Here is a 57,671-nt window from a genome sequence, read left to right as displayed (position 1 = left end):
ATAACGCGCGCTCGATTGCGCTGACCGTGCTCATCGGCGTGACTAGCGTCAGTGTGCCTTGAGGAAGGGAACTGACCGCAACGATATAACGGTTGTCTTCGCCTGCTTGCAGTGCTTCCAACTTCTTTTGGTTCAGCGGCTCGCTTTCGACCATACCGACAGGCGCAAGCGCGATGTTGCCGGCAACCAAAGGCTGGGCGGGAAGCGTTCCGGACAAGACGTTCCCGTTAGCGTCGGCAACGATGGCTTGCACCCCGGAGGCAAGAGGTACGGCGGTCCCTTGCCATGTGGTGCTATTCACGGCAGGCTCGGCCCGTAGGGGCTGATTTTGCATGCTGACCGCCACGCTGGCGCCGAGCGTTCTCATTTCCTGCTTCTTTGCGTCGATCAGATGCTCCAGCAAAACGAAGTGAATGATCGTGGCGGTCGCTCCCAGAATCACCACCAGGAGCAGGCCGAACGCCAGGTTGATTTGGTGCACCAATTTCACAACAGATCCCCGCCTTCCGCACGCATCCGATATCCATGTCCCCAAACCGCCTCGATCGGCAACTGCTCGATTTTTTTGCGCAGCCGTTTGATTAAATGGTCGACCGCCCGATCGCTTCCGAAATAATCGTCGCCCCAGACGAGAATGAGCAGTTCTTCCCGGGTAAAGGCGCGGTTCGGATGCTCCGCGAACGCTTGTAACAGGGAAAATTCCTTAAACGTCAGGTCGACCTCGTGCTTGTCCCAGAATACGCGGCGTTCTTCCGGCAGGAGCCGCAGCGGGCCGATCTTCAGGATGAGCTGGGCGGAGGCGGCTTCCGGTATCTCATCGGACGGGCGCAGTTTATACCAACGCTGCAAGTGCCTTTTCACCCGGGCGACCAATTCTCTTGGACTGAACGGTTTGACCAAATAATCGTCGCTCCCGAATTCAAGTCCCATGATTTTATCGACCTCGCTGTCTTTGGCGGAAATGATCACGATGGGCACATCGGCTTCTTCGCGGATGCGCCGGCACAGTTCGTAGCCGTCCATTCCCGGCAGCATGATGTCGAGCACCCAGAGATCGGGAGGGTCGTTCTGCCAGAGCACCCAGGCTTCTTCGGCGGACGACAGCCCGATGGTCCGAAAGTTTTCTTTCACCAAATAGGCTTCGACGAGATTGCGGATATGTTGGTCATCGTCCACGACGGCGATGAAATAATCGTTCATGAGTTCGACTCTCCTTTCCTCATTATTATAACAACGGGGTTGTTGCTTGCGACTTCTGCCATCGTTTTTCCATAATTCCACCAATGTCCTGCCATTGCCTGGAGATACACTTGGACGTGCAAGACAAAATCCCCTTTCAAGGAGCGTGTTTCAGATGATGAACCTCAGTAACGGAAAGATCGTGCAGAAAATTGCCTTATCGGCGCTGCTGGTATCGGCTATTGCAAGTCCCGCGGCAGCAAATGCCGAAGAAACGGCATCCCCTGATGCCCCTCAAACCGTTGCCGCCCAGGCTGCTGTGACGGTGAAGTTCGAGGATCCGGCGGCAATCGCCAAGCAATATGCGCCGGATACGGTTTCGGCATGGACTAGCTTGTTGAAAAAGTATGAGGAGCTTGCCGTTAACTTCAAAGCGGTCACCTTGGACATCAAGGCGGCGCCAACCGGAGACGGCATCGTGCCGCCTGCCGGTGGGAAGGCGCTGATCGTTCAAGCGATGAAGGCTCAGGACGGCGTCTCGGTGAAATTAAAGAGCGGCCCCCACATCACGGGAGCCGGCGATCTTAAAGTGGCCAATAAGGATGGAATGATGACGTTAACCCCGGCAGTCCCTATTGCGGATACCTTGCTTCAAAGCCAGATGGATTTGGCGAAAGCGGTCGAGTCAAAGGATGAAAAAATCATCAAATCCGCTTTGGCCGACTTATTCAAACAGTATGAGGCCGAAATCGACAAGCTGGAACAGGAGCAGTCCAAGTAACCGAAGGCAGCAGGACCGGGAAAAAGGTTGGAACATAACAAAAAGAGAAACTCGCGAAATGCGGCAAACCCCCTGACCGATGACGGTTGGGGGTTTTGCTGTCCGGGGCGGCTTTTATCGGGAAATCCAATAATCGCGGGTGCACGATTGGCCAGGTCTGATTATAATAGGGACAACGACTCGCTCTAGGAGGTGATGGGTATGGCATGGTTAAGCATTGCCATTATACTGATTTTGGCGTTTGCTTTGATCGCGACGATACGGATCGGACAATCGCCAAGCAATCGGGAAGAAAATTCGCGCTACACCCAACAAACGGGCCGGAATTGGCTTCGGCTAGGCGTGATGTACGCCATCGGCGTTGCTGCTGTTGTGTTGGTCTTAGTGATGTTTATTTAGGAGGAACGGCATAATTCAACCCGGTTTCCCTGATCCCGTCGAGCTCTTCTGCGGTCATGAGTCCGGATCGGTACAAGTTCAGAAACTCTTGCGAAACGCTTTGGTTGAAAATCAAAAGGTCATCCGTGTTGATGGTCACGGGGACCCCGTTGTCGTAAAGCTTGCGAAGGGGATGACGGGCGTAGCTGTCCGCCACGCCCAGCATGACGTTGCTCGTCGGGCAGACATTCAAGCGGATGCGGTGATCGGCAAGCCAATTCATCACGGAGACGGAACGAGCCGCCGCGATGCCGTGGTGAACCTCATCCAGTTCCAGTTCTTCCACGGCTTCCCGAACATCGTCCGGCGTACCGAATTCCCCGACATGCGCTTTGAGCTTTAAGCCTGCGGCCTTGGCAAGCCGGTAAACCGGTTTGAAATGGCGGATCGGCTGAGCCAATTCATCGTTGCAGATGTCGATGGAGGTGAACCAGCGATAGGCCAATACCTCCTCGATTTGAGTTAGTAGATCCTCGACACGGCTTTCCCTGCCTAAGGATAACTCGGGAAAAAACAGCGTATCGGGAGCAAAACGGCTCTGCAGATCATCCATAATTCCCGTAAATGTCCCCATTCCGCCCAAGGCGGCGATTTCATCCAGGCCGAAGCCAAGGGCCAACACCTTGATTCGGTCGGTTTGCGCCTGAGCAAAGGACGCCTCGATCCGTTTTAAGTAGCCTTGGATCCCGCGGCAATGGATTTTGATGTTGGACTCGAACCAGGCCTGCATGTCCCGCAATGAGTCGAACGGGCGGTTCGGGGGATCGATTTGGGCACCGGACCAGGCTTCGATATAGGCGATGCTGCCGCCGCGTCCGGCGTGACTATGCAAGTCGCTTTTCGGAATTCGCTGCAGCTCATCAAGCGCGTTATGGCGTAAGGCCTCGATAAAGGAACGGTTCATTCACACACCTCCATCCTGATTAACGATATCCTAGCATTGTGTTGGGGACGAAGGAAGTGAGAAAGAACACGAAGAATCATTTTCGATCGAATACATAGAACGGAGGAACCAACATGGACACGCGTATAGTGGCCTTAAGTTCGGAGAAGCTGGAGGACTTCAAGGCGTATTGCCGGAAGCATCGGCAGGAGGTGGATGACTCCTTTTTGTACGATGAGGATCTGGCGGAATTTCAAATTCATGGGGAGCATCCCACTTATATCGCCTTGAATGGGGAGGGGGAGTTGATCGGCGCCGCTTCGATCATCGCCGACGCCTACCAGCGAAAGGGGATGCAGGCGCGTTTCCGCATTTTGCATTGCGAGAGCGGGGACCCGGCAGTATACCGGCGGTTGCTTGACGAAATCGTTAAGCATGGCGAGGGCTTGGGAGGAATGTTCATCTTTGTGCCGTCCGTGAATCCCGGACTGATGGAGATCATAGGTCAGCTTGGTTTTCAGGTGGAACGGTACTCCTTCCTGCTGGTGAACGAGCCGCTGCAGCCCGCGTCCTACGAGCTGCCGGAAGGCTACGGTATCCGCGCGTTTCGACCCGGGGAGGACGAGGAAGCCTGGTGCGCCGTGCGGAATGCCGGCTTTGCCCAGTTGAAAGGCAGCCAGACGCCGATCACCCCGGACATGGTGGCGAAGTATGCCGGGGAGGCCGATTATCTGAACGGCGGCATGTTGTTCCTGGTTCATGGGGATCGTCCGGTAGGTATCGTCAGGTGCACGGATGACGAGTACCTGGATGCGCCGATCATGAATATCGGCCCGCTGGCGCTGCTCCCGGAATATCAGGGGAAGGGACTCGGCCGTCTTTTGCTCCGCCGGGCATTGGGGTTTGGCCGGGAAAACGGGTATCGTCGTGCCATCCTGTGCGTGAACGCGGAAAATGAACGGGCCAAGGCGTTATATCTTCAGGAAGGGTTCAAAGAGGCGGAATACGCGGTGAATTATCGGTTGGATCTGCGGTGACGGGGAGGCGGCGGGTATCGCCCATTGTCGCCGGTTAAATTAGCTCTTAAACACGCCCACGCGGCGATTTTAGGAGCTTTTTTGCATTCCGGGAGCCGTCTATAGTATCATGTTTTTTATTTATGCGAATTGGATCGGGGTTGGATTTCTCACATCATGTTTCGGAGTATGATTGCTAACTTAGCGTTGTTGACCGCCTTTCTCTTTATTTTTAATCAGATCTATTACAGTTATTTGATCAAAAAGAACGCGATATCCGTGAAAGTATGGATCGGGCTGCTGCACGGGGTTTGCGGTTCGTTGCTGCTTCTGTTCAGTTTTCGGATCAATGAAACGGTCTATATCGATTTCAGGCATATCGCCATCATCAGCGCCGCCTTTTTCGGCGGAGCCGTCTCTTCGTGCATTGCCGCCGGCATCCTGATCCTGGTCCGGGCCGTCAGTTTCGGGGATTTGACCGTATATACCTTGATCGCGATGACCACTTTGACCTTAAACGGGATCGGTTCCGGTCTGGTGATGCGGTACTGCGCCGATTATTGGCGGAAATGGCAAGTCTCCTTGGTGCTCATCACCTCGACCATTGCGTTGACGGCTATCCTTAAAAAAACAGATCCGGCCTATACGCTGCTATATATTTCCCTGCTTGCGCTAGGCGGATTTTTCGCGGCGGGCTTAATCCGGGTGTTCTCGCGGCACCATCAATTATCCGAGGAGCTGACCGCCAGCGAGAAGAGATACCGCGCGCTTCATTCCTTGCAAGAGGCCGTTTTCGATTCTTTGGTCGGTACGATCATTACGGTCGTCGACCGGGAAGGACGGATTACGCGGATCAACAAGGCCGCCGAGCGAATGCTGGGCTATACGGTGGAAGAACTGCTCGGCCGGTCGCCTTTCCTGTTTCACGCCCCCGAGGAAATCAACGACTTCGTCCACCCGTCGTATCGGCTGTCCGATTTTGTATCAGGCATTTTGACGGAAGGCAAAGAATTTACCTACGTTCGCAAGGATGGGGCCAGACTGACCGTGCTGCTGCATGTTTCGGAGCTGTGGCTTGGACAAGAGGGGGTCGGTTACGTGTTTCTGGCGACCGATATTTCCGAACGAAAAGAGATGGAGGACAGGTTATATCGGCTATCCATGATCGACGGGTTGACGGGCGCGACCAATCGCCGCTATTTTGACGAAGCCTTAGCGCAAGAATGGGAGAAGGCGATAGCTTCGGGCCGCTGCGGGCATGCTTTGATCTTGTTTGATATCGATCGATTTAAGGCATATAACGATATTTACGGTCATCCGGCCGGTGACGCCTGTTTGATCAGGGTGGCGGAAATCGTTAGAAATACGTTGAACAACCCGGACTATACGATTTCCCGTTATGGAGGTGAAGAATTTGCCGTGATCTTGCCGAGCACGAACGAAAGCATGGCGCTGGAAGCCGCCGAGTCCCTGAGGTTAGCGGTCTTTGAGGCCCAAATCCCCCACGAGGGATCAACAAACGGCGGGGTCTTAACCATCAGCGTAGGAGTTGCCGGATGCGTGCATCCGCAGTCCTCATCCCCGGACGCATTGGTATCCATGGCGGACCGGGCGCTATATCATTCCAAAGCCTGCGGACGAAATCAGGTTTCCGGTTATCGCGAGTTTGCAGAAACGGTATGACCTTGACCTAATGCGCGCGGGGGAGCATCGCTCCCCTGCGCTTTTGGTTTTTTAGCGATAAGCTGGCAGCCAATCCCCGTGCGCTTCGATCAGGTCATCGCACATCGCGATGATATCGTCGATGGACAATTCGGCTGAGGTGTGAGGATCCAGCATCGCCGCATGGTAAATATGTTCCTTCTTGCCGGTGATCGCCGCTTCGATCGTCAAGAGCTGAGTATTGATGTTCGTCCGGTTCAAGGCGGCGCATTGCGGCGGCAGATTACCTACATAGGTAGGGGTTACACCGCTGGCATCCACGAGGCAGGGCACTTCCACGCAAGCTTCTGCCGGGAGGTTGGGAATCAGCCCCGTATTCATCACGTTGCCGCCGATTTTGAACGGGATATCGGTCTCGATGGCTTCCATGATATAAGAAGCGTATTCATGGGAACGTTCATGTTTCAGCTCCCGGTTGCCGATGAGCTCCTCGCGCATGCGCTCCCAATTGGAGATTTGCTCGACGCAGCGACGTGGATATTCATCCAGCGGAATTTGGAAACGTTCGATCAGCTCAGGATAGTTTCGCTTGATGAAGTAAGGATGATATTCGGCGTTATGCTCCGACGATTCCGTGATGTAATACCCGAATTTCAGCATCATTTCGAACCGAACCATGTCATGATGCGGTTGCTTTTGCTTCTCCGCCGCAAGTCGTTTGATTTCCGGGTACAGGTCGACGCCGTCCCGGGTGACCTCGAGCAGCCAAGCCATATGGTTGATGCCGGCGATTTTGGCTTGAACTCCGGTTTTGTCCATTCCTAAGCTGTCGAACAAACCGGGGATGCAGGCTTGCACGCTGTGGCAAAGGCCGACGGTACGAACCTGGCCGTACGTATTCATGACGTTGGTCAGCACGGCCATCGGGTTCGTGTAGTTTAAGAACAGGGCGTCCGGGCACATTTCGCGGATATCGGCCGCAAAGTCCAGCATGACGGGGATCGTCCGCAAATTGCGGAAAATCCCGCCGATCCCAACCGTATCGGCGATCGTCTGGCGCAGCCCGTATTTCTTCGGAATCTCGAAATCCGTAATGGTGCACGGATCATACCCGCCGACTTGGATGGCGTTGATGACGTACTTCGCGCCTTTCAGTGCCTCCTTGCGGTCGGTGTAGGCTTTCACGATGCAGGTGCTGCCGCTGCTGCGCTTCAGATTGTTCAGCATGTTCTCCGAGTCCTTTAACCGCTGAAGGTCGATATCAAACAAGGCGAGCTCGAAGCCCTGCAAAGCGGGGGTCCGCATGCAATCGCCCAAGACATTTTTGGCGAACACCGTACTGCCGGCCCCGATAAATGTAATTTTCGACATACCCAATCTCCTCCTTTTTCCTCCTCAATATAGCTCTCGTCCTGAAATAAAGGTATGGAGGAATGAAAGGGAAGTATGGAGGAATGTTGTATTTTGGTCTGCCATCCCGTACGCTAAGGGGAGCAGGGCATAACGTTATTTATAGGGGGCCGTGATGATTCCCGAACACGACTTGTTTGAAGTTCATATGAATCCCGATCACCGGGAACGGGAGGTGGCCGTCTTGTTTAGCGGTCAAGGACGCCCCCATCCGAACCACCGCATCGGGCCGTCCGTGCATGACCATTTTTTGCTGCATACCGTATTTGAGGGGAAGGGAACTTATACTTGGGGAGGACGGGTCTATTCCTGCGGACCGGGGGACACCTTCGTTATTTTTCCGAGCGGCTTGTTCACATACGAAGCGGATGTTAGGCATCCCTGGCATTACGCATGGGTCGCGTTAAAAGGGCCAGGCGTCCTTCGCCAGCTGGCGGACGTCGGAATTACGCCGGACCGGCCGGTGGTAAGCTCCGGGGAACCCGAGGAATTACGGGAGATCTACACTCGTCTTCGCTCCTCGTTTCGCCAGAGCGATCACCCGCATTTGGAGAGCCTTGAGGCGGCGGGTTGGCTGACGCTGCTGTTCCACCATTTCGGATTGGCGAACCGCGACTTGCTGCCCCGTCCCGCCGCGAAAGAGCCGGCGATGATCGACCGGCAGGTCGAGCAGGCGATCCGCTGGTTTCAGCTGCAGTACCCGCAGCAAATCGGCATTGAAGAGTTGTCCCGCAATTTGGGCTACCACCGGGCGCATTTGTTTAACGCCTTTAAAGCCCGGACAGGACTGTCGCCGAAACAGTATTTGACCCAGGTGAGGATCGAAAAAGCGAAGGAGCTGCTTGCCGGCTCGTTAACCGTCGACCAAATCGCCGCTTCCGTCGGCTTTAACGACGCGCTTTACTTCTCGCGTCAGTTCAAGAAGGCAACCGGGATGTCTCCCAGTGACTACCGCAGCGCGATATGGAAGGAATGAGTCCGGTTATGCAGGGGGAGCAGCGTCTATAGGGCAGCGCAGCAGGCTTTATGCTTCTTGCCGCTTCCGCAAGGGCAAGGCTCGTTACGCCCAGGGGCTTTGCCGGCATAATCCTGTTGCAAATGATACGAATATATTTCCCGGCGCATCCGCTTGCTCATTTCCAGCACGCGCTCATGGGCATAAGCATAAATCTGCATATAGCTTTGGCAGAAGAAATCCGGATCGGCCTGATCCGTTTCCGGATTCCATTTGCGGTTCCGCGGGCACCCGCCGTAGCAAAGCCGCTGCCATTCGCAGGAACGGCATGGGTCCGGCAAGGCCGGCTTCATCTTGCGAAATCGCACAAAATTGGGATGAGACAGCATATCGGTGATGGATGCGCTGGCGACATTGCCTACGGTCCACTGTTTATTGATGAAGAAATCGCACGGAAAAGCATCCCCGTTTTGCTCCAACACAAGGCTAGTCGGACATGCAGCCCGATGCACGCAATGCTCGGCCTCCCGGTTCAGATCGACGCCGAGCATATTGTCGAAGAAGCGGATGGACACCTCGGGATAGCCGTCATTGTACCATTCATCGAACATACTGCACAGGAAATCGCCATATTCTTGCGGCGTAATTTCATATACGCCGGGTTGGTCCACCTGCTGGGATCGGAAATCCATGCAGGGGATGAACTGGACGAAGTTGAAACCGTTCTCACGATAAAACGCCATTAATGCCTTCGCTTCGCCTACGTTTCCTTTGTGGATCACCGTCAAAATGTTGAAATCGACCTGATGCTTCCGCAAATGCCCGATTCCCGCCATAACCCGATCGAAGCTGCCCTTGCCGGCGGCATTCACTCGCCGTGAATCATGGATTTCCTTAGGACCGTCCAGGCTGACGCCTATCAGGAATTGGTAGGTTTTAAAAAAGGCCGCCCAGCGGTCGTCGACGAGCGTGCCGTTGGTTTGCAAGGAATTGCTGATGACCGTATGCGGCGGGGCGTAAAGGGCCTGAAGATAAACGACTTCCTCGAAAAAATCAAGACCGGCCAACAAAGGCTCCCCGCCTTGCCAGGCAAATGTTGCGTTGCCTTGGCTGAATTGCATGTATTCTTTGATGAATTTATCCAATAAGGCTGAATCAATCCGGTTGATCTTGGGTCCGGGCTTACCTCCGCAGGTGCTGTAGTAGCAGTAATCGCAAGCCAAGTTACAATCTTCCGATACGGTTTTCCACATCACGCCGAGGTTGGCTTGCCCATTTGTCACGCAGGCTGCCGACATGGCTCCTCCTCCTGTCTATGTTTACCACAAAGATAGCAGCTCATTGGGTTAATGTCAAAACAATAAAAAGCAGGTCATAATGATGTCGTTATTTATCCGATTCCAGCTTATTAACGCCGACTTTATTTCAAATTGAATTTAACTGGTGCATTCTTCGACATCAAAAAGAGGCGTTGCGCGTACAACGCCTCTTCATTTTTAATCACCTGACCATCTTTGCATCATCATTACGGCAGCCCCCGTTGCTACGGCTTCATCCGTCAGCAAGCCTTGCGTAAACACCGGACTGTACTCGGGATAATGGTAGATATTTTTCTTTGCGATCTCGAGCACGGAGTCGAATACGAGCGGATGGGCGCTGATGAGCGGGCCGCCCAGAATAACGTATTCGGGGTGGAGGGCATTAATCAGGTTGGCGAGTCCGATCCCCAAGTAGGCGGCCGTTTCTGTAAATTGTTCCTTCACCAGCGGATCGCCCTTCGTTAGGGCATCGACCAGCGTGGCGAAATTTACGAGTTCCGGTGCGATGCCGGACAGAATGCTGCTGCGTCCAATTTTCAGTTGAGTGCGCACCCGTTCTTCGAGCGCCGGTACGGATACAAAAGCCTCCAGCGCCCCATAATTGCCTTTATTTCGCAGCCTTGGTCCATTCGCCTGGATAATCATTTGGCCGACGGCGCCTTCCGTGTCCGCGGCTCCACGGAGAATACGGCCTCCGGACATGGCGGCCGAGCGGATATTCACGCCTGCATGTACATATAGGGCGTGCTCGATGGTTTCGGAGCGAAGCGCCCAGTGTTCGCCGATGAGTGCGGTATTGGCTCCGTTGTCAAGCAAGGCCGGAAAGCCTAGCCGCTCCTCAAGCATGGCGCAGATCGGAACGTTCTTCCAGGCAGAGGATGGGAATAACTCCGGTTCAAGAATGATCCCTTTCCGTTGATCCAGCGGCCCCACCGCTCCGATGCCGATGCCCAATACGTCATCGGGCGAAATGTCGTGCTCGTCAAGAAACCGTTTGGCAGTTAACGTAACGTTGTCGACCAGTTGGTTGGGCGTCATCTCGGCATCCATCTTCCAGCGGGTCAACGACAACGTATTCAGATGCATGTCATACAATCCAAGGACAGAATAAATTCGCGAGATTTCCAATCCGAACAGAAACCGGTAGGTAGGATTGGTCTGGAACAAAATCGGTTTTCTGCCGCCGGTAGAGTGTCCAAGTCCGGAGACAACAATTATGCCTTGGGTGGTCATCTCCTCCAATAACCGCGTCATGCTGCTGCTGGTGAGTGGAAAATAATTCAACAAGTCAGCCTTCGAGACGGTCCCGAGATGAGAGATTCGATCGTATACCTGCTTCTTTATCGAAGGATTGGAATGAGTCATCATAGGTACTGCTCTCCATTTCCAAGCTAATTAGTCGGGATACATTTTAGTATAGCGTTAACAACAGGGGTTTACCAGTTAATTTCATCAGAAAAGCTTAGATAATATCAATATGGAATAAACATAGAGGGAAATTAGGATTTTAACTTTAATTTAGAATTATATAGATATTTTTATTTACATATTTACATAACTTTAAACCAAAATGAAATAAAGATGATATAATACAAGTAAATGAAGGTGACGTACATCAGGAGAGAATCGAGGATGAGACAGGAATGAAACCTAATTTCAGCAAACGCATGAAACAGATTGGGCAAATCTTTGTGGTTTTTTTAAAAATCGGTCCCTCCACGTTTGGAGGCGGGTATGCGATGATCGCAACGATCGAACGGGAAATCGTTCATCGAAAAGGATGGATGAGCCGGGAAGAAATCGGGGACATGGTGTCGATTTCGGGCTCCGCGCCCGGCGGGGTAGCCGTCAATTCGGCCGCGTTCATCGGCTACCGCCTCGGCGGGGTGATCGGTGCCGTCGCCGCCGTCACGGCCATTACGATGCCGACGTTTCTCATCGTTTTCCTCCTCAGTGCGCTCAGCGCCATGTATAAGGATAACGCCAAGGTGGCGGCTGCGCTGAAAGGGATTCATGCGGCCGTGGTAGCTTTGATTATCGTGGCTGCCGCCAAAATGTGGAAGTCATCGGTGCTGGATACGGCAACCCTGGTAATTATGGCACTGGCGGTAGCGGCGCTGCTGCTTACCGGCATTCATTCGGTTTATTTGATCCTCGGTGGACCGATTGCCGGCATTGCGATCGTTTTCGTGAAGAAAAAATGCGGGATGGTCGTACGGACCGAGAAGGCACAGACCGAAAAAGCGCGGGAACTGCAATTCCCCGAATATTATATCTGAAGGGAGAGGAACCCCCATGCTCTGGCAGTTGTTTTGGGTCTTTGTCAAAATCGGGCTCATCTCCTTTGGCGGCGGATATGCCGTGTTGACGCTGATTCAACGTGAGGTGGAAGCAAGGAATTGGGTGGATCCCGGGGAGTTTCAGGAGATCGTGGCATTAGCCGGAATGGCCCCGGGCTCCATCGCCACGAATGCGGCCACGCTGATCGGATACGCTGAGGGTGGCGTCGTTGGCGCTATTGTGGCCACGGTTGGCATCATCTTACCCTCGCTCCTCATCGTTATTGTGTTGACGGCATTTTTCCTAAGACTGCAAGGCAACGATTGGATGCGCTCGTCCTTTTACGGTTTGCGCCCGATCGTGACCGGGTTGATCATTTACGCGGCCCTTCACTTCGGGTTCAGCGGACGCACCGATCCGCTGCTCAGTTGGTCGATGGTCGGAACGCTGCTGATCAGCGCCGGATGCCTCCTCTTGGTAAGCAAATACAAAGTACATCCCTTTGCAGTCATCATGCTGTCCGCGGTCGCGGGTATTGTTCTTTTCTAAAAACCGGAGTGAAGGCGGAGTACAGTTTTCCTACCGAGGTTTCTATCCCAGCAACAACAAAGGTTGCCCTGAATTAAAGAGCAACCTTTGTCGCGTTATGGAGTTAATTCATATTCCAAGCTATGCATGATGAATCCGGGGCATCGGCATCGGTTCCTTGCCTAGCTCGGCCCAAGCGTACTTGAGAAGAAGTTCCGTCTTTAACCCTTCGTAGCCAGGTTCATCCCACAAGTTATAAAGCTCGCCAGGGTCCTCGACCAAATCAAAAATTTCTCCATAGGTCTGGTTGTAATATACCGTGATTTTATAACGTTCATCGACGTAGGTTTTTTGATGGATCGTCGTCGGTTCATGCCGGAACTCGCAGATGACGTGATCCCGCGCCTTCTCCCGGCGACCTAGCCACACCTCCTTCTGGTCGACCCCGGCCATCGTCCGCGGGATGGGCAAACCGCAGAAGGAGAGGAAGGTCGGGGCTAGATCGACCAGGGATTGCAATGCATCCGAACGCCGTCCGGCGGGAACATGGCCCGGGTACCTGATGATGAACGGCAGCTTAATCAAATCCTCGTAATGAAACCCTCCCTTGGCCTGCAAACCGTGTTGGCCGAAGAAGTGGCCGTGGTCCGTCGTGAATACGACGAGGGTATCGTCCGCCAGGCCCAGATCGTCCAGCTTGTCGAGAATCCGACCGATATATTTGTCCATCAAGCTGATCATGCCGTAATAAACCGCGACCAGCTTCTTTTTATCGTACTCCGTAAGCCGCCGCTTCGCTCCGTATTCGTAATAATGATGGGAACGGTAGCCATGGATGCCGAAACCGGTTTCCATTAAATAGGAAAAATCCGGATGTTCCTCTTGGGTCAAGCCGAAGTGAGGCGGGTTCCGGTCATGTTCTCCCGGCGTCATCGACGGGATCGTCAACTGCTCGGGATCATACATCGTATCCCAAGGTTCAGGCACCAAGTATTCCGGGTGAGGGTCGAAGAAGCTGGCCCATAGAAAGAACGGGTCCCCCGTTTTGCGATGCTCCTCCAGACGGGCATTGGTCCGTTCCGCGATCCACGTGTTGTAATGATATTTTTCCGGAATCGGCCATTTGTAGGTTTGCGCGGGATCCATATTTCCGGTCGGAGCCAGGAAATAGTCCCGCCAATTGGTGCATCCTTGTTCCTCCAACCACAAGGCATAATGCTGCCCCACATGAGCCTCGTTCGTATGGTTGCGTGCGAGTTCGACGTGATCGAAGCCGTAAAACGGCCCATGATCGTCCCGCCAATAGGTTAAATCCTGCAGTAACGGATAAGCTTCTTTCGAATCGTATTCGGACGTCGATTTCAAAGGCTGAAAATGCGCTTTACCGATTAATGAAGTTTGATACCCGGCTTGCTTAAAATCTTCGCCGACGGTGTGACGGTCCTCCAACAGTTTCGTTCCAAGCGTCCATGCGCCGTGCTGGCTTGGATACATGCCGGTGATGATCGAAGACCGGCTTGGCGTACAGGTCGGATTCGGGCAATAGGCACGGCCGAACATCGTCCCTTCCCGGGTCAAGCGATCCAAATTCGGCGTGGAAATTTCAGGTTGGAACGCACCGATGGTATTCCAATGCTGTTGGTCGCTAGTAATTAGTAAAATGTTAGGTCTACTGGACAAATTTTATCCCCTCCTATTATGATAATATTGATTACAGCGTGATTTATAAATGGCGTTGTGTTACATTACATTTATCATTTTGTTGTCTGTGAAGGGATCGAGTAGGAGGGGGATAGTACGTGATGATGCAGGAGTATGAGCATGAATACGCCGAGTTTATTTATTACACGCCCGGTTACCTGGACCGGGAAGCCCAGCTGTGGCCCGTCCGGGCGGGGCGTAACATTGCCAAGCCCCATTACAAAGTAGGGCCGAAAAGGATTGAGTGCTATAGCCTTCATTTCGTGCTGGAAGGAAACGTGTGCTTCGAATTCGAAGGCAAACGGATCGAATTGCAGCCGGGCGATTTATTTTGCCTGTTTCCTGGACGGACCTACTTTTATCATGCGTTGCCCTCGGAGAAGCCGCTGCGAATGAACTGGCTCGCCATGGACGGCAGCCGCGTCAAGCCGTTATTGGAGCTTGCAGGTCTGGTACCAGAGAGACCGTTCGGGAAAGGGATCGTCACTCGGCAAGTGCGGGAACTGCAGGAGGAGATGGTCGAAAAATTAGGAAACGTCGAGCGGTGGAGCCCGTCTGCTTCTTTGGAGCTCCAAGGGGGAATTTGCCGGCTGCTGGCCGAGTTGATCCCCGAGACGGCCCCTGCCGAACTGAGCGAGCCTTCGGGCTGGATCCGCGAGTGCATGGAGTTTATGGACCTTCATGCGACGGAGGGAATTACCGTGCAGCAGGTCGCCGCTTTTGCAGGGGTGCACCGCTCGTATTTTTCCAATGTGTTTGCCAGTCAGATCGGGGTGTCGCCGCAGAAATTTTTGCAGAAGATTCGAATGGAGAAGGCCAAGCGGCTTGTCGTCGAAACGGATGCTTCCGTAACGGAGATCGCCTTGTCTTTGGGTTATCCGAACCTGTATACGTTTACTCGAGCCTTTAAAATGTATTTCAAAATGCCTCCTTTGGCGATGCGAAACAGCAGGACTTAACGAGCAGGGGGAAGCCGGGATCATTTCGTAAGCGCTTACTCGGCGAGCGGCCGGATCCGGATATAAAGGGGATAAGATCATGAAATTAGCAAGGCTGCGCAAGTGGATTTCGCCGAAGCTGGGCATTCAAGGAAAAATATTTATTGCTTTTGGGGTGTTGACGCTTCTAGCCATCGTCTCCGTGACCAGCATCATTTATGTCAACATGCGCGACACGATCAAAAGAAATGCCATCACCTCCGTTTCGGACAGCATTCGTCATGCCGACGAATCCTTGAACGTCATGCTCAAGGAAATCGACCGCATGAATACGGTGGTGGCGACGAATAAAAATACGGTCATCGATACGATTTTGAGTCCTAACGAAGAAATCAGCTACGAATGGTTTCAGGAACAGAAGCGGATTACCGAATTTCTGTCCGGAATGATCGATTACAAGCCTTATATCTCCCGCATTGCCGTAGTTGGCCTGAACGGTAAAGTATTCTTCTCGGGAGGCCCCTGGATCGACCGTACGTTTCTCGATACCGAAATGATGGGTTTCATGCTAAGCAAAGGGGAACGCCATGCGTATTTCAAAAGGTCGGATACGTCGGAGGCGATTTCCGTCGGGCGCGTTCTCCGCTATAACCGGGAGACGATCGGTGTCGTCATGGTCGACTTGAATTATGATTTCATCCGAACGACGTACGGCGTGAAACCGACCTCAGACAGCATTTTATACGTGCTGGATGGGCAGAAACAGCTTGTTTTTCAGTCCGATTCCGCACCCTCGGCTGTTTCCGCCGAAATGACCAAGGCTATTTACGACGAGGTAGAACCCTCTGATCGGGAGGAAACCGTTGAACGAGCCATCGACGGCAAACGTTATATCGTCGTCAGCCGAAAGTCCGAAAATACCGGGTGGACGACGCGAGCCCTGATTCCGCTTGATTCTCTGCTGAGCGAATCCGAGAAGATCCGCAATCTGATGGTGGAGGTTGCCGTCGCGGTGTTTGCCGTCGTGCTGATCGGATCGTTGCAAACGTCCAAGCGGACTACCCTTCATATCCGCCGCTTGAAAACGATGATGATGCGGGTCAAGGATGGAAATCTGGATTTCCCGCGGACGGAAATCGATACCAAGGACGAAATTGGCGATTTGTATCGGGTATTCATCAGCATGGTCGACGAATTGAAACGCTTGATGGAAGGGATCCGAATGAGCGAGCAGGCCAAGCGGGGGGCGGAGCTCACCGCGCTGCAGGCGCAAATCCGGCCGCATTTTCTCTATAATTCGCTGAACACGATCAAGTATTTGGCCAAGCTGAACGGAGTCCCCAATATCGAGGAAGTATCCGGGGCGTTGGTCGAGTTGATGCGGGGCGTGCTTGGGAACTCCGGAGAGTTCCTAACCTTGCGGGAGGAGCTTGGTTATGTATCCAGTTACGTCGCCATAGCCAAATACAAGTTTTTGGAACCGATCCCGGTGGAATTTCAGGTTGAGGATGAAGTACTGCTGGAATGCCGGGTGTTGAAGCTCACGCTTCAACCGATCGTGGAGAACGCGCTCATGCACGGCTTCGACCCGTCGGTGCAGGGGGGATTCGTGCTGATCCGCGTTTTCGAGGAGGACGGGGATCTGAAGATCGAAGTGATGGATAACGGAAAGGGCATAAGCAAGGAGAAGCTGGAAGCTTTGATGAGGGAGGACGCCGAAGCGCCTTCGCGATTCAGCGGCATGGGGGTTCGCAATGTGCATGAGCGGATATCCCGGATTTTCGGTGAACCCTACGGCATCAGACTCTACAGCGAAGAGGGATTGTATACGAAAGTGGAGATTCGGTTTCCTCGATCGGCAGACCTGGACAAAAAATACTAAAAGGGGAATAGGCCATGTATCAAGTATTGTTGGTTGACGATGAACCTTTGGTGCACCACCATCTTCGTACGCTGTCGGATTGGCGAAACCAGGGTTTCGAACTTTGCGGCGAAGCCTATGAGGGAGAGAAAGCGCTCCGGATGATCGAACGGCTTCGGCCCCATATCGTTATCCTGGACGTGAATATGCAGGGCATGAACGGCGTGGAATTAAACCGAACGATCCGGGAGCGTTATCCCTCCGTGAAGACCATCATGCTTAGCAGCTATGACGATTACGACTATGTTCGCGAGTGCTTGAAGAACGGGGCGGTCGATTATTTGCTGAAGCATCGTTTGGACGCGGATCAACTTAGCGGCGTGTTGAGGAAAGCGGCCCGCGAAATGGAGAAGGACCAGGACGGCCAATTGCGAAAGCTCGGCAGCCCTTCGGAGTTTCGGGAACTCCTTGCCCAAACCATGCGGGGGAAGCCCGGCGCAGTCAAGGAACTGGAGGATTATGCCCGGAATAGCGGACGGTTACAGGATACGGTGTGTTATACCGCCGCGGCGATGCAAATCTCCTCCTTCCTGCTGCTGACGGAATCCCGCAGCGACGTGCAGACCAACCGGATGGTCCAGCAGGCCATTGACCTGATGCAGCAGACCTTAGGGGATCAACCGGAACGGACCGTGACTTACGTGGAAAACGGCCGCATCGCTGCCTTGTTCGCTTTCAAGGACAGGAGCGAGCAGGTCGCCGCGAGCGAAGCGGAAAGGCTGATGAGTCACCTGCGCCATTCGCTGGAGCTGTTTTTGAATTTGAAATGTACGTATGCGATCGGCCACGTGTGTTCCAGCTTGTCCAAGCTTGAGGCTAGTTACCGGACCGCCGAGCAGGTTCTTGACGCTTCCCGTCCCCTGCCTGCGGAGGGGGCGTTCGCTGAAAGGGTTTCTTTAACGATCGAGGAACAGAAGCAGCTCCTCCTCTCCATGGAAAATTTAGATCGGGAAGGCGTGCGGGAAGCGATTGCCTCCGCGTTTAAGGGGATTCGTCAGCAGCCGGTCCATGCCCAAGCGGTTCAGATGATCGTCCGCGAGCTGCTCTCCATAGGGGAGAAGGCGGCTCGCAAATGGGTTCCTTTCGCCGGAGACGACCCGGCGGGAAGCGGCTTCACGGCGCGGGAGGATTTGGGTCGGATCGGCAGCGTGGACGGTTTGGAGCAATGGCTGTACTCCTATTACGAGGAGCTGCTTGACCGGTTGAAGCGGGAGCGTGCGGCCGGTCACCATTCGCGGCATGTTTCGCAAGCGATTCTGCTGATCCTGGAGAAATACCCAAGCTATATCACGTTGGAGCTTGCGGCGGGAGCCATCGGGCTTCATCCCTCGTATCTCAGCCGGATTTTCAAAGAGGAGACGGGGATGACGTTTTCGGAATACGTGAACCGGGTTCGGATCGACGCCAGTCGCAAGCTGTTGGAAAGCGGCGGGTACTCGGTTAAGCAGGTGAGCGTGCAGGTGGGGTTCAGCACGTATAACTATTTTTTCAAAGTGTTCAAGGAGTGGACCGGCATGACCCCCCAAGCCTACGTGCAGAAAATCAGGCCTACCCCTACCGTCAAATAAGTGGAGTATGTGGTCATAATTGTGGAATTTGGCGCCCGTGCGGATCGAATATAATGAATTCACACCAAGGTAAACGCTTACAGCAATCGATGTTTTGCCATTTACGAAGGAGGTCATGCAAAAGATGCGAAAACATTGGGGAAAAACGATCAGCGCGGTGCTGATTGCCGCATTGGTGCTGGGGGGATGCGGCTCCGGCTCCGGCGCGAACAAAACCGCTTCTGAAGGAGGCGGAGCATCCGAGGTCAGCAAAGACGGATTTCCGATCGTGCAGGAACCGGTCAAACTGAAGGCGTTTACCCGGATCGCGCCCGTTAACGGGCCGTTTAAGGACATGCCGGTATTTCAGGATTACGAGAAAATGAGCAATGTCCAAATGGAGTTCATCGAATCTCCGACCGACGGTTTTGCCGAGAAGAAGAATCTGCTGTTTGCATCCAACGAGTTGCCGGACATCATGTACCGCTCCGCAATCACGCCGCTTGAAGCGGTTCGCTACGGCGCTGGCGGTCAATTGATTCCGCTGGAAAATTTGATCGAAGAATATGCTCCGAATCTGAAGAAACTGATGGAGGAATACCCGGAGATCCGCGCATCGATCACTACGCCGGAGGGGCATATCTACACGATTCCGGGCATTGTTACGCTGGATTCGGCCCGGACGGACAAGAGATGGATCAATACGGCCTGGCTGGAGAAGTTGAACCTGAAAGCGCCGGAAACGCTGGATGAACTGTACAATGTGCTGGTGGCTTTCCGGGATCAGGACCCGAACGGAAACGGAAAGCAGGACGAAATTCCGCTCACGGCCCGCACCGGCCTCCCGATCGTGGTTGCGATGAGCGGTTCGTATGGACTCGACCAGCAGTTCGGCTACAACGTGAACATCGTCGACGGCAAGGTTGAAATCTGGATGGGGAGCGAACGCAATAAGGAACTGCTAATGTTCCTGAACAAGCTGTACAAAGAGAATCTGCTGGATCATGAAGTATTCTCCCATACGGAAGCGCAGTATTTGGCTAAACAAGGTTCGGGAAATACGGGCGTGTTCTTTGACCAGACCAACAACAACTTCCTGCCGATTGCCGATCAGTATACGGGGATTGCTCCGTTTGAAGGACCGCATGGCGACCGTCTTCAAAGCCAGGGAGCCCCGGTTCCGCGTGACCAAGGTGCGTTCGCCATTACTTCGGTCAATAAATATCCGGAAGTATCCATGCGCTGGATCGACTATTTCTATAGCGATGAAGGCTCGACACTGCTGAGATTCGGACGGGAAGGCGAGCACTATGAATTGGTCGACGGCATCCCGACTTATAAGCCGGAATTCTCTACAGCCGAGACGCAGCCGAAGCTGACTCCGTATGCCGGTGGAGGCGCGCCTCACCTGATCAGCGAATATGTCGCTTCCTACATCAATCCTCCGCAAGTACAAGAAGCCCAGAAAGCGTTGGATCCGTACATGCCGCAAATCCGTTATGCTGCACCGATGTTTGACGAGGCAACGGCCCAAAAGGTGAACGTGCTCCGCAACGATATCGACAAGTATTATGATGAGCAAAGCACCAAATTTATCGCAGGCGCTTTGAGCTTCGACAAGTGGGAAGAGTTCCAGTCCACGTTGAAAAAGATGAACATTGAAGAGCTTCAGCAAATTTATCAAGACGCTTATGACAAAATGGCTAAATAAGGCAGATCCTCAAGTGGGATAGGAGTGGATGTTCATGAAGAACGCAGAAATCCATGAGACTGCCGCGGCGCCCCGATTCCGAGCGGAACGGGGCAGCCGCCTCATCAAGCAGATCGCAAAGAGATACGATTTGTATCTCATGCTGCTGTTGCCGATCGCATGGTATTTGCTGTTCCATTACGGCCCCTTATACGGGCTGCAAATCGCTTTCAAAAATTTTAATCCGGGCAAGGGGATTCTGGGCAGCAGTTGGGTTGGTTTCGAGCACTTCCAGCGGTTTTTCGATTCGTATTACTTTTGGAGACTGCTCTGGAACACGCTCTCCATCAATTTGTTCTCCTTGATCCTTGCGTTTCCGATTCCGATAATGCTTGCCCTTCTCATTAATGAGATTCGAAGCAAAACCTACAGCAAGCTGTTGCAAAACATCACCTATATTCCGCACTTCATTTCGGTTGTCGTCATCGTAGGGATATTAACCGTGCTTCTGTCTACGAACGGCCCGATCAATATGCTGATCCAAGCCTTGGGCGGATCGGAAATCCGCTTCATGGAATCGGCCGGATGGTTCAAGACCATCTTTATCGGTTCGAACATCTGGCAGAATATGGGCTGGCAATCCATTATCTACATCGCGGCGCTGAGCGGAATCAATCCGCAGTTGTACGAAGCGGCCAAGATGGACGGCGCATCGCGGATGCGGCGGATCTGGCACGTCTCTCTCCCGGGCATCGTTCCCGTCATCGTCATCTTGCTCATTTTGGATATTGGGCAGTTCATGAACATCGGTTTCGAGAAAATATTGCTCATGCAAAACAACCTGAATCTCGAAGCGAGCGACGTTATTTCCACGTTTGTGTATACGACGGGGATATTGAAGGGGGAATACAGCTACACGGCGGCCATCGGGCTCTTCAATTCCTTGATCAACCTGACCTTGCTGCTGCTGGTAAACCGGTTCGCGCGCAAAACGTCGGAGACGAGCCTTTGGTAATGGAGGGGACGAAGTATGGCTAAAGAGGCAATTGCGAAAGGTCCATCGGACGAACGTTGGTTCGATGTTATCGTATATTTGATCGCTGCGGTGATCATTATGATCGTGCTTTATCCTTTGTTATTCGTGGTTAGCGCATCGTTCAGCGACCCTGCCAGGGTGCTGAGCGGTGAGGTGTGGTTGCTTCCGAAGGGCCCCACCCTTGAAGCTTATAACAATATTCTGCACAATGATCAGATTTGGACCGGCTACCGGAACTCCATTCTCTACACTGTCGTCGGCACACTGATCAATATTACAATGACTCTTTTGGCGGCATACCCGCTATCAAGGCCGGATTTGCCGGGACGTAAAGGGTTGATGCTGATCATTACCCTGACGATGTTCTTCAGCGGCGGGCTGATTCCGAGCTACTTGCTCGTCAAGAGTCTCGGAATGGTCGATACGATGTGGGCGCTGATCATTCCGGGGGCGATCTCCACTTACAATCTGATCGTCATGAGAACGTATTTCCAATCCAGCATTCCTTGGGAACTGCAGGAAGCGGCGCATATCGACGGCTGCTCCAATTGGCGGCTGCTGATCAGCATTATCCTGCCGTTGTCCAAGCCGATATTGGCGGTGATGGTCTTGTTCTATGCGGTTGGCCACTGGAATGCTTTCTTTAATGCGCTGATTTATATTCGCAGCGAGCATCTTTACCCGCTCCAACTGATCCTGCGGGAAATTTTGATGATCAGCCAGTCTGCGGGCGTCGATGGCGGCAACGTCGGGATGGAGGAGAAAATTCTTCTCTCCGAAAGCATTAAATATGCGGTGATTATTGTTTCCAGTCTGCCGGTGTTGGTCATGTACCCGTTTGTGCAGCGGCATTTTGTCAAAGGGGTCATGATCGGCTCAATTAAAGGATAAACGCGAACGGAGGTAAACCATTGATGAATAAAGCCACGATTACCATCGACGGCAGCCAGTCGAACGGGCATGGGATTAACCCCTACTTGTTTGGACATTTCGTTGAAGACATCCGGGATCATATGGAAGCGATGCTGGCCTTTCCGCTGAAAGACATGGATTTGGAGAGCGAAGCGGAAGGGAAGGCCGAGGTGTCGGGAAGATGGTATCCCTACACGAACGGACGTAATACGAAATATGCCCTGGAAGCTCCGGCGCCAAAGCACTCGGGACGCGCTCAGCGCATTCGGATACTGAGCGATGATGAGGCTTACGCGGGAATCGCTCAGCAGCTCGCGATTAAAGGGCCGATCCGCTATTCGATCAAACTGGTGGCCAGGGCTTCGGTTGAAATCAGCTATGTCATTGTCGAGGTTGTGGACCGGCTTCGTCAGGAACGTTTAGGCCTGGAACGGATTGAGCTGGACAGCCACAATTGGCGGGAATATGAGGCCATGTTGACCATCAGCAGGGATTGCGCCGATGCGGAATTCCGCATTTATGTGCCTGCGGAGCATCCAAGATGGCAAGACAGCGTATCCACCGGCATGCTCTGGATCGATCATATCTCCTTGCTGCCGGAGGACCATATCGGCTTCGTGAAGCGGGAAGTGGTCGAGATGGCGAGGGATTTGAACGCCGGGATGATGAGGCTGGCCGGCAACTATATCAGCGCGTACCACTTTGAACACGGCATCGGACCGGTGCTTGAACGCCCGGTCATGTACAACGAGGCGTGGGGAGGCTGGACGAGCAAATATTTCGGTACGGATGAATTCATCCGGTTCTGTCGGGAGCTGCAGGTCGAACCGCTGATCTGCGTGAATGACGGCTCCGGAACGCCAGAGGAAGCTGCGCAGTGGGTTGAATACTGCAATGGAGGCGCTGATACCCCCATGGGGGCGATCCGCGCCGCCAATGGATCCCCTGAACCCTACAACGTGAAGTACTGGGAGATCGGCAACGAGGTGTGGGGCGCTTGGCAGGTAGGGACGTGTACCGCCGACGATTTCGCTCGGCGTACCGTAACCTTCATCGAAGCCATGAAGGCGACCGACCCTGCGATTGTGATTTTAGCCTGCGGACATACCGATCCGGACTGGAACAAGGCGGTGCTTGAAATCGCGGGAGAGCGGATCGATTACCTGACCCTGCACTTGTATCATGGGTACAACCGCTTTGCGATGGACCGCAGCACGCCGGCGGAAGAGCGCTATAAGGCGATCGCCAGCTTCCCGGAATGGACGAGACACCATATCGAGCAGACGAGAGAACAAATCTTGGAAAGTCCGAAACACAGCCATGTGAAGCTGGCAATAACCGAATATAACACGATGTACTATCCCAATAACGTGAGAAAAGGAGTGCCGGAAGAGCATACGCTGGGCGCAGCGGTTGCCAACGCGGCCAATCTGAACGAAATGCTGCGCGCGAGCGATCTGGTGCACATCGGCAGCTTCTCCGACTTGGTCAACGGCTGGCTTGGGGGATGCATCCGGGTTGGCGATCATTATGCCGACCAATATTGCGGCAAGCTGCCGGGCTGGAGCGGGCATCCGCTCACCGTTTACGGAACCCCGACTTATGAAGTGATGAAGCTTTATGCCGGACGGAAAATCACGCGATTGCTGCCTGTGCGCATCGAATGCGGGACCTTCTCCGTTCAAACGAATAAGCCGGCTCCGATCAAGCTGGATGCGCTCCCGGATCTGGATGTCGTAGCCTGCACGAATGAAGAGGGCAGCGTGATCACGGTCTTTATCGTCAACCGGAGCTTGCATGAAGTGATGACGACCCTTGATTTGCGTGAGCTTGAAGTTTCCGAAGGAACGCTCCTTCATGTCATTACGGGAGACTCCGATCAGGACTTGAATACCGTGTTCGAGCCGAATCGGATCGCCAGCAAAATGAGCGTCGTACCGATCGAGACATGGAAGACCGGATATCCTCTTCGTCCGTCATCCATATATGCGTTGGAAATGAGAACGAACCCGTAAACAGGAGGCATCACATGACTACCAAAGGTTATATCAAAGATTATCCGAGGCCCCAGTTCGTCCGAAACGAATGGATGAACCTGAACGGCGAATGGGACTTCCGCTTCGACGATCAGAATGTCGGCGAAGCCGAAAAGTGGCAGAAGCAGCTCGCGGGAACGCATAAAATTAAGGTTCCGTTTACGTACGAAACCAAGGCTAGCGGCATCGGCCTGGAGGAATTCCATGCACGGGTGTGGTACAGCAAGAGCGTGCCGATCCCAAAGGAAGCGGCTGGAAAGCGAGTCATCTTGCACTTTCAGGCGGTGGATTATATCGCCAAGGTATGGGTGAACGGGGAGTCGGCGGGCGGACATCAGGGGGCCTATGCCGCATTTTCCCTAGATATCACGCCCTACCTGGTCTTCGGTGCGGATAATGTGATCACGCTCAAGGCGGAGGATAGTAACGACTGTACCCAACCCCGGGGTAAGCAGCGTTGGACGAAAGATAACTTCGAGTGCTTTTATGTTCAGAGTACGGGCATTTGGCAGACGGTCTGGCTGGAATACGTGGAGGAGCAACGGCTGGATACGGTAAAAATCACGCCTGATCTCGATCATGCCCGAGTGTCGTTTGATTACCGGGTGCATGGTCTTGAGACCAGGGCGGGGAGCTTGAGGCTCGAAGCCATCGTGACCCTGAAGGATCATCATGTAAAAACGGTAAGCCTTGCGGTCGATCGGCCCCGCTTAAGCGTGGAAGTCGACTTGGTGCATGAAGCGAACGGCCCATGGAAAAGATCGTTCTGGTCGCCCGCTCAACCGAATTTATATGACGTGGAATTCGTGCTGTATTTGGATGAGGTCGTCGTAGACCGCGTGTTCTCTTATTTTGGCATGAGAAAGGTATCGATCGAGAAAGGCAAAGTGCTGCTCAACAATGTGCCGATCTACCAAAGGCTGATGTTGGACCAAGGGTACTGGCCGGAGAGTCACCTGACTCCGCCGAGCGAGGAGGCGCTTATTGCCGATATCGACTACATGCTGGAAATGGGCTATAACGGGGTGCGCAAGCATATGAAAATCGAGGATGCCCGCTTCCTGTATTGGTGCGACGTGAAAGGGCTCTTGGTATGGTCGGAAATGGCGGCAACCTTCGAATTTCATGATGATGCGGTAGAGAACTTCACCAAGGAATGGCTGGAAATCGTCCATCAGCAGTATAACCATCCCAGCATTATCACCTGGGTTCCGTTTAACGAGTCCTGGGGGGTTCCCTACATTCGGCACGATCAGAGACAGCAGAAATTTACGGAAACCATCTACCATCTGACCAAATCCATTGACCCGTACCGGCCGGTCATTACGAATGACGGCTGGGAGCATACGATTTCCGATATTATTACGCTGCACGACTACGTCGAGACGGGAGAAGGTTTCCTCAAACGGTATGCGGGCAACAAGGACGCCATCGTCAACAAGGAAATTTCCTGCAACCAATGGAAATACGCGCTGGCCGACGGTTACGAGTACAAAGGTCAGCCGATCATGATTACCGAGTTCGGCGGGATTGCTTTCGAATCGGATAAAGGGTGGGGGTATGGACATCAGGTACGGACGGACGAGGAGTTCCTGAGCCGTTTCGAAGGCTTGATTCAGGCGATCAAAAGCGTCGACTATATTTGCGGCTTTTGCTATACGCAATTAACCGATGTGCAGCAAGAAATCAACGGGCTGTTGACGGAAGAACGGAAACCGAAGTTCCCGATGGATAAAATCAAGGAAATTAATTTAGCTTGATTCCACCGAGCGGAGGAAGGGACTAACCGGCGGTGACGGGTTGGTCCCTTTTTTAGTGTTGACTCTTCGATATATAAATGATATTATATATTTCGTTGCTGCAAAACAATGCATCAACCACAAACGCGGTCGTGGCGGAATTGGCAGACGCGCACGGTTCAGGTCCGTGTGGGCTAACCCCCCGTGGAGGTTCGAGTCCTCTCGACCGCATTACTCAAACAATTGACGAGCTCTTGGATTCCCTCGTGGAATTCAAGAGCTTTTTGCATACTTGGTATTTTGTAAGGTATTGCTCACCACTTGAGCCGAAGAAATCGAATCCGGCGTAAAATATGCTTTTTCAGGACGAGCGGCAAAGTGCGGTAACTCAATTTGTTCTTGGCCCGGTCTTTTGCAACGATGATTTGTTTGCCCTCATAAGATACAGGGATAACGGTGTGCTTGATGGTAATGGTCTGATGCTGAAAGCTGATGGCGTCCCATTTGAGCCCGACAATTTCACGGCGTCGCAATCCGTAAAAAGCTATTTTGTGAAGGCGATTAAAGGTCCTATGCCTCACGTAAGCATTATGCCAACTGGCGGCGTTGATCTTGAAAATATGGGGAAGCTTTATTCCTTCGTTAATCTTGGATTCTGCAGGTTATGTGGCAAATGCGACACAGACGCCTCAAGCATTGGCAGCCATCAAGTTTTGCTTTACCTGGCTGCCGGCGATTTTCTTTGCAATCGGAGCCATCATTATGTTGAAATATGTAAAGTATGAAAAAAATGAAGGCAAGATTAGACAGGAATTGGAAGAGAGATTGAAAACAAACTAAAAGTAAAGTGTCCTCAAAGTTGATTTATAGACGGAAAACCAATCGTAAACATAGATGAGGCGCATTGAGGAATGGGAAAAAGAAGCGTCTCTTCTTCCGAAACAAGCCTCGTTCGATGGAGTATAACCAGGGCCGGCATCATTCAGGATGCCGGCCCTTACATATATGAGTTAGCTTTGCAGCTTGCGGAATCCCCCGGGGGAATGCCCTCGTATTTTTTAATGTTATTATCAGGGCGCTGCTTCCCACTGTACCAAAGATCATTGTACTTCCATCTCTTTTACCGTCTCGCCTTCAATTAACACGGGTTGGTAATAGGTGTTGTTCGGTAAATCCTTCCTCCCCTGCAGTTTTTTTATGATCCAGTCCGCTGCATCGCGCCCCATTTGCTCTTGCGGGTGGGTCAGTGTCGTGAGTTTGATGTTCGCATTTTTGGCGATATAAGAATTGTCCTGGCCAATAATCGATAATTCGTCCGGGATTAATATGCCAAGCTGTCTGCATCCATTGACGACTTCCAACCCCACTTCATCGTTGTAGCAAACGATGGCCGTCAAATCATCCCGGTTTTCATTGAGGAACTTCTTCAAAGCGGCGGATAAATCCGGCTTGGTCTCCGTATCGTAAGAGAGCACTTGCTCCGGGTGAAATCTTAATTTCGCTTCTCCAAGAGCCTTGATATACCCCTTCATGCGATACTTTCCTTGCAAATCATCCATCTTGGAAATAATTCCAATCTGGGTGTGTCCTTTGGAAATCAGTTCTTTGGTTGCAAGGTAGCTCGACTGCACGTCGTCAAGACAAAAGAAAGGGACCTCCAATTCTTCATAATAGGCATTGATCATGATGAAGGGAACGTCCTGTTCCTTGAACGACAGGTAATAAGCGATATTGGGGTTGTATAAATTGCTTTTCGTCGGTTCGATAATCAATCCGTCTACGCCATAGGACAACATCATTTCCAGAGCTTTTTTTTCCTGCGCGACATCATTATTGGTACTGGCCAACAGCAGCGAATAGTTATCTTCGTTCAATCGCCCTTCAATTCCGCGGATAATCGAAGGGAAAATGTAGTCCGAAATATAAGTGGTGATGACCCCAATCGTTTTCTTATTGGAATTCCCGGCGGATTTGGAGCGGTATTGGCCGCTGACGTATGTGCCGGACCCCTTTTCGCTTCTCAAGAACCCCTCGTTCGACAATTCCAAAATGGCTTTCCGAACCGTCTGGCGGCTCACTTGGTATTTGTCCTGCAAAGCCGATTCCGTAGGGATTTGTTCCCCTACTCCGTAAATTCCCGAGAGAATATTGCTCTTTATATCCTCAATGATGACCTGATATTTTGGCTTCATTTAACCCACTTCTTTCATGTTCTCGCGCACTAATTGATTTATGCCGAATAGTTGTATGTACAGATTTTAACATGATTTTTCATGAATGAAAATCCTTATAAAAGCGACAGGGAGAAGGAAAAAAGTTGTTGTAGTGATAGTTGTATGCATATATAACTATTAAGATTGACAAATGTACGTACAAAAAATATACTAAGTCTGTCAGTAAGGAAAGCGTATTCTTTCGAATATTGATATGAAAACCGTATCGGAGAGGGGATTTACGTGATCATGAATCATGTAGACGTGAAACAAGCGATTGCCAATGGGGAAACATCTCTGGGAATCGAATTCGGATCCACTCGCATTAAAGCGGTGCTGATTGATCGGCGTTTTGAAACGATTGCATCCGGAAGCTATGAATGGGAAAACCTCCTGAAAGACGGATATTGGACGTACAACTTGACGGATATCATCACAGGGATGCAAGAAGCTTATCGTGAAATGAAGCAGGAAGTCGAACGGCAATTTGGAATCACCCTTCGAACTACTGGTTCTATCGGGTTTTCCGGAATGATGCATGGGTATATGGCTTTTGACCACACGGGCGAGCTGCTTGTTCCGTTTCGGACCTGGCGTAATTCGACAACCGGCGCCGCGGCTAAAGCATTAACGGATAAATTCCGGTTCAACATTCCTGAACGGTGGAGCATTGCTCATCTTTATCAAGCCATTTTAAACGAAGAACCACATGTCCCTCGGATCGATTATCTAACGACTTTATCCGGATACATTCACTGGCTGTTGACCGGTAACAAGACGATTGGCATCGGAGATGCTTCGGGCATGTTCCCGATTGATGAATCCATACGCAATTATAATGGATTGATGCTCAAGCAATTTGATGAACTCGTTGCCGCCAAAGGTTACCCGTGGAAGCTTAAAGATATTCTTCCCGAAGTCCGTATCTCAGGCCAGCAGGCAGGCCAATTGACTGAAGCCGGAGCCAAGCTTCTGGATGTATCGCAAAGCTTGCAACCTGGCATTCCGCTTTGTCCTCCGGAAGGAGATGCGGGAACAGGGATGGTTGCAACGAATAGCGTGAGGAAACGTACCGGGAATATCTCCGTTGGAACTTCCGTTTTCGCCATGATTGTATTGGAGCGAGAATTTTCCAAGGTGTACCCGGAAATCGATTTGGTGACGACGCCAAACGGCAGTCCGGTCGGCATGGTCCACGCCAACAACTGTTCAAGCGATATCAACGCCTGGCTGGGGTTGTTCCGCGAGTTTTACGAGGCTATGGGGCAACAAGCCGATACGAATCAAATTTTCAGTGTGCTGCTGCATAAAGCCTTGGAAGCGGATCCCGACGGCGGAGGATTGCTTAGCTATGGTTATTTCTCCGGGGAAAATATCACCGGATTGGATAAAGGCAGGCCGCTGTTTGTCCGCTCTCCGGAGAGCAATTTCAATTTGGCCAATTTCATGCGGACGCATCTTTTTACCTCTTTTGGTGCCTTGAAAATCGGCATGGATATTCTGACAAAGGAAGAAGACGTAGCCATCGATAAAGTTCTAGCCCATGGCGGTCTTTTTAAAACCCCTGTGGTCGGACAGAAGATTGTCTCGGCAGCACTGAATGTTCCGGTTTCAGTGATGGCCACCGCCGGCGAAGGAGGGGCATGGGGCATGGCGATTTTGGCCTCGTACATGATAAACAAAGATCAGCAGGAAAGCCTGGAAGATTTTCTTGACCACAAGGTTTTTAAAGACGTCCAGGCGCAGGAAATGGTTCCGGATGGAGTGGACGTTAAAGGTTTCGAAGTGTTTACCGACCGTTACAAAAAAGGCCTGGCGATTGAGCGCGCCGCTGTAGATCATCTGGAGGAGAACTGGAGGGGTTGACATGCTGGAGCAACTGAAGGAAGAAGTATACCAGGCGAATCTGGATTTGCCTAAACACGGACTCGTGAAATTCACGTGGGGAAATGTGAGCGCCGTTGACCGGGAAAGCGGGTTGTTCGTTATCAAACCTAGCGGCGTCAGTTATGAAGCGATGAAACCCGATGATATGGTGGTTGTCGATTTGGATGGAAATGTAGTCGAAGGAGAGATGAGGCCTTCATCGGACACGGCGACTCACGCCGTATTGTATAAACATTTCGCGGAAATCGGCGGCATCGTGCACACGCATTCCACCTGGGCGACCGTTTGGGCGCAAGCGGGCCTTGATGTGCCCGTGATGGGGACTACGCATGCAGACACCTTCTATGGACCCGTACCCTGTGCCCGTTTCCTAACTCAAGAGGAGATTGACCGCGGTTACGAAGCGGAAACCGGCCGTGTCATCATCGAAACCTTTGAGCAGCGCGGGCTGGACGTGATGGCCATTCCCGGTATCTTGCTTCATGGCCATGCGCCGTTTACCTGGGGGAAAGATGCAAAATCGGCGGTAGTGAACAGCGTTGTTTTGGAAGAGGTTTGTAAAATGAATTTATTTGCCCGGGAACTCAATCATTTTGCCGAAGAACTGCCGCAGCGTATTCTGGATAAGCATTATCTGCGGAAACATGGAAAAAACGCTTATTACGGGCAGAAATAACCCCTATTATTCAATAATGAAAAGAGGATGATCATGATGTCAACAGCAGGAACAAAACAGTTTTGGTTTGTCGTAGGTTCGCAGCATCTATATGGGGAAGAAGCGCTCGCGGAAGTCAAAGCCCACGCGCAAACGATGACGGATGCGTTAAATCAAAGCGGTGTTTTACCCTATCCGCTGGTACTGCAGGACTTGGCTGTAAGTGCGGATAAGATCACAAGCATCATGAAAGAAGTCAACTATCGCGACGATGTTGCCGGCGTCATCACCTGGATGCACACCTTCTCACCGGCAAAAATGTGGATTCGCGGAACGAAATTGCTGCAAAAGCCGTTGCTTCATCTCGCAACACAATTCAATGAAAGCATTCCTTGGGCGACCATCGACATGGACTTCATGAACCTGAATCAGGCAGCTCATGGCGACCGTGAATATGGATTTATCAATGCCCGTTTGAAAAAGCAAAATAAAATTGTTGTAGGGTATTGGGAACGCCCGGAAGTGCAGCAGCAAATTGCAGACTGGATGGACGTAGCGGTTGCTTATAACGAAAGCTTCAATATCAAGGTCGCCCGTTTTGGCGATAACATGCGCAACGTTGCGGTTACAGAAGGGGATAAGGTGGAAGCGCAAATTCAATTCGGATGGACCGTGGACTACTTTGGGATCGGAGACCTCGTTCAATGCGTGAATGCCGTTACGGAGGAAGAGATCGACGCTTTGTTTGCGGAATACGCAGAGCTTTATGAATTTGATTATGGCACTTACAGCAAGGAAGCTTGGGAGGCCAGCGTAAAAGTACAAGCAAGCTATGAAATCGCTCTTAAGCGTTTCCTTGATAAGGGCGGTTACAACGCCTTCACATCGAATTTCGAAGATTTGCATGGGATGAAACAGCTTCCTGGTCTTGCCGTCCAACGTTTGATGGCCCAAGGATACGGTTTTGCCGGTGAAGGAGACTGGAAGACGGCAGCGCTCGATCGCTTGCTTAAAGTGATGAGCCATAACCAATCCACCGGCTTCATGGAGGATTATACCTATGAGATGGCAAGAGGTCAGGAAGCCATCCTTCAATCCCATATGCTTGAGGTAGATCCGACTTTGGCAAGCAACAAGCCGAAAATCATCGTTTCTCCGCTAGGCATCGGCGATCGTGAAGATCCGGCGCGCTTAGTATTTGACGGCAAAGCGGGAGACGGCGTGGTTGTTTCCATGGCAGACTTTGGTACGCATTATAAGCTCTTGATCAATGAGGTTACTGCCTTTGAGCCGACGGTCCCGGCTCCAAAACTTCCGGTGGCCCGCGTGCTTTGGAACGTAAAGCCAAACTTCCAGGATGGAGTAAAAGCCTGGATTGAAAACGGCGGCGGCCACCATACCGTTGTGTCATTGAATTTAACGACGGAGCAAATTGTGACCTATGCCAAGCTGGTTGACTTGGAATATGTAATTATCAAATAAAGTCTGATCGTTCCCGGCTGTATATTCAACAGGAGTTCGGCATTGCTCAGCGTGAGCTACTAAACTGGTACCCATACACGGGACACTTAAAAAAAGTGTTTAGTTGTATGGGGACCTTTTTGTATACTGAAGTTAACATTAGGGGGCGGACAAGATGGGGAGGAAGTATTTTAATCCAAACGATGAGGAATCTTTTTTTGAGGAGTCCAAAGATCTTAATCGTAAATATTACTAATGAATTATAGAGGTGATAGAATGTAATTCATATATAGGTTTGCAAATATAAGTCTATCGCCTTAAAAAGATATCTATCCGGTGAGACTTCCTGTACAATCAAAGTTAGCAAAATTTGCGATTATTCAAGGACATGGAGAACGATAGAGATGGGATCGGAAATCAACGTATATATTACGCTCGTCGCTACTTCGGGCGTGCTGAATTTTTTTCTGGGTATTTACGCTTTTGCTCATCGAACAAGCATCCCTTATGCGCGCACCTTCCTGATCTATAACGCCGCCTTGGCCATTTACATTTTCGGATTCGCTTTCGAGCTGTCCAGCGACTCGCTGGAAGAGATCAAGCGGTGGATCGTCGTGGAGTATATCGGGATGCCTGCCTCCGCAGTATTAAGCTTGCTGCTCGTTTTCCGCTACCTGGGCAGAAACGTTTCGCGCAAGATGGTTGCGGCGATGTTCATCATTCCCGCGATTACGTTGTTTCTGGTCGCCACGAATGACGTTCACCATCTTTTTTACAAAGACATCTATATCCGGGAGTCCTCCCCGGTGCCGCTGGTCGACATTGATATTGGGGAATGGTATATCGTTCACGGTGCCTACACTTTCGGCTGCCTGCTTGGCGGTTTGGTGGTGCTGCTGCGTCGCTGGAGGCATACGAAAAAGATGTACCGTATCCAGCACGCCACATTAATCGTTTCGCAAGTGATCCCGATGCTGGCCGCCTTCCTGTATTTGATGGGAGCCACGCCGTGGGGAATGGACCCCGTTCCGATGGTGCTGTGCCTGACTTCCGCGATGTATATCTGGGCAATCGTCTCTTCGCGGATGCTGACGATCGTGCCGATCGCCAAGGAAAGCCTGTTCGAAAGCATGCGGGAAGGGGTTATCGTCCTTGACGGCGCGCACCGTATCGTTGATTATAACCGGGCGTTGTCAGGGCTGCTGCCGAGGGTAAGTCATCGAACGATCGGCAAAACGTTGTTCGAAGCATGGCCGGAGCTGACGGGGGAGGCGTTCCCCTTCGTCCATTCCGTCGACGGCATGGAGGAGGAACTGCACTGGAAAACCGCCGCCGGCCCGATCACCTGTCTGATCCGATCCTCGCCCGTCATCAGCAAAGGCGGCGACGCACTGGGGACGCTGCTGCTGTTGATCGACATTACGGAACAAAAGCGGTTGCAGGACCAGCTTCAAAATTTGGCCTTCCTGGACGGATTGACAGGGGTTCCGAACCGGAGACGGTTTCTCGGTCAAGGCAAGGAGATGTTGGAAAAAGCGACGGCGGCCGGGAAGCCGTTCGCCGTCATTTTGTTCGATATCGATTATTTCAAGCGGATCAACGATAAATACGGGCATGAGACGGGGGACCTGGCGCTCGTGCACGTTACCGAGGTATGCCGCCGCATCCTGCCGTCGGGGGCGTTGTTCGCCCGTTACGGCGGGGAAGAATTCGCGGTAGGCATGCCGGATGCCGCGATCGGGGAAGCGGTCGAATGGGCCGAACGGCTGCGTTCGGCGTTGAGCGCCGAGCCGCTTCTAACCGGGACCGATTCTATCGGCATCACGGCCAGCTTTGGCGTAGCCCCTTCGCTTGTTGCCGGTGATACGCTGGAATCGCTGCTTCGGGACGCGGACGCCGCCCTATACGATTCGAAGCGGAATGGCCGAAATGCGGTCAGTCTGGTAGCCGCCGCGAAGGAATAGACCTTGCCTAATGCGCTGCTGCAAGAACAACAGCCTCGCAAACTCGCTCTTCGGAGCGGTTGCGAGGCTGTTTTTTTCATTGGCTAGTCCCTAGATAACCCGTCAGATTGTCCAATACTTTGCGAGATAACCTTCCTCTGGCCTCCCGGGTGAAACCTGACACTTTAGCGGTATAGATGATTTGGGGATAGCGGTGAAGCTCGGTTTTGAACTCTCCTGCACCATCCGCGTCAAAGATCGCATAGTTTCCGCTCTCCTGGATCCATTCCCGAAACGCAGCAGCATCAAAAGGCGCTCCGAGGGAAGTATTCACCAGAATTTTGCCGTGACCCAAAGCGGCGAATTCCTCGGGCCCAAGGAGCTTGGTGTTTCTGGGCAAATGCATGGAGATGATCTCCGAAGTTTGCAGCAGATCGCGAAGCGGAACATATTCATAACCTTCCTGTTCGCAATCCGGTTTGCGGTTCCGGCTGAAATATTGGACGCGCATGCCGAAAGCGGAAGCCCGATGCGCCAAGATCTGGCCGGTTGCCCCCATCCCGATGATGCCCAGCTTGCGCTGCTGCAATTCGACCGGTTCGCTTAGCCATTGGTGCGGGCCCAAACCTTTGAGCAAGCGGATAAGCTCGCTCATGACGAATTCGGCAACCCCTTCATCACCATAATCGCGGACTCCCCGGACCTCGATACCATGCGCTCTCGCCGCAGCGATATCGACGTTGGCCGATCGCTCGTCATACAGGCTGCAGCACATGCCGATATAGCGGATCGAGGGGTGGCTTGCAATCACTTCGCGATCGATTTTCGTTCGCCAAGATACAAGTACGCAATCCGCATCTTGGATTCTTTCCATTACCTCGTCTTTGTTTTGCGGATCCTGGTCAAACCGGATAATCGGTTGTTTCGAGAACGTTTGCAATTCTTCCAAGGCCCAACCTTCGAGCCCGACGTTATCCACGCAGGTAATTTGATTGAACTTCATCTCTGGAGAACCTCCTTAACCCGGCATCTTACGCACATCACATGCTTGTTTTCTACTATATCACGAAGTGTCGGTATGGATGAGGGATTCTTCCGTCTAGAGCCAGGGTGAACTGTGATAAAATCGAAGTAAATCTAGGAGGGATAAGCATGGTGTTGGATCAGCAAATCGGAAAGGGAAACACGGCGCAAATCTATTTGCACGAAGGGAAAATCTATAAACTGTTTCATCGGGGATTACCGCATGACGAGGCTGGCCGCGAAGCCGACAAGCAGCGATGGGCTCGCGACTGCGGGCTGCCGGTACCGAAGGTACACGGTCTAGAGCGGATCGATGGGCAGCAGGCGATCGTGATGGAGTACGTTCCCGGCCCGACTTTGGGGGAACGGATCCGGCGCGAGCCAGGGAAAGCGGCCGATTACCTCAGCCAGGCCGCGGAGATGCAGATTCGGATCCACGGAGCGGAAGCGGCCTCTTGGCCGGCAATGACGGAGCGGCTCGCGCATAAGATCGCGGCCTCCGGTTTAACCCTTCGGCAGCAAGAAGATCTGCTGCGCCGGTTGCAGGATCAGCCGGAAGGGACCCGGCTTTGTCACGGCGATTTCCATGTACATAACCTCATTCAGGCCGATACGGGGCTGTTCGTTATTGACTGGGTAGATTCGACGAGAGGGGATGCCCGGGCGGATGCCTGCCGATCCTATTTGCTTTATTATGAGCTGTCCGAAGAAATCGCCGATCTTTACCTGCAATTCTATTGCGAGAAAAGCCGGTTCTCCAAGGACGAGATCCTATCCTGGCTGCCCATCCTTGCGGGAGCGAGATTATCGGAAAACGTATCGGCGCAAGCGGCGGAAACGTGGTTAAAGCTGATTTCCCGCTGAACGCGCCGTTCGGAACGCCTTAGGAACCGCATTCCGGTACGGTATCTAACAGGATGACCGCTAAACGGCAGCCTTTCGAGAGCAGGCCGGCGGCATCAAACGGGGCGGGCCCGATCAGCGGAAACCAGTCCTCGGGATCTTCCGTTTCAGATAGAGGACCCAAACCGACGAGAAGATCCCCCGGCCGGATGTCATCCTTCCATTCCGGCATGCCAATTTGTTCCGCGAGCATTCGCAGGTCCGGAATGTCACGCTTAGCGGTGTCGGCTTGTACCGCCGGAATGAATTCGGCCCCCTCCATCAGGGGCCACAGCTGCGACTCCCCGCAGATCGAGACGTATTTCACTGTCACCGCCGTTTCCGCCAGGCGCCGTAACACGCTGGCTGCCTCGTCGCCGAAACCGGAAACGACAAGCAGACGCAAGGCGAGCAGTGATTTGTGAAACCGGGTTAATCCCTGCATGTAGGCATAGGCCCTTACGTTCTGCGGCACCGGCAACTCAAGCAAGACCTTCTCCAGCCGCTCGGCGGATTGGTCCAGGAGCTGTAGCCAGCTGGCGTGGCGCTGCTCCATCTCCACGATCGTCTCCTCGTAACTGAGCACCGTTTCTTCACCTCGACTGTTCCGATTCCTCTACTGAAGTCACTTTAAGGGATGAAACGCATTTCAGGTCAACCCCTTCTTTTGCAATTGCCCCATATACGGTAAAGTGGTATTCAAGAAGCCGAATCGCACATCAATTGGAGGAGGAGACCGGATGGCATGGCCAATATCAAGGAGATAGCTAAACGGGCAAGAGTATCGGTATCAACCGTTTCCAGAGTGATTAACGACCACCCTTACGTCAGCCCGGACAAAAGAGAAGCGGTGAAGCGAGCCATGGAGGCGGCAAATTACGAGCGGAATATTAACGCCGTCCATCTTAGCCGGGGCAAAACGAATCTGATCGGCGTCGTCGTTCCTTCCATTCGTCGTCCGTACTACGGCATGCTGGTAGACGGAATTGCGGATGAGGCGATGAAGGACAACTACAAGCTGGTGTTCATCCAGACCGATTACGAGGTTGACCGGGAGTTGGATGCGTTGATGATGCTGAAGCTGAAGCAGATCGACGGGCTGATCATCGGATCCCGGGCCTGCGAATGGGAGGTTGTCGAGGAATATGCGAAGTACGGGCCGATTACGGTGCTGGAGGATGGCCGGGGCCGGAACGTGTCGTCCATCTTTTTCGACCATTACGGCAGTTTTACCCGGGCGTTAACCTATTTGTGGAGCAAAGGACATCGGAAGATCGGGTATTGCCTGGCTCGCAAATCCAGCCCGAACAGCCTGAGGCGAACCGCTGCCTACCGGGATTTCCTTGCCGGCAAACATCAGGCGTACCGCCCGGATTACGTCTTTTATGACTGCGCCCTGCTGGAAGACGGGGAATGGATCATGGAGCGGATCGGGCGGATGGAGGATCCGCCGACCGCGTTGCTGGTGACCAGTGATCAGGTTGCCGCAGGCATTCTGGCTTATTGTACGGAGCGAGGTATCCGGGTGCCGGACGAGCTGGCCCTCGTCGGGTTCGATAACCAACCTATCGCCAAGATGCTTAATATGACGACGTTCGAGATTCCGCTGGCGGAGATCGGCCGGCAGTTGTTCCGCCAAGCCACCGCGGATACCCGGTCCCATCTGGAGATTCCCCTCCTTTTCATCGAACGTTCAACGGTATAAGCCACCACAAATTGCGATTCATTCCCTCCAAGGGGAGTGATGGATGCAGTCGCAAAAGTTCTTCCGTTGGAAACCGGGAATCATGGCGGCGCACACGTCGGCTTTGATATTCCCGAAGGTGGTATCCGTTTTGTGCTTAAAGCCCTCAAAAAACGCAGGGATGATGCGGTTCTTGAAATCGTTGCGGGGAAAGGCGGCTACGATCTCTTGGCGGACCTCTTCCGAAATCCGTTCGAAATTCTCGCCCATCACGTCATAACCAACCCCGGAGTAGAGCAAGGCGACTTCGGATTCTTTGTATTCGGCGACGCCGAGGGTGGTATGCAACGCGATCGCATCCCACACTAACCGGATGGATTCCTGCGGGACGCCGCGGCTTCTCAGAAATTCGCGGGCTGCGTCGGCGCCGTCCACTTCAAAACGTTTGTCCGGACTGCTGTACTGCGGGGTGAGGCCCAAATCGTGGAACAAGGCGCTGATGTATAGCAATTCGGCGTCATAGTTCACGTTCGCTTGGTTCCCCTGTATGGCGGCAAATAAAAATACGCGGTTCGAGTGGTTCCACAGCAGTTCGTCTCCGTATTCGCGCAGCAATTCGGCGGCTTCCAAAGCGAGCTTGCTATCGGGGATTTTGATTTCGGCAATCCAATTCGGCATCATGGTTCCTCCTCAATGATCGGGTTCTATTCATTTCAGGCTCATTGTACCGTTCGACATTATCATTGATCAATATGATTGTTTCGATGATAATGATAGATAGTTTAAATCGATATCCGTGATCCGGGGAGGATGAAGTACGAATGGAACTAAGGCAACTGGAATGCTTCAAAGCGGTTTGCCAGGAGCTGCATTTTACGAAAGCGGCCGAACGCTTGAATATCTCGCAGCCGACCCTCAGTTATCAAATCAAGCTATTGGAGGACGAGTTAAGGGTCCCGTTGTTCAATCGGATCGGCAAAAAAATTACGATGACACCGGCAGGTCATATTTTGCAAAAATATAGCGCCGCCATTTTCAACTCATTGGCCGGGGTTCGTGAGGAAATTTCCGAGCTGCATCATCTGGAACGCGGCGAGTTGGCAGTGGCCACGTTGATCGGGGAATTAAACGAACTCGTATCCGGGCTTCTTGGCGAATTCTATCCGCGTTATCCCCGCTTGCAGCTCAAATTGCTCGGGGTCGAAGACGTAATCGAGTACCTGGTGTCGGAGGAGGTCGATTTTGCGGTGACGATCCTGCCGCAGGAGGAGGACGAGCGATTCGCTGCCATCCCCCTGTACAAGGAGGATTTCTATTTCGTCGCACCAGCGGCCCATCCTCTGGCCGGGCAAACCTCCTTCGATTTCGAACGCATCGCCGAAGAAGCAGTGGTTATGTTTCCTCCGACGCATCGCTGCCGCCAACTGGTCGATGCGGCTTGCGCAGTCAAGGGGTTTACGTTGCAGCCCCAAATCGAAACGACCACTATCGACTCCTTGCTGCGGCTGATCCGCTCCGGCGCAGGCGTGACGATCCTGTCCAAGACGCTGCTGGATATGTACGAATTGCGGGATTTGTGCCTCCTCCCGTTGCGGAATCCCGCTTTGACCCGGGAGGTTGGGATCGTTCACCTGAAGGATAAATACCTTGGCGCGGCCGCCCGGGAATTCATTGCGCTGATTCAAGAGCGCGTTCGTACTTTAAAGGAGATTTAGGTGCAGATGCCGGTTGCGTTATAATGAAAGGGCAGAAAAGGAAATTCAATATGCGAGCGGAAGGGGCATGAAGCATGGAATATGTGAAGCTGGGACGAACCGGGCTTGAGGTATCGCGCATCTGCCTGGGCTGCATGAGCTATGGCGAACCGGACCGCGGGGCGCATCCTTGGTCGCTGAACGAGGACGAAAGCCGTCCGTTTATCCGCAAGGCACTCGAGCTTGGCATTAATTTTATTGACACGGCCAACGTGTACTCCGACGGGACCAGCGAAGAAATCGTGGGGCGGGCACTTAAAGCGTTCGCCAATCGCGACGAGATCGTGATCGCCACCAAGGTCCACGGGCGGATGCGTCCCGGTCCGAACGGCGGTGGTTTGTCCCGCAAAGCGATCCTGACGGAAATCGACCATAGCCTTAAGCGTCTGGGGACGGATTACGTCGATCTGTATCAGATTCACCGCTGGGATCCCACGACGTCGATCGAAGAAACGATGGAGGCGCTCCATGATGTCGTCAAGGCCGGCAAGGCCCGTTATATCGGGGCTTCCTCGATGTATGCCTGGCAATTTCTCAAAGCGCTTCATACGGCAGAGCGGCACGGGTGGACTAGATTTGTCTCGATGCAAAACTACCTGAACCTGCTGTACCGGGAGGAAGAACGCGAGATGCTGCCGCTGTGCGAAGCGGAAAACATCGGGGTTATTCCGTGGAGCCCGCTGGCTCGCGGCCGCTTGACCCGCGATTGGGACGAACAAAGCGAACGTTCGCAAAGCGACCTGTTCGGCCAACGTTTGTACGCGACGACGGCGGAGGCCGACCGTAAGGTCGTCGAGCGCGTCGCCGAGGTCGCGGCTCATCGCGGCGTGCCGCGCGCCCAGGTTGCCTTGGCTTGGGTACTGCAAAAATCTCCGGTGACGGCGCCGATCGTCGGCACAACCAAACCGCATCATCTGGAAGATGCCGTTGCCGCGGTATCGCTCCGTTTAACGCCGGAGGAAATCGCCCGGCTCGAGGAACCCTATGTACCGCACCCGGTGCTGGGCATGTAACGGTTCCATCAGATCCCTGTTTAGGAAGCTTGATCAATAGGCTTCCCGCACAGGGGTCTTTTTTTGTATGCCAAAGGAAGGGGCCTTCTGCGCATGTTTCCCTACGGGGACAGTCATACTAGCTGAAAGGAGGCTGGTGTTCATGACGGCGGGAGAAATCGGTTTTTATTTTCTGCTGTATTCGCTTTTTGGCTGGCTGCTCGAAAATGTGTATAGCCTGTTCACGCAAGGGGTGTTCTGGAAGGAGGGCTTCTTGAAAGGCCCGTTTAAGCCGATGTACGGCGTAGCCCCGCTGCTCTTGCTGGTACTTGTACCTGAAGGAGAAGGAGTTCAGCCGCTGCTGGCGGCTTTGCTTTGCCTGATCATCCCGACCGTTGTCGAAGGGATCAGCGGCTACTTGCTGTTGACGATGTTTGGGCGCAGATGGTGGGATTATTCGGGCCTTCGCTTTCAGTTAGGCGGCCATGTTTGCCTGCGGTTCTCCTTGTATTGGGGCGTCTTGTCGGCTTTGATGCTGAAAGGGGTCCACCCTTTGGCGGAACAGGCGTATCTTAGCATTTCCTCAGTATGGCCCGTAGCGGGTCCAGCCTTGTTATTGCTATTTGCTGCCGATCTGGTGTGGACATGCCTGACGCGGCGGCGCGCATTTCGCGGAAGTTTGATCTAAACTCTGGGTGGTGCGGAGTGAAGGAGGGAGCCATATTGTCATTAATCAAGAACCCGGTTCGATGGTTGACGGTACTAGCCGCCACTTGTCTGACGGCGCTGATGCTGACAACGCCAGTCAGCGGGCGAGCTGCGCCGCCTGTCGCACCGGAAGAGGCCACAGGTCCGGAAGGAACAGGAAGGCAGAAGACCGAAGCAACGGCGGACGACAAACAACCACTGCCTTCCCGTAAGCTCGCGGTGATTATCGACGATCTGGGTAACCGGATGGGCGGGACGGACGAAGTGTTGAACCTGCCGGTCAAATTGACCGTTGCGGTCATGCCTTTTTTGGAAACGACGCAGGAAGATGCGCGGCAGGCGCATGAGCGCGGGCACGACGTGATCGTTCATTGCCGATGGAGCCGAAGCAAGGCAGGCCGGAGTGGCTGGGACCCGGGGCGATTCTCTCCAGCATGACGGACGAGGAGATCCGACGGAAGGTGGAAGCTGCGGTCGATCAAGTGCCTTACGCCGTAGGGATGAACAACCATATGGGCTCGAAGGTGACCGGGGACGAGCGCGTGATGTCGGTGATTTTGGAAGTGTGCCGCGAGCGGGGGTTATTTTTCGTGGACAGCAAAACCAATTATTGGTCCGTCATTCCGCGCTTAAGCGAGGAGAAGGGGTTGCCCCGGCTGGAAAACGACATCTTTCTGGACGATGTGGGCAGCGAGGAACATGTGACCGGGCAACTGCGGCAGGTCCTTGAATTATTGAAGAAAAACAAACGCGGCAGCTGCGTCACCATTGGGCATGTGGGCGTGCAAGGCAAGACAACGGCGGCGGCCTTGAAAAAAAACATCCCGATCCTGCAAGCCGAAGGCGTGAACTTCATCGGGATCAGCGATTTGGCGCGGGAACAAATCAGTCCCGGCATTCAGCCGGGACCGGGGTTTACATTACCGTAAAGTATTCGGCGATGCCGCGATACAACGCTTCGGCAATCCTCTGTTGACCGCGCCTGTTCGTGAGAACGACGCGGTCTTCCGCGTTGCTGAGAAAGCCCGTTTCCACGATCACGGCCGGACAGTCGATATGGTTCAGTAAATAAAACGGCTTGCCGTGTTCTGGAATTCGAGATGCTTCCAACTGATAGAACCTTTCCAGCGATCGTTGGATCGAGTCCGCCAGCACCACGCTCCGTCCTTCATTCTGATGGAGCACGAGCGGCCCGCGTTTCGAGGAATTCCGTCCCCAGTTCACATGCAGGCTGACGACGATCGAAGCGGGCAGTTGTTCGCTGAGTTCCTTGCGCTGCGCCAAATCCCGAAGGTGCCGCGAGCGGCTTCGAAGCCAACGGTTGTCGTCGCTTAAGGCATAATCACCTGTACGATTCAGAATCGCGCGGTAGCCGTGGCTTCGCAGGACGACGTAGAGCCGCCGCCCGATTTCGAGATTGATGTCCTTCTCAAGAATCTGTTCATAAGACGTTCCACCGTCGATCCCGCCATGACCGGCGTCGATCAGGATCACCGGCTCGGGGAAGGCATGCCTAAGGTCTTTGCCATCCTCAGCCGCAGCCGGGGCGATCCCGATTCCCAGAACAATGGGGACCATCAGGATTAGCGCCAGCAGGCATCGTATCATCTTTCCCATATGTCTCACCTTTCAGGGGGTTCTTCCTCTATAGAGTGAACCTGCGGCAGTGAAATCATGCATCTTCGGGAAGCGGATGGAGGCTTGGCGGATCACGGGTTTAAGGAGAAGGGAATCGGCGCAAACTAGGGTTAACGAAGAACGACAAAGCTGGAAAGGAGCTTTTCTCCCATGGCCAAAGGCGACGAATTGGTCAAATACATCACGGAACGGGTGGTAGATTACGTGGAAACGCCCCGGGAGGTCCGCCGCGAGCGGTCCAAAGTGAAGGAACCGTGGACCCGGCGCTGGTTCGGCATGATCCCGTTCTCCATCTCCCTGTGGGCCGGGCAACTTCCCAAGCCGAAGAAGAAGGAAGCCCGGAGGAAAGAGCATGCCTCCCGCTCCCGCGAGGTATGATTAGGCCGAGCCCATCAAGCGAAAACAGCCGTCTTCCGTCCCGCAAGGGAGAAGGCGGCTGTTTTTAGGTTGACCCGGGAGATCGGGCTATCTGATTCATCGCATGCTCATTCGCTATGCGCCAGCTCCTCGGCTAATCGAACCAGCAGGTGAACGCCTTCGCGAATCCGCGCTTCATTCATGAACGAATAGCTGAGCCGGATCCAACCGTTCATTTCTCCCAGGGGATCGCAAATCGTTCCGGGGACGAACGTCAATCCGCGCCGGACGCTTTCGGTCATCAGCCGATCGTCGTGAAGTCCGTCAGGGAGGCGGACCCACAGATTCAAACCGCCTTGCGGACGGTAACACTGCCAGCCGGTGCCGGCGGCGAGCGCTCGTTCCATCACGTCCCGGCGAATTTGCAGCGCCGTTCGGAGCTTCTCCAGGTGCAGCTGCAGTCGTACCGATTCGAAGCAGTGCTGGAACAGCTTCTGGTTGACGAGCGGCGTACCGTTGTCGGCGAGCGATTTCGCGGTCAACAGCGGGGCCATCACGGCCGAACGCGCGGCAACGGCGCAAATGCGCAGTCCGGGGGCCAAATACTTGCTGAAGCTGCGCAGGTATACGACCCAACCTTCCGTATCGTAGGAATAGATCGGCGGGGGCGGCGGCTCGTCAAAGTAGACGTCATGAACCGTGTCGTCCTCGACGATCAGGCACCCGTAGCGTTCCGCCAACTCAACCAGCTGCTTGCGTTGAGTGGCCGGTACGGTATATCCCGTCGGATTGTGAAAGGTCGGGTTCGTATAAAACATCCGGGGTTTATGGCGTTTCATATAAGCCTCGACAAGGTCCAGATCATAACCGTCCTTGCGAATCTCCACGGGCATGAGACGAGCGCCCCGCTGACGGAAACAGTCAAGCGCCGAGCTATAGGTTGGGCGTTCCACCAACACGTAATCCATGGGACGAAGAAAAACGCCGGCCAGCAGGTCGATTGCTTGCTGGCCGCCGGTCGTGATCAGCAGTTCGTCGGAGGAGACCTGAAGCTTATCTTTACGCTGCAAGTCCGCGCAGAGGAGTTCCCGCAGCTCCTCGTCTCCCTGAACGGAGGAATAAGTGCCAAGCAGCTTGGGATAGCGGTCGAACACTTGCTTCACGTGATCCGACAGGAACAGGTTCGGCAGCAGGTTCGGATCGATGAGCGCCTGGGAGAACGAGTAGAGGACCGGGATGCGGTGGATCTCGCTCAGGGCATTCTGCAGACGTCCGGACCCGCGCCGGGTTGCGGCCCGCGCATTTTCGCCCGCTCCAGCAGCGGGCAGAATGGAAAACGCAGTTCTTGCCTCCTCGGGTCCGGCAGGTTCATCATGCGGCTTGCCCTCGGAAACGTAATAACCCGACTTTTCCTTCACGTAAACGATTCCGTGTTCCTTCAGCAGCCCGTATGCCCGGAATACGGTTAACCGGTGGAGCTGCAGTTCCCCGGCTAACGCACGTACGGAGGGCAGTTTGTCGTGCGCCTTCCAATCTCCCCGACGAATCCGGTCCAAGAGATAATCATAAACTTGCGTATAGAGAACCTTCCCGGGCTCGGCCGGTTTCGGCATCGGGTTCATCGCCTTCCCTCCTTGCATCACGCATCCATTTTACGCGATAAGCCGCGGCATCTGTTCTGCTTCGGCAAATCTGTTCTGTCTTCTTTCCTGTATGATACAGTTCAATAGGCGAAAGGGGAAGATCTTGATGATTCTGATCAACTATTTGATCGTATGTTTCGTATTCGGCACCACTTTTTTAGCGATAAAAATCGGGGTGGACCATGCGGCGCCTCCGTTTTTTTCGGCGGGACTCCGTTTCTTCGCGGCTGGGGCGATCCTGTTTCTGTGGATGGTTTGGAGAAAAAAGGCAGAATTTGCCTTGCTGTTGCGCAAGGAGATGCTGGTGACGGGAGCCTTGCTGACCTTCGGCACGTTTAGTTTTCTGTACTGGGCCGAGCAATACGTAACCTCAGGCATCGCCGCGGTATTATCGGCCACAGGACCGCTCATGATTCTGCTGATGCAGATGATCGTGTTGCGGCAAAAAGCGACGAGACGAGCCGTCCTGGGCATGATCATCGGATTGGCCGGCGTCCTGCTGCTCGTGCTGCCCAACCTGACTTCGGTGCAGGACGGACCCCGCTGGATCATCGGCTGCGCGGCGATTTTGACCGGAGAAGTGCTATATTCCATGGGTGCACTTTATACGAAACGGGTCACCCAGAGTTACGCGGAGGTGTCGCCGATTGCGCTGAACGCGGCGCAAATGATTTACGGAGGCTTGCTGCTAATCATCCTGTCGAGCTTCACCGAACGGGTGACGGTCGGAAACCTGCTGCAGCCATCCGCCTTAGGCTCGCTGATCTATCTCATCGTGGTGGGTTCGATGGTAGGACACAGCCTGTTTTATTGGCTGGTGGCCAAGACCAACCCGGTATTTCCGTCAACTTGGCTGTACGTATCGCCGCTCATTGCGATGACGATCGGCGTGTTGTTTTACGGGGAAACGGCCGGATGGTTTACGGTGCTGGGCGGGGTCACGATTATCGCCGGCACGGTGCTGACCAACCTGGACAGCTTGCGCCAACTGATTCGCAGACCTGGAAGGTTAACCTCTGGCGCAGCAGGCGGGACGGGGACGATCAGCCAAAAGGTCCGGTAGAGTTCACGCAGCAAAGGCGAGCTCCGGGAAGTTGAACTTCCAGGGACTCGCCTTTTGGAGGAAGGGGCTAAAAGGTGACGAATTTGCCGCTGGACATCAAGGCGTCCAGCGCGATCAGCCGGATGGCGGTATCGGTGCCGGTGACGACGTAAACGGCTTCGGTTCCGGCGGCTTCGGCTGCCGAGGGGCTGCCGTTCGTCCAGGTTTGGTAGCCGTAGACCGGCAAAGGAAAGGAATAAGTGCGTTCGGCTCCGGAAGCCGCGTAGACGAGCTGCCGGCTGGTTTTCAGCTTGCCGATGAAAGCGTCCGGCTTCAGCGCCAATGGCTTGGCCGTCATCCATAACAGGTTGTCGTAGGGATCGAAGCGGGATGACGTATAGACGATGGGGGCGGGCGAGGACGGGGCGCGGCTGCCGGCGGCCAGCCGCGGCGGCGCGTAGCCGCCCGCCTGCTTGTCCCAGCTGCCCGTCGTTTCGGGCAGCCATTCGCCGTCGGCGGCATTGACGAACTGGGGATCGCCGCCTTCGGGCGGGCGAACCATCCACGCGGCCAATGCCGGGCCGGCGTAAAGCGGGACGGCGGTCACCCGTCCCGCGGCGGCTGCGCCGAGGCCGCCCTGGCGGAGCGCGGCCTCGAGCAGCGCCGGGTCGAATACGGAATAGGAGCCCATTCCGTATTCGACCAGCTTGTAATCTCCGCTCTCCGTCGCGGAGATGATGAGGTAGCCGCGCGGGGCCGATGCGCCCTGCGGCGTCCCGGCTTCGCCGCCGGGACCGCTGCCGTCGGCGGCCACGGTGACGAGCCAGCTGTGCGTGCCCGGCCCCAGCGGCTCGATGGCGGTGGCGGCGCCGGCCCAGGCCGTAAACGGCTCGGCTTGTGCCAGCTTGCCGACGGCCTCGGCGGCGAAGCGCCGGAGCGCCTCGGGCGCAGGCGCTTCCGCCGAAGCCCCGAGCGCCGCCAGCGCGGCCGCACCGGGGCCCCCGCCTGCGGCTTCGGCTGCCGCGGCGCTAAGTCCGCCGGGGCTTCCTGCCAGCGGCAGGCCGGCGCCGGATGCGCTATATAAGATGCTTGCGCATAAGAGGATTTTGCAGGTCATGGACCGTTTCGTTTGGGGGTTGCGTGGTTGTGGCATGTGATCGCCTCCTAGCAATTGTTCAGGCTGGATACGCTTGATTTCGATGGCTTGTCCATTGTACCGGAACCGGTCCAAAAAGGATGTTGCAACCTGTCGCGCGGTTTTGCCGTGAACGGCTTCTATTTTTGCGGTCTTTTAGCGAGAAAAGGTCTGATTTCTCGTCACCGCGGCGAACGCAGATGAAAGATGCCGCAGCCCATGGCGGATACGACAATTCTCGGCTCGTACTGCCAGCGGATTTCTTCCCGTCTCGCTTCGTATTGCTCGTTGGCGCTTTGAGCCCGCTCGGGTTCGGGATCCTTCACGAGATCCTTGTAATAGGCGTCGATCAGCGCCAGCTCGTCGTTCAGTCGTTCGCGGGCCTCCTGCGCCCAGGCGTCATCATAGGCGGCGATCCGTTCGGCAAGCCGCTGTTCGAGCGCCTTACGCCCGGCGTCCAGCGATAGCTTGGTAGGTTCGATATGGACATTTTCCGGCAGGCGAGGGACCAGCGGCTTCGTCGCCAGCCGGGTTTGAAACGTTTCATCGACCGCCCCCGTCAGCAGGGATACGCCGTAGTAATGCAGCTCCTCGCGTTTCATATCGCAGCAGAACTCCACCTTGAAGCAGACGCCCAGCCATGGCTCGTAGGCGGCGGGCAGCAGGGCCATCCGCTGGCGTTGCCCCGGCTCCTCGAACAAGTACACATATCGGCCGCCTCTTCGCGCCGCTTCGAATATCTGCTTGAGCCGCGGACTGCCGAACGCCAGCTCCTCGCGCTGAATCCGCCCGGGACCGAGCATCGGAAGCGGCCGGACCGCGCCGAAGTAACGCCCAAGCAAGGTGTCTTCCTGGGCGGCTTCCATTTGCAGTTGCGGACCCGAGCCCGCCTGATCCCGGGCTGCCTTTGACTCTTCGGCCGCCTGGTGCGCCTCCGGGTCAAAAATAAAGGAAAACGACATCGTTTCCGGCTCCGCCCCGGTCCGTTCGATGAACCCCCAATAATAGGGGCGGTTCGTCAAATCGCGGTCTGCGCGGGGGGAGAGCTTCACCGTGACGTGATGGGGCGATTTTTCGAGAAACTGGCATTCGGTCGCTTCCAAATACGTTAAGACATATTCGCGAATCTGTTCATGGGTCATGGACATAACGGCGGATCAACCTCCCAAGAGCTGCTGCAGGCCGCCTTCGTTATCGCCTTCTTCGGCTTCCGCATCCAGCTCGGATTTAATCGTATCGAACTCGCGTCCCAGCGAATCGACGCGGCTGGCGATTTCTTCGTCGCTGCCGGATTCGAGGATGATTTGGTAAATGCTTTTTTCCAGCGAGTGCTGCTTCTCGAACCGTTCCAAAATCACGTCCAGATGGCCAATGACCATTTCGAACATATTGATCTTCTCGTGCAGCAGGTGGAGGATATGCTCTTCGATCGTGCCTTTGGTGGACAGGTTATATATTTGGACGTCATTCGTTTGTCCCAACCGGTGCACGCGGCCGATCCGCTGCTCCACCCGCATCGGGTTCCAGGGCAGATCGAAGTTGATCATCTGATGGCAAAACTGCAGATTGATCCCTTCGCCGCCCGCTTCGGTGGCGATCATCACCTGGGCCCGGCCGCGGAACAGGTCCATCATCCAGTCCTTTTTGCCCCGGTTCATCCCGCCCCGATACGGTACCGCCGTCATGCCGCGGTCGCGAAAATACTTCAGCAAATACTCTTGCGTCGCCCGGTATTCGGTGAACACGATCACCTTATCGTTCATTTCGCGGATCAGCTCCATCGCTTTCTCCGCTTTGCTGTTGGCTTTGATTTGGCGGATCAGGTCGACCAGATCCCAAATCCGGTCGCGGATCGGGGAATCGGGGGCCAGCTTCTTCGACAAGTTGACGAGGGTGACGAAAACGGCGTCGCGGCTGCTGCACACCTCGCGCTGCAGGGTGACGAGCGACAGCATGCTGTTGAGGTCGCCGCCGGCGGCGCTATATTGATCTTTAATGAAGGAAGTAACCCCGTCGTACAGGTTCTTCTCCTCTTGGGATAATTCCACGTCGATGTTGCGGACGATCCGCTTCGTGAACTCCAGTTCACCGTCGCCGCGCCGGTTGCGGATCATTACCTTGGCCAGCTCATCTTTGAGCTGATCCTCGTTCTTCGGCTGCCGTTTGTCGACGACGAAGTTGGCGGCAAATTCGCTTTGCCCGCCTAGTTGGCCCGGCTTGAGCAGCGTGATCAAGTTGAACAGCTCGCCGAGGTCGTTTTGCACCGGGGTGGCGGTGAGGAGCAGGCAATATTTCTTCCGCAGCTGCAGCATGAACTGGTAATTCGTCGTTTTCTTGTTCTTCAGCTTATGGGCTTCGTCCACGATGACCAGATCGTATTCGTTGTTAAGCAAAATGTTCTTGTGCGGGTCGCGCTTCGCGGTATCCATGGACGCAACCACGACGTCGTTGTGCCAGGAATGCTCTTTCTTCTGGGCTACGGCCGGAATGCCGAACTTTTGGTTCAACTCCCGGACCCACTGCAGCACCAGCGAGGCGGGCACTAGAATCAACGCTTTTTTCACTAATCCGCGAACGATGTATTCCTTTAAAATCAAACCTGCTTCGATCGTTTTGCCCAGGCCCACCTCATCGGCCAGAATGGCCCGTCCACGCATTTCGAACAGAACCTTCCGGGCTGTTTCGGTTTGGTGGGGCAACGGGGTTACGCTTTGCAGATGTTTCAAGCACTGCATTTCCTCAAAACTCGTGACAAGCGAAGCGGTTTCGGCCTCAAGGGCAAGGTTAAACAGCTTCCAATCGTCCCAGGGGCCGCCTTTTTCATGTCGGGTCTCCAGTTCGTTGAACCAGCTCCGGTCGAATTCCACGGGAACTTGGGTTGGCAAGTCCGGCGGCGCGGCCGGGTTGGGGAAAGGGCCGGGGGGATGAGGATTCATGATGTAAAACCTCCCTTTTGGTGCATCGTAGGTGTAGTATGGACGAAAATGGAGGAGTTCATAACTTTTGAGAGGAGGGAAGGGGAAGCTTTAGCTTAAACTATGTTGCTGGTCGCTTTGCAGGATTATCCCTTTTAATCAGATTGAAACGAAATAGCGAAACGGTTTACCGAAAGGGAGAATTGGACAAAAGGCCCGGCGGAAAAAACCAGACGCCAAACCCGGCCTGAATTGGAAGTGGTTACATGGCGGTTTCATAGATTCGGGCCTAAAAAATAGAGAGAACCGGAGCAAACGGGTGTTTGGGCGAGCAGCATTCGGAAAAAACCCTAAAATTTCAGTTTGTCCTGCTGTGACAACGAGATATTGTATAGTATAATGGTATTCGCACACAATATATTGTGATTCTTACATAAGATAATACCGTTTATAGGGTGTGCGCAGCGGTTTTCAAGCGGGCGAATTTCGGCTTGAAACAGCGCTTTTTTCGTTTTTTTCGCCTGATTTCGACTATCGGAATCCGGGCGAATGACCGATATAGGGATGGATCTTTGAACCAAACTTTTAGGAGGGTGTTTTCTTTGAAAACTGAGCAGAAACAGCGCCTTGAGGGGCTAAGCGAAAAAATCTTCTTGGACCGGTACGCCTGGAAAGACGCGGATCCTAGCCACGCCAAAGTTGGCGATGTCGTCCTCGTTCTGACGAAGGACGATCCGAAATTCCCAACGAAGGAAGTCGGCGAAGTCGTTGCACGTAAAGGGCGCACGGTGACGGTCAAGACTCGCCGGGGCGAACTGGTGGAGTCGGACGTCGAGAAGCTGACCCTCAATATCGAGAAAACCCCTGAAGAAATGTGGGACCGCCTGGCCCAAGCGATGGCTTCCGTGGAGGAGACGCCGGAGCTGCAGAAGGAATGGCAAGAGAAGTTCCGCTATATTCTGGACGATTGGAAGCTCGTACCGGGCGGACGGATCGCAGCGGGCGCCGGCGCCAGCGACGAGCTGACTTTGTTTAACTGCTACGTGATTCCATCGCCGAAAGACAGCCGCGGCGGCATCATGGAAACCCTGTCGGAGATGACCGAGATTATGGCTCGCGGCGGCGGCGTTGGCATCAACCTGAGCTCCCTGCGTCCGCGCCGTGCGGTCGTGAAAGGCGTAAACGGCTCCTCGAGCGGTGCCGTATCCTGGGGCGGCTTGTTCAGCTATACCACCGGTTTGATCGAGCAGGGCGGCAGCCGTCGCGGCGCGCTGATGCTGATGATCAACGATTGGCATCCGGACGTGCTGGACTTCATCACCGTCAAGCAAACGATGGGCCAAGTGACGAACGCGAACCTGTCGGTATGCGTAAGCAACGGCTTTATGGAAGCCGTGAAGAAAGACCTCGATTGGGAGCTGGTGTTCCCGGATACGACTTACGAGGACTACAACGAAGTCTGGGACGGCGACCTCGACAAATGGAAAGCGGACGGACGCAAAGTCATCCATTACCGCACCGTCAAAGCGCGCGAGATCTGGCACACGATCATCGAATCAGCCTGGAAATCCGCCGAGCCGGGCGTCGTGTTCATGGAATACTACAACCAAATGTCCAACAGCTGGTATTTTAACCCGATCATCTGTACGAATCCGTGCGGCGAGCAAGGTTTGCCGGGCTGGGGCGTGTGCAACCTGTCGGCGATGAACCTGTCCAAGTTCTACGACGAAGAGAACCACGACGTCGCTTGGGACGATCTCGCGACAACGACGCGTTATTCGGTCCGTTTCCTGGATAACGTCATCAATAAAACGCCTTATCATTTTGAAGAAAACGAGAAGAACCAGAAGAAAGAGCGCCGCGTCGGCCTCGGGACGATGGGCCTGGCCGAGCTGATGATCAAGCTGAACATCCGTTACGGCAGCCCGGAATCGCTGGAATTCCTCGATAAATTATATGGCTTCATCGCCAAGGAAGCCTACCTCGCGTCCGCGGACATCGCGGAAGAGAAAGGTTCGTTCCCGGCCTTCGAAGCGGACAAATATTTGCAAAGCGGCTTTATGAAAGTAATGACGGAAGTGTATCCGGAAGTGGGCGAAGCGGTTCGCACGAAAGGCGTCCGCAACGTCACGATCATCACCCAAGCGCCGACCGGCAGCACAGGGACGATGGTCGGCACCTCGACCGGGATCGAACCGTATTTCGCCTTCAAGTATTACCGTCAAAGCCGTCTCGGCTTCGACGAGCAATTCGTGCCGATCGCGCAGGAGTGGATGGACGCGCATCCGGGCGAAACGCTGCCGGATTACTTCGTGACGGCGATGGATTTGTCGGCGGAAGACCATATCCGCGTGCAAGCGGCGATTCAGCGTTGGGTCGACAGCTCAATTTCCAAAACGGCGAACTGCCCGTCCGACTTTACGGTAGAAGAAACGAAGCGCCTGTACGAGCTGGCGTTTGACCTCGGCTGCAAAGGCGTAACGATTTACCGCGACGGCAGCCGTGACGTGCAAGTCCTGCAAACGGAGAAGAAGGAAGAGAAGAAAGAGGAAGCGGCAGCTCCAGAAGTTTCGGCAGCACCGGCTCCAGTGGAACAACAGGCTAGTGCTTCGATTCAAGCAAGCAGCCCGAAAACCGGCGAACAATACAAGAGACGCCCGCAAGTGCTGCATGGCGCAACGTATAAGATCAACACGCCGTTTGGGATGGCGTATATTACGATCAATGATTTGAACGGAATTCCGGGTGAAATCTTCCTCAACGTGGGGAAAGCCGGCTCCGACGTGTTTGCGATGGCGGAAGCGCTTGGCCGCGTCTGCTCGCTGTTCCTGCGTTACGGCGACCATGGCGAGAAGGTCGAGCTGCTGATCAAGCATCTCAAGGGCATCGGCGGCACGGGTGCCATCGGATTTGGTCCGAACCGCGTCGAATCGATCGCGGACGCCGTCGCCAAAGCGCTGGAGACGCACGTGCAAAACGGCCCATATGGCGACCACGACCCGGCGCCGGTGGCTGCAACGATCGCGCATCATGACGAAGTCACGCATGATCCTGGCACTGCGGACGGCTCGCATGGCGGCCACAGCCACGGCAATGCACCGGCGACGTCCCGTGACCTCTGCCCGTCCTGCGGCTCCGCCTCGCTGATCAACATCGAGGGCTGCAAAACTTGCAGCAACTGTGGATATAGCAAGTGCTCGTAAGAAGTTAATACTAACATTAAACTAGGCGCGCGGTTACCGAAGAACTCGGTGACCGCGCTTCTTACTATTTACGCCTTTAAATCAATTTTTTGTCCGCGAAATGGATCAGGGGATGTATCTTTAAACGCAAACAAGCGGCAAAGGCAATCCCTATGTAAAATGATTTATTTTTGTTGCTTTTATAACTTCTTCACAATGTATAAATTAGTTCTTCATATTTAACGTTTATATTATAGTCATAAGGAGGAGATACTGATGAAAAAACTATGGATTGGAATTGCAACGATGGCTTTGGTGATGGGAATTGGAACAGCAGGTGCATATGCGGCTACTACCGATAAAGGCACCGACGATAGCGGTAAAGCAAACAACCCAAGTACTTTTGAGCAAATGTTACCGTATGCTAAACAAATGCATCCTGACCTTTCTGAAGAACAAATCCGAGAGATGTATAATAGCTGCCATGGCGGCAACACCTCGACGGGCATGATGAACAACACGCTACGGGGCAGCAGTATGATGAACTTTTAATACTAAAACCAGTCAGGCCTCGCGAGTTGCGTGAGGCCTTGCCTTATTTATTGAAAGGATTCGTATGGAACAGACAAAAATATTAATTGTCGATGATGAGCTAAACCTTCTCCATGTCATTAAAGCCTATCTGGAGAAACAGGATTACCTGGTTTATGAATCGGACTCAGGGCAGGGGGCGCTTCGACTTTTTGAACAACTGCAACCTGACTTGATTATCTTGGACTTAATGCTTCCGGACCTTTCTGGTGAGGATGTCTGCAAAACGATCCGGAAGAAATCGGATGTCCCCATTTTAATGTTAACTGCAAAAAGCAATGAAGACGACCTTGTCCACGGTCTATTAATCGGGGCAGATGACTACCTTGTTAAACCGTTCAGTCCGCGTGAACTAATAGCCAGGGTGATCAGCTTGTTAAGAAGATCGAAGTCTGCCAGAGCTACGACTCAGGGGAAGAAGATTTCTTTCGGAGGGAACCGTCTGTCTATCGATTCCGAACGTCATGAAATAGTAGTTAAAGGTGAACTCGTTCAGCTTACTCCCATTGAATTCAAATTGCTTGAAACCTTAGCCAAACACCCTAAAAGAGCATTTACCCGTTTTGAACTGGTTAATCTGATTCAAGGCGATGATTTTGAAGGCATGGAACGTACGATCGATGTCCACATCAAGAATATCCGCCAAAAAATCGGTGAAGATCCGAAAAGTCCATCCTTCCTTGTTACAGTGTATGGGGTGGGGTATAAATTTGAGGGGGTTCCCGATGAATAGCGGAGGACTACGTAAAAGACTGTTAATTTCTCATTTAGGCGTAAGCCTTGGTTCACTTCTGCTCATTATGGTCATTGTTTATGTCGTCATGTCCTTCTCATTCGGAAGGTATACGCAGAACCAGCAACAGACAGAGGCGGATACGATAGCTATGGAGTTGGAGAGTTCCTATGATCAAAGTTCAGATGGATGGTCCAACGTTTCTTTAATGTCAGTGTCCCACCAAGCCATGCTTAGGAGCTATAGCATTCGGATTTATGATTCTGATGGCCATTTGATATGGGATACGAAATCCATGGGAAGAATGATGCAAAGTTCAATGGGGACCGAAGTTGATTTAAGTCTACAAAATCATACGAAAGTGATTAAACGAGACATAACGATAGACCATGTGAAAAAGGGTTGGATCGAAATCGAAGGGCTTTCAAATCGTTTCGAAACACAGAATCGACAGTTCCTAGTCCACTTTAACGCCCTGATCTGGGGGGCATTTATTTTAGCCATTGCCGGTGTAACGTTCTACAGCATTTATATGTCAAAAAGCCTGAGTAGACCTTTATTGCGAATTAAACAAATCGCCAATCAAATGAAGGAAGGGGATTTGTCTTCCCGTGTTGCATCGGGGCATCACCAAACGGAGATCGAAGAGGTGGGACGCGCTTTAAACCATTTAGCAGATGCACTGGAGCAAGAAGATCGGTTACGCAAAAATATCACCGCAGATATCGCCCATGAATTACGTACTCCGCTTGCAACGATTCAAAGTCACATTGAAGCTTTTCAAGATGGAGTATGGGAGGCGACGCCCGACAAATTAGAAATATGCCATGGGCAAGTTGTCCGGTTAGTAAAACTAGTTCAGGATTTAGAGAGCTTATCGGCCGTCGAGAATCCGATGCTTAAGCTTAAACAAGAACCGGTTAGGCTGGTTGATGTGATCAGAGAATCCGAGAAAACAGTCAAGGCTCAGTTTAAGGAGAAGCCGATCGATCTAATCATACAGGAAGAGATACCTACTGTTATAACTGGTGACGCTGGACGGCTGATTCAAGTTTTTGTGAACCTGTTGAATAACGCTTATAAATACACCAGCGAAGGGTCCATCGATATTCGTATAATTGAAACTGCTGATCATGTGAATGTAAGCATTTCAGACACGGGGACGGGCATTGCATCCGATGAGTTGCCGCATATATTTGAACGCTTCTATCGCGGAGATAAATCTCGGAATCGTAGAACAGGCGGTGCGGGAATCGGATTGGCCATCGTAAAAGCGATCGTAGAAGCACACGGCGGCAGTATTGATGTTGAGAGTAAAATCAATCAAGGTACCCGGTTCACATTACATTTTCCCAAATATCAAAATAAAAGATGAGCTGTCTTATAAGAAGCGCTCATCTAGTCATGCATCGACTTAGCTTACATAAGCATCGACCTCGTTGTCGGGATTGCTGTGATCTGATCCATTGACTTCAATTAACATTCTTAATGGTAAACAGATGATTACTTCTTTGGGCTTAGATATTAATCCGAAGGTAAAGCAAATCTTTTGCGGACAATCAGATTCGATGACTTCAATCCCTTTGTCATGAACCTTCAGAATATCATAGCCTATCTCAGTTTTCACTTCGATGATTTGGGGTTCATCGGTAAGCTTCACCGTCTTGGATACCTCATTATCTACTCGAATCGTTGCATAATCATCCTGGTTCGTGGTCGTGTCACTATCGTTTGTGAGCCATCTGGCTCCCATTAATAATATGGCTAGTGAAACAATACAACCAATCAAGATTAAATCGCCTTTTTTAAGATGATGTTCCATCAGTTGGTCATCCCCAGAATATGTTCTCTATAAATTGTAACCGAAAAATGTGTGTTTTCTTTGTAGAAACGATGTGATGTACATAACAATTGAAATTCTGAATATAAAATCAACTTCCGATTGGACCGGGAATGTACGGATATTTGCGCTTTCACTGCACAAGCGATGTCCATGAACAGCTCTTATGCGAAACAGATCTGTAAAGTCTGTGCGGAAGTTTGTGAAGCATGCGGAAACGAATGCAAAAAGCATGAACCTGAGCATTGCCAACAATGTGCGGAAACATGTTTTAGATGTGCCGAAGCATGCCGTAAAATGGCCGCATAATTAAAAACCCTAAAACCCGTTTCCATCGGGTTTTAGGGTTTTTAAATCGTCTGGAATGTGATCCATAATTACATGATAAATAAGTCTGCAGCCAGAAATAAACAAATCGTCGAAAACATCCAAATGGGGTTGGATATAAGGAATGATTTCTTGTGTAGATCTCCAGTGGCGATCTCTCCGTGTATCAGAATAAAGACAAGGAACAGGATTGCGATCGTAAACAAAGATATAATATACAACATGGTATGGGTTGAAGATGGGGGTATCATAACTAAAAGCATTACCCCCATCATTCCTCCCATGACTCCGGATAATAATCCGTCTAATATTGCCATAAGCCCCTTTGGCCATCCGATCAATGTTCCAGTAAAGCCGCCTACTAACATACTAAGCAAAGTAGTTCCGAAAAAGTTGTCTGATATGATTACCGTCAGGAGGCTACCCATTCCCAAACCGACAGACATTCCCACTGCCATCGCTGTCATCATGCCTGTCATACTACTTAACTGAGCACGAAAAGTCATGATAAAGAAATATACCCATGCCGATAGAATAAAAAACAACGCAATAAATGGGATGAAGTTCAACGATTATACCCCCTATACCTATATTATACTTCATGATATGGCTTGTTTATTTTAAATATTCGCCCCGAGTATGTGATTGAAAAGAATAGGGGGAGGGGGGGTATTGTTTGAGATAAGAGGAGGGTGCAGTATGAATTCGACAATTAATTCCGTGAAACAAGTAACGGAGAATAATAAAGAAGAGCCCATTAATTAATTGGGCTCTTTTCTTACATTACACCGTTTTTGCGATTTTTTCTAACACTCTTAAATCTGATCCCGAATTTGCACATGGCATCACAATTTTGACGGAGGTCTGAGAATAGCACATAAGAAATGGGGAATTGAACTCCTTGTTGAAACGAAGGCCTTAATAATCGAAAATTCACCGAGCTTCTTGCCATTCCAATCCCGTCTGTTGCATTTCTGAAGCGGTTGAGTTCGACGACAACAAGGTTTCTTTGGATGAGATTAAAGACGCCATTAATAAGACGGGATACACAGTAAATTAAACGATTAGTTCAAAATTTACTGAATGCCAGTTGCT

The 57,671-nt window shown here is 53.0% G+C and carries 48 protein-coding genes, 1 tRNA gene and 3 pseudogenes (1 of these 52 running past the window's edge); 34 read left to right on the top strand and 18 right to left on the bottom strand.

The window, feature by feature from the left end; genetic code table 11:
- Positions 1-490 carry the beginning of a sensor histidine kinase gene (locus MJ257_RS11760; RefSeq protein ID WP_240269418.1) on the bottom strand. Its footprint begins 887 nt before the window's first position, so the window shows 490 of its 1,377 coding nt (coding positions 1-490); its start codon is at positions 488-490; the stop codon falls past the left edge of the window.
- Complete coding sequence (locus tag MJ257_RS11755) at positions 487-1,200, bottom strand: response regulator transcription factor (protein ID WP_240269417.1); 714 nt, start codon at positions 1,198-1,200, stop codon at positions 487-489. The genes MJ257_RS11760 and MJ257_RS11755 overlap by 4 nt, the downstream gene beginning before the upstream one ends.
- A gap of 154 nt (positions 1,201-1,354) precedes the next feature.
- Between MJ257_RS11755 and MJ257_RS11750 the strand changes: the two genes are divergently transcribed.
- Positions 1,355-1,960, top strand: a complete 606-nt coding sequence (locus MJ257_RS11750; RefSeq protein WP_240269416.1) for a hypothetical protein — start codon at positions 1,355-1,357, stop codon at positions 1,958-1,960.
- A 201-nt stretch (positions 1,961-2,161) separates the two neighbouring features.
- Complete coding sequence (locus MJ257_RS11745) at positions 2,162-2,359, top strand: hypothetical protein (protein WP_240269415.1); 198 nt, start codon at positions 2,162-2,164, stop codon at positions 2,357-2,359.
- On the opposite strand, the gene MJ257_RS11740 is transcribed toward MJ257_RS11745, so the two are convergent.
- Complete coding sequence (locus MJ257_RS11740) at positions 2,352-3,302, bottom strand: amidohydrolase family protein (protein WP_240269414.1); 951 nt, start codon at positions 3,300-3,302, stop codon at positions 2,352-2,354. The genes MJ257_RS11745 and MJ257_RS11740 overlap by 8 nt on opposite strands.
- 113 nt (positions 3,303-3,415) lie before the next feature.
- Between MJ257_RS11740 and MJ257_RS11735 the strand changes: the two genes are divergently transcribed.
- Positions 3,416-4,318, top strand: a complete 903-nt coding sequence (locus MJ257_RS11735; protein ID WP_240269413.1) for a GNAT family N-acetyltransferase — start codon at positions 3,416-3,418, stop codon at positions 4,316-4,318.
- Positions 4,319-4,486: 168 nt separating this feature from the next.
- Complete coding sequence (locus MJ257_RS11730) at positions 4,487-5,980, top strand: diguanylate cyclase (RefSeq protein ID WP_240269412.1); 1,494 nt, start codon at positions 4,487-4,489, stop codon at positions 5,978-5,980.
- Between the two features lie 51 nt (positions 5,981-6,031).
- Here the strand turns inward: MJ257_RS11730 and MJ257_RS11725 are convergent, their stop codons facing one another.
- Positions 6,032-7,330, bottom strand: a complete 1,299-nt coding sequence (locus MJ257_RS11725; RefSeq protein WP_240269411.1) for an alpha-glucosidase/alpha-galactosidase — start codon at positions 7,328-7,330, stop codon at positions 6,032-6,034.
- Positions 7,331-7,484: 154 nt separating this feature from the next.
- Between MJ257_RS11725 and MJ257_RS11720 the strand changes: the two genes are divergently transcribed.
- Positions 7,485-8,345 (top strand): AraC family transcriptional regulator, encoded by an 861-nt coding sequence (locus tag MJ257_RS11720; RefSeq protein ID WP_240269410.1) that lies wholly within the window; start codon positions 7,485-7,487, stop codon positions 8,343-8,345.
- Between the two features lie 26 nt (positions 8,346-8,371).
- Here MJ257_RS11720 and MJ257_RS11715 read toward each other — a convergent pair whose 3' ends face one another.
- Positions 8,372-9,622: an anaerobic sulfatase maturase gene (locus MJ257_RS11715; protein WP_240269409.1), complete on the bottom strand. Its 1,251-nt coding sequence runs from the start codon at positions 9,620-9,622 to the stop codon at positions 8,372-8,374.
- Between the two features lie 198 nt (positions 9,623-9,820).
- Positions 9,821-11,011, bottom strand: coding sequence for an ROK family protein (locus MJ257_RS11710; protein WP_240269408.1), 1,191 nt, complete (start codon positions 11,009-11,011; stop codon positions 9,821-9,823).
- A 275-nt stretch (positions 11,012-11,286) separates the two neighbouring features.
- Between MJ257_RS11710 and MJ257_RS11705 the strand changes: the two genes are divergently transcribed.
- Complete coding sequence (locus MJ257_RS11705; RefSeq protein WP_240269407.1) at positions 11,287-11,922, top strand: chromate transporter; 636 nt, start codon at positions 11,287-11,289, stop codon at positions 11,920-11,922.
- Positions 11,923-11,938: 16 nt separating this feature from the next.
- On the top strand, positions 11,939-12,472 hold the full coding sequence (locus tag MJ257_RS11700) for a chromate transporter (protein WP_240269406.1): 534 nt from the start codon (positions 11,939-11,941) through the stop codon (positions 12,470-12,472).
- A gap of 120 nt (positions 12,473-12,592) precedes the next feature.
- Here MJ257_RS11700 and MJ257_RS11695 read toward each other — a convergent pair whose 3' ends face one another.
- A complete protein-coding gene (locus MJ257_RS11695) occupies positions 12,593-14,131 on the bottom strand; it encodes a sulfatase family protein (protein ID WP_240269405.1) in 1,539 nt (512 codons plus the stop codon).
- A gap of 122 nt (positions 14,132-14,253) precedes the next feature.
- Here MJ257_RS11695 and MJ257_RS11690 point away from each other — a divergent pair, with 122 nt between their 5' ends.
- The 10 genes and pseudogenes from MJ257_RS11690 to MJ257_RS24985 form a co-directional block, all read left to right on the top strand.
- Positions 14,254-15,111, top strand: coding sequence for an AraC family transcriptional regulator (locus MJ257_RS11690; protein WP_308193188.1), 858 nt, complete (start codon positions 14,254-14,256; stop codon positions 15,109-15,111).
- Positions 15,112-15,190: 79 nt separating this feature from the next.
- Positions 15,191-16,972 carry a sensor histidine kinase gene (locus tag MJ257_RS11685; protein WP_240269404.1) on the top strand — a complete coding sequence of 594 codons (1,782 nt, stop codon included), beginning with the start codon at positions 15,191-15,193 and terminating at the stop codon, positions 16,970-16,972.
- A 14-nt stretch (positions 16,973-16,986) separates the two neighbouring features.
- Positions 16,987-18,579 carry a response regulator gene (locus MJ257_RS11680; protein ID WP_240269403.1) on the top strand — a complete coding sequence of 531 codons (1,593 nt, stop codon included), beginning with the start codon at positions 16,987-16,989 and terminating at the stop codon, positions 18,577-18,579.
- Positions 18,580-18,703: 124 nt separating this feature from the next.
- On the top strand, positions 18,704-20,269 hold the full coding sequence (locus MJ257_RS11675) for an extracellular solute-binding protein (protein WP_240269402.1): 1,566 nt from the start codon (positions 18,704-18,706) through the stop codon (positions 20,267-20,269).
- 34 nt (positions 20,270-20,303) lie between these two features.
- Complete coding sequence (locus MJ257_RS11670; RefSeq protein WP_240269401.1) at positions 20,304-21,263, top strand: ABC transporter permease; 960 nt, start codon at positions 20,304-20,306, stop codon at positions 21,261-21,263.
- A 15-nt stretch (positions 21,264-21,278) separates the two neighbouring features.
- A complete protein-coding gene (locus tag MJ257_RS11665) occupies positions 21,279-22,175 on the top strand; it encodes a carbohydrate ABC transporter permease (RefSeq protein ID WP_240269400.1) in 897 nt (298 codons plus the stop codon).
- Between the two features lie 20 nt (positions 22,176-22,195).
- Positions 22,196-24,211, top strand: a complete 2,016-nt coding sequence (locus MJ257_RS11660) for an alpha-L-arabinofuranosidase family protein (RefSeq protein ID WP_240269399.1) — start codon at positions 22,196-22,198, stop codon at positions 24,209-24,211.
- 14 nt (positions 24,212-24,225) lie between these two features.
- Complete coding sequence (locus MJ257_RS11655; protein WP_240269398.1) at positions 24,226-25,992, top strand: glycoside hydrolase family 2 protein; 1,767 nt, start codon at positions 24,226-24,228, stop codon at positions 25,990-25,992.
- A 125-nt stretch (positions 25,993-26,117) separates the two neighbouring features.
- A tRNA-Leu gene (locus tag MJ257_RS11650) sits at positions 26,118-26,202 on the top strand.
- Positions 26,203-26,519: 317 nt separating this feature from the next.
- A pseudogene (locus tag MJ257_RS24985) lies at positions 26,520-26,594 on the top strand (bifunctional 2-keto-4-hydroxyglutarate aldolase/2-keto-3-deoxy-6-phosphogluconate aldolase); the annotation flags it as partial.
- 477 nt (positions 26,595-27,071) lie between these two features.
- Here MJ257_RS24985 and MJ257_RS11640 read toward each other — a convergent pair.
- Complete coding sequence (locus tag MJ257_RS11640) at positions 27,072-28,163, bottom strand: GntR family transcriptional regulator (protein ID WP_240269396.1); 1,092 nt, start codon at positions 28,161-28,163, stop codon at positions 27,072-27,074.
- A 270-nt stretch (positions 28,164-28,433) separates the two neighbouring features.
- Between MJ257_RS11640 and MJ257_RS11635 the strand changes: the two genes are divergently transcribed.
- The 4 genes from MJ257_RS11635 (at position 28,434) to MJ257_RS11620 (ending at position 34,151) form a co-directional block, all read left to right on the top strand.
- Positions 28,434-30,050: a xylulokinase gene (locus MJ257_RS11635; RefSeq protein ID WP_240269431.1), complete on the top strand. Its 1,617-nt coding sequence runs from the start codon at positions 28,434-28,436 to the stop codon at positions 30,048-30,050.
- Position 30,051: 1 nt separating this feature from the next.
- Positions 30,052-30,747, top strand: coding sequence for an L-ribulose-5-phosphate 4-epimerase (locus MJ257_RS11630; protein ID WP_240269395.1), 696 nt, complete (start codon positions 30,052-30,054; stop codon positions 30,745-30,747).
- A 36-nt stretch (positions 30,748-30,783) separates the two neighbouring features.
- Positions 30,784-32,208 carry an L-arabinose isomerase gene (gene araA, locus MJ257_RS11625; protein WP_240269430.1) on the top strand — a complete coding sequence of 475 codons (1,425 nt, stop codon included), beginning with the start codon at positions 30,784-30,786 and terminating at the stop codon, positions 32,206-32,208.
- Positions 32,209-32,591: 383 nt separating this feature from the next.
- Positions 32,592-34,151, top strand: coding sequence for a histidine kinase N-terminal 7TM domain-containing diguanylate cyclase (locus MJ257_RS11620; protein ID WP_240269394.1), 1,560 nt, complete (start codon positions 32,592-32,594; stop codon positions 34,149-34,151).
- A gap of 76 nt (positions 34,152-34,227) precedes the next feature.
- Here the strand turns inward: MJ257_RS11620 and MJ257_RS11615 are convergent, their stop codons facing one another.
- On the bottom strand, positions 34,228-35,133 hold the full coding sequence (locus MJ257_RS11615; RefSeq protein ID WP_240269393.1) for a D-isomer specific 2-hydroxyacid dehydrogenase family protein: 906 nt from the start codon (positions 35,131-35,133) through the stop codon (positions 34,228-34,230).
- Positions 35,134-35,282: 149 nt separating this feature from the next.
- On the opposite strand from MJ257_RS11615, the gene MJ257_RS11610 reads away from it, so the two are divergent.
- Entirely contained in the window at positions 35,283-36,017 is a 735-nt protein-coding gene (locus MJ257_RS11610) for a phosphotransferase family protein (protein ID WP_240269392.1), read from the top strand.
- Positions 36,018-36,036: 19 nt separating this feature from the next.
- Here MJ257_RS11610 and MJ257_RS11605 read toward each other — a convergent pair whose 3' ends face one another.
- Complete coding sequence (locus tag MJ257_RS11605; protein ID WP_240269391.1) at positions 36,037-36,621, bottom strand: hypothetical protein; 585 nt, start codon at positions 36,619-36,621, stop codon at positions 36,037-36,039.
- Positions 36,622-36,780: 159 nt separating this feature from the next.
- On the opposite strand from MJ257_RS11605, the gene MJ257_RS11600 reads away from it, so the two are divergent.
- Entirely contained in the window at positions 36,781-37,740 is a 960-nt protein-coding gene (locus MJ257_RS11600) for a LacI family DNA-binding transcriptional regulator (RefSeq protein WP_240269390.1), read from the top strand.
- Positions 37,741-37,758: 18 nt separating this feature from the next.
- Here the strand turns inward: MJ257_RS11600 and MJ257_RS11595 are convergent, their stop codons facing one another.
- The gene (locus tag MJ257_RS11595; protein WP_240269389.1) at positions 37,759-38,397 is read right to left on the bottom strand and encodes an HD domain-containing protein; all 639 of its coding nucleotides are present in this window, start codon (positions 38,395-38,397) and stop codon (positions 37,759-37,761) included.
- A 143-nt stretch (positions 38,398-38,540) separates the two neighbouring features.
- Between MJ257_RS11595 and MJ257_RS11590 the strand changes: the two genes are divergently transcribed.
- The 4 genes and pseudogenes from MJ257_RS11590 to MJ257_RS11575 all read left to right on the top strand — a co-directional run bounded on the left by MJ257_RS11590 (position 38,541) and on the right by MJ257_RS11575 (position 42,102).
- Positions 38,541-39,434 carry a LysR family transcriptional regulator gene (locus MJ257_RS11590; RefSeq protein WP_240269388.1) on the top strand — a complete coding sequence of 298 codons (894 nt, stop codon included), beginning with the start codon at positions 38,541-38,543 and terminating at the stop codon, positions 39,432-39,434.
- Between the two features lie 74 nt (positions 39,435-39,508).
- Complete coding sequence (locus MJ257_RS11585; protein WP_240269387.1) at positions 39,509-40,486, top strand: aldo/keto reductase; 978 nt, start codon at positions 39,509-39,511, stop codon at positions 40,484-40,486.
- 142 nt (positions 40,487-40,628) lie between these two features.
- Positions 40,629-41,153 (top strand): putative ABC transporter permease, encoded by a 525-nt coding sequence (locus MJ257_RS11580; RefSeq protein WP_240269386.1) that lies wholly within the window; start codon positions 40,629-40,631, stop codon positions 41,151-41,153.
- A gap of 101 nt (positions 41,154-41,254) precedes the next feature.
- Positions 41,255-42,102, top strand: a pseudogene (locus MJ257_RS11575) (divergent polysaccharide deacetylase family protein).
- Here MJ257_RS11575 and MJ257_RS11570 read toward each other — a convergent pair.
- Positions 42,089-42,790 carry an N-acetylmuramoyl-L-alanine amidase family protein gene (locus MJ257_RS11570; protein WP_240269385.1) on the bottom strand — a complete coding sequence of 234 codons (702 nt, stop codon included), beginning with the start codon at positions 42,788-42,790 and terminating at the stop codon, positions 42,089-42,091. The pseudogene MJ257_RS11575 and the gene MJ257_RS11570 sit on opposite strands and share 14 nt — an antisense overlap.
- Before the next feature lie 171 nt (positions 42,791-42,961).
- Between MJ257_RS11570 and MJ257_RS11565 the strand changes: the two genes are divergently transcribed.
- On the top strand, positions 42,962-43,189 hold the full coding sequence (locus MJ257_RS11565; protein ID WP_240269384.1) for a YqzE family protein: 228 nt from the start codon (positions 42,962-42,964) through the stop codon (positions 43,187-43,189).
- A gap of 107 nt (positions 43,190-43,296) precedes the next feature.
- On the opposite strand, the gene MJ257_RS11560 is transcribed toward MJ257_RS11565, so the two are convergent.
- The gene (locus MJ257_RS11560) at positions 43,297-44,790 is read right to left on the bottom strand and encodes an aminotransferase-like domain-containing protein (RefSeq protein ID WP_240269383.1); all 1,494 of its coding nucleotides are present in this window, start codon (positions 44,788-44,790) and stop codon (positions 43,297-43,299) included.
- Between the two features lie 127 nt (positions 44,791-44,917).
- On the opposite strand from MJ257_RS11560, the gene MJ257_RS11555 reads away from it, so the two are divergent.
- Positions 44,918-45,874 carry a DMT family transporter gene (locus MJ257_RS11555; RefSeq protein WP_240269382.1) on the top strand — a complete coding sequence of 319 codons (957 nt, stop codon included), beginning with the start codon at positions 44,918-44,920 and terminating at the stop codon, positions 45,872-45,874.
- A gap of 67 nt (positions 45,875-45,941) precedes the next feature.
- On the opposite strand, the gene MJ257_RS11550 is transcribed toward MJ257_RS11555, so the two are convergent.
- The 3 genes from MJ257_RS11550 to MJ257_RS11540 all read right to left on the bottom strand — a co-directional run bounded on the left by MJ257_RS11550 (position 45,942) and on the right by MJ257_RS11540 (position 49,924).
- A complete protein-coding gene (locus MJ257_RS11550) occupies positions 45,942-47,006 on the bottom strand; it encodes a hypothetical protein (protein ID WP_240269381.1) in 1,065 nt (354 codons plus the stop codon).
- Positions 47,007-47,170: 164 nt separating this feature from the next.
- Positions 47,171-48,136: a YqhG family protein gene (locus MJ257_RS11545; RefSeq protein ID WP_240269380.1), complete on the bottom strand. Its 966-nt coding sequence runs from the start codon at positions 48,134-48,136 to the stop codon at positions 47,171-47,173.
- Positions 48,137-48,145: 9 nt separating this feature from the next.
- Positions 48,146-49,924 carry a DEAD/DEAH box helicase gene (locus tag MJ257_RS11540; protein ID WP_240269379.1) on the bottom strand — a complete coding sequence of 593 codons (1,779 nt, stop codon included), beginning with the start codon at positions 49,922-49,924 and terminating at the stop codon, positions 48,146-48,148.
- 581 nt (positions 49,925-50,505) lie between these two features.
- On the opposite strand from MJ257_RS11540, the gene MJ257_RS11535 reads away from it, so the two are divergent.
- The 4 genes from MJ257_RS11535 to MJ257_RS11520 all read left to right on the top strand — a co-directional run bounded on the left by MJ257_RS11535 (position 50,506) and on the right by MJ257_RS11520 (position 55,784).
- On the top strand, positions 50,506-53,106 hold the full coding sequence (locus MJ257_RS11535) for an adenosylcobalamin-dependent ribonucleoside-diphosphate reductase (protein ID WP_240269378.1): 2,601 nt from the start codon (positions 50,506-50,508) through the stop codon (positions 53,104-53,106).
- A gap of 255 nt (positions 53,107-53,361) precedes the next feature.
- Positions 53,362-53,637 (top strand): FAD/FMN-containing dehydrogenase, encoded by a 276-nt coding sequence (locus tag MJ257_RS11530; RefSeq protein ID WP_240269377.1) that lies wholly within the window; start codon positions 53,362-53,364, stop codon positions 53,635-53,637.
- Between the two features lie 64 nt (positions 53,638-53,701).
- A complete protein-coding gene (locus tag MJ257_RS11525; RefSeq protein WP_240269376.1) occupies positions 53,702-54,409 on the top strand; it encodes a response regulator transcription factor in 708 nt (235 codons plus the stop codon).
- Positions 54,402-55,784 carry a sensor histidine kinase gene (locus MJ257_RS11520; protein WP_240269375.1) on the top strand — a complete coding sequence of 461 codons (1,383 nt, stop codon included), beginning with the start codon at positions 54,402-54,404 and terminating at the stop codon, positions 55,782-55,784. The genes MJ257_RS11525 and MJ257_RS11520 overlap by 8 nt, the downstream gene beginning before the upstream one ends.
- 39 nt (positions 55,785-55,823) lie before the next feature.
- Here MJ257_RS11520 and MJ257_RS11515 read toward each other — a convergent pair whose 3' ends face one another.
- Complete coding sequence (locus tag MJ257_RS11515) at positions 55,824-56,231, bottom strand: NusG domain II-containing protein (RefSeq protein WP_240269374.1); 408 nt, start codon at positions 56,229-56,231, stop codon at positions 55,824-55,826.
- Between the two features lie 117 nt (positions 56,232-56,348).
- Between MJ257_RS11515 and MJ257_RS11510 the strand changes: the two are divergent.
- Positions 56,349-56,558, top strand: a pseudogene (locus MJ257_RS11510) (four-helix bundle copper-binding protein); the annotation flags it as partial.
- A 68-nt stretch (positions 56,559-56,626) separates the two neighbouring features.
- Here the strand turns inward: MJ257_RS11510 and MJ257_RS11505 are convergent.
- A complete protein-coding gene (locus tag MJ257_RS11505; protein ID WP_240269373.1) occupies positions 56,627-57,145 on the bottom strand; it encodes a hypothetical protein in 519 nt (172 codons plus the stop codon).
- Positions 57,146-57,671 lie beyond the last annotated feature (526 nt).

This window comes from Paenibacillus timonensis (assembly GCF_022427145.1).
In the GTDB taxonomy this organism is placed as follows: Bacteria; Bacillota; Bacilli; order Paenibacillales; family Paenibacillaceae; genus Fontibacillus; species Fontibacillus timonensis.
The sequence above is the reverse complement of the archived record's forward strand: the minus strand, read 5'-3'. Positions and strand labels throughout refer to the sequence as shown.

Bases quoted from the DNA above. Each gene is read 5' to 3' on its own strand.
- MJ257_RS11520 (WP_240269375.1), top strand. From the start codon at position 54,402: ATGAATAGCGGAGGACTACGTAAAAGACTGTTAATTTCTCATTTAGGC.
- MJ257_RS11610 (WP_240269392.1), top strand. From the start codon at position 35,283: ATGGTGTTGGATCAGCAAATCGGAAAGGGAAACACGGCGCAAATCTAT.
- MJ257_RS11735 (WP_240269413.1), top strand. From the start codon at position 3,416: ATGGACACGCGTATAGTGGCCTTAAGTTCGGAGAAGCTGGAGGACTTC.
- MJ257_RS11715 (WP_240269409.1), bottom strand. From the start codon at position 9,622: ATGTCGGCAGCCTGCGTGACAAATGGGCAAGCCAACCTCGGCGTGATG.
- MJ257_RS11515 (WP_240269374.1), bottom strand. From the start codon at position 56,231: ATGGAACATCATCTTAAAAAAGGCGATTTAATCTTGATTGGTTGTATT.
- MJ257_RS11525 (WP_240269376.1), top strand. From the start codon at position 53,702: ATGGAACAGACAAAAATATTAATTGTCGATGATGAGCTAAACCTTCTC.
- MJ257_RS11620 (WP_240269394.1), top strand. From the start codon at position 32,592: ATGGGATCGGAAATCAACGTATATATTACGCTCGTCGCTACTTCGGGC.
- MJ257_RS11700 (WP_240269406.1), top strand. From the start codon at position 11,939: ATGCTCTGGCAGTTGTTTTGGGTCTTTGTCAAAATCGGGCTCATCTCC.
- MJ257_RS11530 (WP_240269377.1), top strand. From the start codon at position 53,362: ATGAAAAAACTATGGATTGGAATTGCAACGATGGCTTTGGTGATGGGA.
- MJ257_RS11590 (WP_240269388.1), top strand. From the start codon at position 38,541: ATGGAACTAAGGCAACTGGAATGCTTCAAAGCGGTTTGCCAGGAGCTG.
- MJ257_RS11595 (WP_240269389.1), bottom strand. From the start codon at position 38,397: ATGCCGAATTGGATTGCCGAAATCAAAATCCCCGATAGCAAGCTCGCT.
- MJ257_RS11545 (WP_240269380.1), bottom strand. From the start codon at position 48,136: ATGTCCATGACCCATGAACAGATTCGCGAATATGTCTTAACGTATTTG.
- MJ257_RS11600 (WP_240269390.1), top strand. From the start codon at position 36,781: ATGGCCAATATCAAGGAGATAGCTAAACGGGCAAGAGTATCGGTATCA.
- MJ257_RS11740 (WP_240269414.1), bottom strand. From the start codon at position 3,302: ATGAACCGTTCCTTTATCGAGGCCTTACGCCATAACGCGCTTGATGAG.
- MJ257_RS11615 (WP_240269393.1), bottom strand. From the start codon at position 35,133: ATGAAGTTCAATCAAATTACCTGCGTGGATAACGTCGGGCTCGAAGGT.
- MJ257_RS11705 (WP_240269407.1), top strand. From the start codon at position 11,287: ATGAAACCTAATTTCAGCAAACGCATGAAACAGATTGGGCAAATCTTT.
- MJ257_RS11555 (WP_240269382.1), top strand. From the start codon at position 44,918: ATGATTCTGATCAACTATTTGATCGTATGTTTCGTATTCGGCACCACT.
- araA (WP_240269430.1), top strand. From the start codon at position 30,784: ATGTCAACAGCAGGAACAAAACAGTTTTGGTTTGTCGTAGGTTCGCAG.
- MJ257_RS11570 (WP_240269385.1), bottom strand. From the start codon at position 42,790: ATGGGAAAGATGATACGATGCCTGCTGGCGCTAATCCTGATGGTCCCC.
- MJ257_RS11550 (WP_240269381.1), bottom strand. From the start codon at position 47,006: ATGCCACAACCACGCAACCCCCAAACGAAACGGTCCATGACCTGCAAA.
- MJ257_RS11670 (WP_240269401.1), top strand. From the start codon at position 20,304: ATGAAGAACGCAGAAATCCATGAGACTGCCGCGGCGCCCCGATTCCGA.
- MJ257_RS11665 (WP_240269400.1), top strand. From the start codon at position 21,279: ATGGCTAAAGAGGCAATTGCGAAAGGTCCATCGGACGAACGTTGGTTC.
- MJ257_RS11540 (WP_240269379.1), bottom strand. From the start codon at position 49,924: ATGAATCCTCATCCCCCCGGCCCTTTCCCCAACCCGGCCGCGCCGCCG.
- MJ257_RS11630 (WP_240269395.1), top strand. From the start codon at position 30,052: ATGCTGGAGCAACTGAAGGAAGAAGTATACCAGGCGAATCTGGATTTG.
- MJ257_RS11585 (WP_240269387.1), top strand. From the start codon at position 39,509: ATGGAATATGTGAAGCTGGGACGAACCGGGCTTGAGGTATCGCGCATC.
- MJ257_RS11640 (WP_240269396.1), bottom strand. From the start codon at position 28,163: ATGAAGCCAAAATATCAGGTCATCATTGAGGATATAAAGAGCAATATT.
- MJ257_RS11745 (WP_240269415.1), top strand. From the start codon at position 2,162: ATGGCATGGTTAAGCATTGCCATTATACTGATTTTGGCGTTTGCTTTG.
- MJ257_RS11635 (WP_240269431.1), top strand. From the start codon at position 28,434: ATGAATCATGTAGACGTGAAACAAGCGATTGCCAATGGGGAAACATCT.
- MJ257_RS11565 (WP_240269384.1), top strand. From the start codon at position 42,962: ATGGCCAAAGGCGACGAATTGGTCAAATACATCACGGAACGGGTGGTA.
- MJ257_RS11710 (WP_240269408.1), bottom strand. From the start codon at position 11,011: ATGATGACTCATTCCAATCCTTCGATAAAGAAGCAGGTATACGATCGA.
- MJ257_RS11725 (WP_240269411.1), bottom strand. From the start codon at position 7,330: ATGTCGAAAATTACATTTATCGGGGCCGGCAGTACGGTGTTCGCCAAA.
- MJ257_RS11690 (WP_308193188.1), top strand. From the start codon at position 14,254: ATGATGCAGGAGTATGAGCATGAATACGCCGAGTTTATTTATTACACG.
- MJ257_RS11680 (WP_240269403.1), top strand. From the start codon at position 16,987: ATGTATCAAGTATTGTTGGTTGACGATGAACCTTTGGTGCACCACCAT.
- MJ257_RS11750 (WP_240269416.1), top strand. From the start codon at position 1,355: ATGATGAACCTCAGTAACGGAAAGATCGTGCAGAAAATTGCCTTATCG.
- MJ257_RS11730 (WP_240269412.1), top strand. From the start codon at position 4,487: ATGATTGCTAACTTAGCGTTGTTGACCGCCTTTCTCTTTATTTTTAAT.
- MJ257_RS11755 (WP_240269417.1), bottom strand. From the start codon at position 1,200: ATGAACGATTATTTCATCGCCGTCGTGGACGATGACCAACATATCCGC.
- MJ257_RS11720 (WP_240269410.1), top strand. From the start codon at position 7,485: ATGATTCCCGAACACGACTTGTTTGAAGTTCATATGAATCCCGATCAC.
- MJ257_RS11675 (WP_240269402.1), top strand. From the start codon at position 18,704: ATGCGAAAACATTGGGGAAAAACGATCAGCGCGGTGCTGATTGCCGCA.
- MJ257_RS11560 (WP_240269383.1), bottom strand. From the start codon at position 44,790: ATGAACCCGATGCCGAAACCGGCCGAGCCCGGGAAGGTTCTCTATACG.
- MJ257_RS11655 (WP_240269398.1), top strand. From the start codon at position 24,226: ATGACTACCAAAGGTTATATCAAAGATTATCCGAGGCCCCAGTTCGTC.
- MJ257_RS11685 (WP_240269404.1), top strand. From the start codon at position 15,191: ATGAAATTAGCAAGGCTGCGCAAGTGGATTTCGCCGAAGCTGGGCATT.
- MJ257_RS11580 (WP_240269386.1), top strand. From the start codon at position 40,629: ATGACGGCGGGAGAAATCGGTTTTTATTTTCTGCTGTATTCGCTTTTT.